50 protein-coding genes and 1 tRNA gene (2 of these 51 running past the window's edge) are annotated in these 55997 nt (G+C 64.2%); 26 read left to right on the top strand and 25 right to left on the bottom strand.

The window, feature by feature from the left end; all coding sequences use genetic code 11:
• A protein-coding gene (locus ACQ5ID_RS01000; protein ID WP_429910615.1) for a CHAT domain-containing tetratricopeptide repeat protein crosses the window boundary here: on the bottom strand, window positions 1-542 show its start. The gene continues 2374 nt to the left of window position 1, outside the view; only the first 542 of its 2916 coding nucleotides appear in the window; the start codon lies at window positions 540-542; its stop codon lies beyond the left edge, outside the window.
• A gap of 196 nt (window positions 543-738) precedes the next feature.
• Here ACQ5ID_RS01000 and ACQ5ID_RS00995 point away from each other — a divergent pair, with 196 nt between their 5' ends.
• Window positions 739-2460, top strand: a complete 1722-nt coding sequence (locus ACQ5ID_RS00995) for an alpha/beta hydrolase (protein WP_429910614.1) — start codon at window positions 739-741, stop codon at window positions 2458-2460.
• Window positions 2461-2470: 10 nt separating this feature from the next.
• Here ACQ5ID_RS00995 and ACQ5ID_RS00990 read toward each other — a convergent pair whose 3' ends face one another.
• The 5 genes from ACQ5ID_RS00990 to ACQ5ID_RS00970 form a co-directional block, all read right to left on the bottom strand.
• Entirely contained in the window at window positions 2471-4240 is a 1770-nt protein-coding gene (locus ACQ5ID_RS00990; RefSeq protein ID WP_429910613.1) for a CHAT domain-containing protein, read from the bottom strand.
• A gap of 4 nt (window positions 4241-4244) precedes the next feature.
• Window positions 4245-6254 carry a tetratricopeptide repeat protein gene (locus ACQ5ID_RS00985; RefSeq protein ID WP_429910612.1) on the bottom strand — a complete coding sequence of 670 codons (2010 nt, stop codon included), beginning with the start codon at window positions 6252-6254 and terminating at the stop codon, window positions 4245-4247.
• Window positions 6251-7420, bottom strand: coding sequence for a hypothetical protein (locus tag ACQ5ID_RS00980; protein WP_429910611.1), 1170 nt, complete (start codon window positions 7418-7420; stop codon window positions 6251-6253). The genes ACQ5ID_RS00985 and ACQ5ID_RS00980 overlap by 4 nt, the downstream gene beginning before the upstream one ends.
• A gap of 3 nt (window positions 7421-7423) precedes the next feature.
• Window positions 7424-9751, bottom strand: a complete 2328-nt coding sequence (locus tag ACQ5ID_RS00975; protein WP_429910610.1) for a caspase family protein — start codon at window positions 9749-9751, stop codon at window positions 7424-7426.
• Between the two features lie 205 nt (window positions 9752-9956).
• Entirely contained in the window at window positions 9957-10640 is a 684-nt protein-coding gene (locus ACQ5ID_RS00970; RefSeq protein ID WP_429910609.1) for a hypothetical protein, read from the bottom strand.
• A gap of 262 nt (window positions 10641-10902) precedes the next feature.
• On the opposite strand from ACQ5ID_RS00970, the gene ACQ5ID_RS00965 reads away from it, so the two are divergent.
• From ACQ5ID_RS00965 to rsmI, 5 genes are all read left to right on the top strand, one after another.
• Entirely contained in the window at window positions 10903-12363 is a 1461-nt protein-coding gene (locus ACQ5ID_RS00965) for a trypsin-like peptidase domain-containing protein (protein ID WP_429910608.1), read from the top strand.
• A gap of 44 nt (window positions 12364-12407) precedes the next feature.
• Window positions 12408-13115 carry a response regulator transcription factor gene (locus ACQ5ID_RS00960; protein ID WP_429910607.1) on the top strand — a complete coding sequence of 236 codons (708 nt, stop codon included), beginning with the start codon at window positions 12408-12410 and terminating at the stop codon, window positions 13113-13115.
• 114 nt (window positions 13116-13229) lie between these two features.
• Complete coding sequence (locus tag ACQ5ID_RS00955) at window positions 13230-18134, top strand: alpha-2-macroglobulin family protein (RefSeq protein ID WP_429910606.1); 4905 nt, start codon at window positions 13230-13232, stop codon at window positions 18132-18134.
• On the top strand, window positions 18134-20191 hold the full coding sequence (gene pbpC, locus ACQ5ID_RS00950) for a penicillin-binding protein 1C (RefSeq protein ID WP_429910605.1): 2058 nt from the start codon (window positions 18134-18136) through the stop codon (window positions 20189-20191). Before ACQ5ID_RS00955 ends, pbpC begins: the two co-directional genes overlap by 1 nt.
• 38 nt (window positions 20192-20229) lie before the next feature.
• Window positions 20230-20982, top strand: coding sequence for a 16S rRNA (cytidine(1402)-2'-O)-methyltransferase (gene rsmI / locus ACQ5ID_RS00945; protein WP_429910604.1), 753 nt, complete (start codon window positions 20230-20232; stop codon window positions 20980-20982).
• A 254-nt stretch (window positions 20983-21236) separates the two neighbouring features.
• Here rsmI and ACQ5ID_RS00940 read toward each other — a convergent pair whose 3' ends face one another.
• Window positions 21237-21911: a COQ9 family protein gene (locus ACQ5ID_RS00940; protein WP_429910603.1), complete on the bottom strand. Its 675-nt coding sequence runs from the start codon at window positions 21909-21911 to the stop codon at window positions 21237-21239.
• A 214-nt stretch (window positions 21912-22125) separates the two neighbouring features.
• Here ACQ5ID_RS00940 and rpsU point away from each other — a divergent pair, with 214 nt between their 5' ends.
• Window positions 22126-22359 carry a 30S ribosomal protein S21 gene (gene rpsU, locus ACQ5ID_RS00935; RefSeq protein WP_036514953.1) on the top strand — a complete coding sequence of 78 codons (234 nt, stop codon included), beginning with the start codon at window positions 22126-22128 and terminating at the stop codon, window positions 22357-22359.
• A gap of 86 nt (window positions 22360-22445) precedes the next feature.
• Here rpsU and ACQ5ID_RS00930 read toward each other — a convergent pair whose 3' ends face one another.
• The 6 genes from ACQ5ID_RS00930 to ACQ5ID_RS00905 all read right to left on the bottom strand — a co-directional run bounded on the left by ACQ5ID_RS00930 (window position 22446) and on the right by ACQ5ID_RS00905 (window position 31217).
• Complete coding sequence (locus tag ACQ5ID_RS00930) at window positions 22446-23168, bottom strand: M48 family metallopeptidase (protein ID WP_429910602.1); 723 nt, start codon at window positions 23166-23168, stop codon at window positions 22446-22448.
• 8 nt (window positions 23169-23176) lie between these two features.
• Entirely contained in the window at window positions 23177-25486 is a 2310-nt protein-coding gene (locus tag ACQ5ID_RS00925; protein ID WP_429910601.1) for a penicillin acylase family protein, read from the bottom strand.
• Between the two features lie 79 nt (window positions 25487-25565).
• Window positions 25566-26987 carry a coniferyl aldehyde dehydrogenase gene (locus tag ACQ5ID_RS00920; RefSeq protein WP_429910600.1) on the bottom strand — a complete coding sequence of 474 codons (1422 nt, stop codon included), beginning with the start codon at window positions 26985-26987 and terminating at the stop codon, window positions 25566-25568.
• Between the two features lie 35 nt (window positions 26988-27022).
• Window positions 27023-28627, bottom strand: a complete 1605-nt coding sequence (locus ACQ5ID_RS00915; RefSeq protein ID WP_429910599.1) for a GMC family oxidoreductase — start codon at window positions 28625-28627, stop codon at window positions 27023-27025.
• Window positions 28627-29946, bottom strand: coding sequence for a serine hydrolase domain-containing protein (locus ACQ5ID_RS00910; protein WP_429910598.1), 1320 nt, complete (start codon window positions 29944-29946; stop codon window positions 28627-28629). Before ACQ5ID_RS00910 ends, ACQ5ID_RS00915 begins: the two co-directional genes overlap by 1 nt.
• A gap of 116 nt (window positions 29947-30062) precedes the next feature.
• On the bottom strand, window positions 30063-31217 hold the full coding sequence (locus tag ACQ5ID_RS00905; RefSeq protein WP_429910597.1) for a PQQ-dependent sugar dehydrogenase: 1155 nt from the start codon (window positions 31215-31217) through the stop codon (window positions 30063-30065).
• Between the two features lie 164 nt (window positions 31218-31381).
• On the opposite strand from ACQ5ID_RS00905, the gene ACQ5ID_RS00900 reads away from it, so the two are divergent.
• Window positions 31382-31828 (top strand): hypothetical protein, encoded by a 447-nt coding sequence (locus ACQ5ID_RS00900; protein ID WP_429910596.1) that lies wholly within the window; start codon window positions 31382-31384, stop codon window positions 31826-31828.
• A 135-nt stretch (window positions 31829-31963) separates the two neighbouring features.
• Window positions 31964-34579, top strand: coding sequence for a TonB-dependent receptor (locus ACQ5ID_RS00895; RefSeq protein ID WP_429910595.1), 2616 nt, complete (start codon window positions 31964-31966; stop codon window positions 34577-34579).
• Window positions 34580-34807: 228 nt separating this feature from the next.
• Here the strand turns inward: ACQ5ID_RS00895 and ACQ5ID_RS00890 are convergent, their stop codons facing one another.
• Window positions 34808-35695: a glycerophosphodiester phosphodiesterase gene (locus ACQ5ID_RS00890; protein ID WP_429910594.1), complete on the bottom strand. Its 888-nt coding sequence runs from the start codon at window positions 35693-35695 to the stop codon at window positions 34808-34810.
• Window positions 35696-35785: 90 nt separating this feature from the next.
• On the opposite strand from ACQ5ID_RS00890, the gene ACQ5ID_RS00885 reads away from it, so the two are divergent.
• The 4 genes from ACQ5ID_RS00885 (at window position 35786) to ACQ5ID_RS00870 (ending at window position 39325) form a co-directional block, all read left to right on the top strand.
• Window positions 35786-36601 (top strand): PIG-L deacetylase family protein, encoded by an 816-nt coding sequence (locus tag ACQ5ID_RS00885; protein ID WP_429910593.1) that lies wholly within the window; start codon window positions 35786-35788, stop codon window positions 36599-36601.
• Window positions 36602-36653: 52 nt separating this feature from the next.
• Window positions 36654-37124: a hypothetical protein gene (locus ACQ5ID_RS00880; RefSeq protein ID WP_429910592.1), complete on the top strand. Its 471-nt coding sequence runs from the start codon at window positions 36654-36656 to the stop codon at window positions 37122-37124.
• Entirely contained in the window at window positions 37108-38070 is a 963-nt protein-coding gene (locus ACQ5ID_RS00875; protein ID WP_429910591.1) for a sterol desaturase family protein, read from the top strand. Before ACQ5ID_RS00880 ends, ACQ5ID_RS00875 begins: the two co-directional genes overlap by 17 nt.
• 169 nt (window positions 38071-38239) lie before the next feature.
• A complete protein-coding gene (locus tag ACQ5ID_RS00870; protein WP_429910590.1) occupies window positions 38240-39325 on the top strand; it encodes a ferritin-like domain-containing protein in 1086 nt (361 codons plus the stop codon).
• Between the two features lie 3 nt (window positions 39326-39328).
• On the opposite strand, the gene ACQ5ID_RS00865 is transcribed toward ACQ5ID_RS00870, so the two are convergent.
• From ACQ5ID_RS00865 to ACQ5ID_RS00835, 7 genes are all read right to left on the bottom strand, one after another.
• Window positions 39329-39655 carry a type II toxin-antitoxin system RelE/ParE family toxin gene (locus tag ACQ5ID_RS00865; RefSeq protein WP_429910589.1) on the bottom strand — a complete coding sequence of 109 codons (327 nt, stop codon included), beginning with the start codon at window positions 39653-39655 and terminating at the stop codon, window positions 39329-39331.
• A gap of 4 nt (window positions 39656-39659) precedes the next feature.
• Window positions 39660-39914 (bottom strand): ribbon-helix-helix domain-containing protein, encoded by a 255-nt coding sequence (locus ACQ5ID_RS00860; protein ID WP_429910588.1) that lies wholly within the window; start codon window positions 39912-39914, stop codon window positions 39660-39662.
• 75 nt (window positions 39915-39989) lie between these two features.
• Window positions 39990-40895, bottom strand: a complete 906-nt coding sequence (locus ACQ5ID_RS00855) for a VOC family protein (protein WP_429910587.1) — start codon at window positions 40893-40895, stop codon at window positions 39990-39992.
• Window positions 40896-40906: 11 nt separating this feature from the next.
• Window positions 40907-41263: a DUF1428 domain-containing protein gene (locus tag ACQ5ID_RS00850; RefSeq protein ID WP_429910586.1), complete on the bottom strand. Its 357-nt coding sequence runs from the start codon at window positions 41261-41263 to the stop codon at window positions 40907-40909.
• A 39-nt stretch (window positions 41264-41302) separates the two neighbouring features.
• Complete coding sequence (locus tag ACQ5ID_RS00845) at window positions 41303-41710, bottom strand: VOC family protein (RefSeq protein WP_429910585.1); 408 nt, start codon at window positions 41708-41710, stop codon at window positions 41303-41305.
• 31 nt (window positions 41711-41741) lie between these two features.
• A complete protein-coding gene (locus ACQ5ID_RS00840) occupies window positions 41742-42356 on the bottom strand; it encodes a dihydrofolate reductase family protein (protein WP_429910584.1) in 615 nt (204 codons plus the stop codon).
• Window positions 42353-43021, bottom strand: a complete 669-nt coding sequence (locus ACQ5ID_RS00835; protein ID WP_429910583.1) for a TetR/AcrR family transcriptional regulator — start codon at window positions 43019-43021, stop codon at window positions 42353-42355. Before ACQ5ID_RS00835 ends, ACQ5ID_RS00840 begins: the two co-directional genes overlap by 4 nt.
• Before the next feature lie 162 nt (window positions 43022-43183).
• On the opposite strand from ACQ5ID_RS00835, the gene ACQ5ID_RS00830 reads away from it, so the two are divergent.
• On the top strand, window positions 43184-43654 hold the full coding sequence (locus ACQ5ID_RS00830; RefSeq protein WP_429910582.1) for a GNAT family N-acetyltransferase: 471 nt from the start codon (window positions 43184-43186) through the stop codon (window positions 43652-43654).
• Here ACQ5ID_RS00830 and ACQ5ID_RS00825 read toward each other — a convergent pair.
• Genes ACQ5ID_RS00825 through ACQ5ID_RS00815 form a run of 3 tightly spaced genes read right to left on the bottom strand, consistent with a single transcriptional unit; the run spans window position 43651 to window position 46949 of the window.
• On the bottom strand, window positions 43651-44655 hold the full coding sequence (locus ACQ5ID_RS00825; RefSeq protein WP_429910581.1) for an alpha/beta fold hydrolase: 1005 nt from the start codon (window positions 44653-44655) through the stop codon (window positions 43651-43653). The genes ACQ5ID_RS00830 and ACQ5ID_RS00825 overlap by 4 nt on opposite strands.
• A gap of 17 nt (window positions 44656-44672) precedes the next feature.
• Window positions 44673-45440, bottom strand: a complete 768-nt coding sequence (locus ACQ5ID_RS00820; protein WP_429910823.1) for a slipin family protein — start codon at window positions 45438-45440, stop codon at window positions 44673-44675.
• A 45-nt stretch (window positions 45441-45485) separates the two neighbouring features.
• Window positions 45486-46949 (bottom strand): NfeD family protein, encoded by a 1464-nt coding sequence (locus ACQ5ID_RS00815; protein ID WP_429910580.1) that lies wholly within the window; start codon window positions 46947-46949, stop codon window positions 45486-45488.
• A gap of 137 nt (window positions 46950-47086) precedes the next feature.
• Here ACQ5ID_RS00815 and ACQ5ID_RS00810 point away from each other — a divergent pair, with 137 nt between their 5' ends.
• Window positions 47087-48358 (top strand): ImmA/IrrE family metallo-endopeptidase, encoded by a 1272-nt coding sequence (locus tag ACQ5ID_RS00810; protein WP_429910579.1) that lies wholly within the window; start codon window positions 47087-47089, stop codon window positions 48356-48358.
• Between the two features lie 17 nt (window positions 48359-48375).
• Window positions 48376-49470: a beta family protein gene (locus ACQ5ID_RS00805; protein ID WP_429910578.1), complete on the top strand. Its 1095-nt coding sequence runs from the start codon at window positions 48376-48378 to the stop codon at window positions 49468-49470.
• A 34-nt stretch (window positions 49471-49504) separates the two neighbouring features.
• Here the strand turns inward: ACQ5ID_RS00805 and ACQ5ID_RS00800 are convergent.
• A tRNA-Thr gene (locus ACQ5ID_RS00800) sits at window positions 49505-49579 on the bottom strand.
• A 237-nt stretch (window positions 49580-49816) separates the two neighbouring features.
• Between ACQ5ID_RS00800 and ACQ5ID_RS00795 the strand changes: the two genes are divergently transcribed.
• The 10 genes from ACQ5ID_RS00795 to lpdA all read left to right on the top strand — a co-directional run.
• Entirely contained in the window at window positions 49817-49987 is a 171-nt protein-coding gene (locus tag ACQ5ID_RS00795; RefSeq protein ID WP_429910577.1) for a hypothetical protein, read from the top strand.
• 72 nt (window positions 49988-50059) lie between these two features.
• Window positions 50060-51328, top strand: a complete 1269-nt coding sequence (gene murA / locus ACQ5ID_RS00790) for a UDP-N-acetylglucosamine 1-carboxyvinyltransferase (RefSeq protein ID WP_429910576.1) — start codon at window positions 50060-50062, stop codon at window positions 51326-51328.
• Window positions 51325-51774: a DUF2948 family protein gene (locus ACQ5ID_RS00785; protein ID WP_429910575.1), complete on the top strand. Its 450-nt coding sequence runs from the start codon at window positions 51325-51327 to the stop codon at window positions 51772-51774. Before murA ends, ACQ5ID_RS00785 begins: the two co-directional genes overlap by 4 nt.
• On the top strand, window positions 51771-52256 hold the full coding sequence (locus ACQ5ID_RS00780) for a UPF0262 family protein (RefSeq protein ID WP_429910574.1): 486 nt from the start codon (window positions 51771-51773) through the stop codon (window positions 52254-52256). The genes ACQ5ID_RS00785 and ACQ5ID_RS00780 overlap by 4 nt, the downstream gene beginning before the upstream one ends.
• Entirely contained in the window at window positions 52253-52672 is a 420-nt protein-coding gene (locus tag ACQ5ID_RS00775) for a low molecular weight phosphatase family protein (protein WP_429910573.1), read from the top strand. The genes ACQ5ID_RS00780 and ACQ5ID_RS00775 overlap by 4 nt, the downstream gene beginning before the upstream one ends.
• 133 nt (window positions 52673-52805) lie before the next feature.
• Window positions 52806-53024: a translation initiation factor IF-1 gene (infA, locus tag ACQ5ID_RS00770; protein WP_019961978.1), complete on the top strand. Its 219-nt coding sequence runs from the start codon at window positions 52806-52808 to the stop codon at window positions 53022-53024.
• Window positions 53025-53034: 10 nt separating this feature from the next.
• Window positions 53035-53625: a Maf family protein gene (locus ACQ5ID_RS00765; protein WP_429910572.1), complete on the top strand. Its 591-nt coding sequence runs from the start codon at window positions 53035-53037 to the stop codon at window positions 53623-53625.
• Window positions 53625-54683 carry a ribonuclease E/G gene (locus ACQ5ID_RS00760; RefSeq protein ID WP_429910571.1) on the top strand — a complete coding sequence of 353 codons (1059 nt, stop codon included), beginning with the start codon at window positions 53625-53627 and terminating at the stop codon, window positions 54681-54683. The genes ACQ5ID_RS00765 and ACQ5ID_RS00760 overlap by 1 nt, the downstream gene beginning before the upstream one ends.
• Entirely contained in the window at window positions 54680-54856 is a 177-nt protein-coding gene (locus tag ACQ5ID_RS00755) for a DNA gyrase inhibitor YacG (protein ID WP_429910570.1), read from the top strand. Before ACQ5ID_RS00760 ends, ACQ5ID_RS00755 begins: the two co-directional genes overlap by 4 nt.
• 192 nt (window positions 54857-55048) lie before the next feature.
• On the top strand, window positions 55049-55997 hold the 5' portion of the coding sequence (gene lpdA, locus ACQ5ID_RS00750) for a dihydrolipoyl dehydrogenase (RefSeq protein ID WP_429910569.1). 473 nt of this gene lie beyond the right edge of the window; the window shows 949 of its 1422 coding nt (coding positions 1-949); it begins with the start codon at window positions 55049-55051; the stop codon falls past the right edge of the window.

Genomic DNA, 55997 nt, shown 5'->3' with positions numbered 1-55997 from the left:
TCCAGCTCGCCGCGCGCATTCAGCACCGAGCCCAGCTCGAAATAGGAACGGGCGATCTGGACATGCATTTCGGGGTAGAGCGTGCGGCGTATCTCCATCACCTCGCGCTGCACCTGTTCGGCCTCGGCGAGCCTGCCAAGGCTTGCCAGTATCGAGGCGACATTGCCCAGCGACTGTTCGAGCGCTTCTGCATGGTCGGGGCCGGCTTCAGCAAAAATGTCCGCCGCCTCCCGGAACAGGCCCAGCGCTTCCTCGCGACCGCCCGCATAGAAGATGGCCGATCCCAGCTGGTTGATGATCGCGGCGCGGTCGGTCGCGTCCACATCGCCCAGCGTCAGGGCGGTATCGTAGGCTGCTTCCCAGGCCGCGCGGGCACCGGCAGGGTCCTGCTCCATGTCGATCGCTTCAGCGGCCTCGATAAGGGCGCGGGCGTCCGGTTCGGTGATCGATGGTGCCAGCGGCGGTGTATCCTGCGCCAGGCTGGACGGCGCGGCCAGCAGCGCAAGGCTCAGCGCCCAGATCCTCAAATGATTGCAAGCCATAACCCGCCACCTCCCCGTACCGGCCACGCTTCCCGCCCATGATTGCGCGGCGCGCACGCGCTGGCAAACAATTGCCCGGTATGTTGTCTGACAAAGACGGACAGTCCAGCGCTATCGCGCTCGACAGGGCGTGCCGCGTGCCGCAGAATTTCGGGCGAGCCGGGCATGCTCTGACAAAGGGGGATGAGCAGTGCACATGAGAATGCTGGCATGCATGTTTGCCGGGCTGGTGTTTCTGGCCGCTCCCGGCATCGTCCGGGCGCAGAGCTGTGACCTTGATCCGGGCCGGGTGGAAGCGCTTGATCTTGCCGGTCTGGAGCTGGACCGCTCCGGGCAGATCGCCCTCCATTTCGATCTGGCAGACTGGCATGCAGAATGCGGTGATATCGCGCGCGCACGCAGTGCCTACGAAACAGCCCGTACTCTGATTGCCGCGTCCGACACGGTCGAGGGCGCGTGGGCGCACGGCCTGATTGGCGAAGCGCGTCTGGAGATGTCGCAGGGCCGGTTCGACCGGGCACGCGAAATCCTTGATGAAGCCTATGCGGTGCTGGAGGAGGCGGGTGCGGCGCGCGCGCGTGATTTTCTCTATCTGATGGAGACGGCGCTGGCTGTGGAGGCGGCGGCTTCGGCCGCTGGCGAGACCCATGATCTTCCCGGCGCACAGGCAGAGCTGGCGGTTTTGCGCGCCAGAGTGGCGCGCGAGGATGAGGAAGCGCTGACGCGTGATCCGGCAGCGGGCGCGGATGCCGACCATGTCATCGTGCCGGTATTCTACGGCACCAACCGGGTGCGCACCGGCTCTGAAGACCCCAATGCCTTTTACGGCGTTACGCCGGCGATGCTGGACCTTGGCGTGGTGACGGTGTCGGTGCCACGCAATCGCGATATTGGCACCATCCCGCGCCGTAGCGATTATCCCGGCGATCTCGACCAGTATCGCGGTGAGTATTTCATCCTTGAGCGGGTGGAACCGTTTGCCGACGACTATGCCTTCACCGATGCGCTGGGCGAGGCGATGGACGCGTCAGAGCGGCGCGAGCTCCTGGTCTTCATTCACGGCTTCAATTCCGATTTCCGGGGCGCGGCCGAACGCGCGGCGCAGCTGGCGGTCGATCTGGAAATTGACGGCGTGCCGGCCCTCTATTCCTGGCCCTCGCGCGCCTCCCTGCTGGGCTATTTTGCCGACGGGCGGGAGGTGAATGAGGACAATATCCGCGATCTTGTGGACTATCTCTACCTGCTGATGAATGGCGCGAATGCGCACCGCATCCATATTGTGGCCCATTCGATGGGCAACCGCTTCCTCGCCCGCGCGCTGGAGCGTTTTGCACAAGCCTATCCCAGCCCGCCTGAGCCTCTGTTTGATCAGGTTGTGTGGGCTTCGCCCGATGTCGACGCCGAAGAATTCATGGCCCTGATCCCGCAAATCGGCCATCTGGCCAGCGGGATGACGCTGTATGCCTCCAGCCGGGACCGGGCCTTGCGCCTGTCACGCCGGATCAATGGCGGCAATCCGCGCGCGGGTGATTCCAGCCCGCCCTATCCGGTCGTTGTGGCCGGTCTCAGCACGATCGACACCAGCGCGGCTGGCGGCGCCGGGCTTGGCCATTCGGACTATGCCGGGCCTGCCATGGATGATTTTCGCGCCCTGATCTGGCTGTCCTTGAGCCCGGAGGAGCGCTGCATACTGCACACCAATACCGGCCAGTTCGGGCAGTTCTACGCGGTTGACCCGCTCACGGGCGGCCATTGCGAGCCGGACGTGTTCAAATACTCGATCACGGCCCTGCGCCGCAGTGGCGAGGACGGTGAGCCGCTGGAGATGCTGCAGAGCGTGGCTGCGCTGCCCGGCGCGGCCATTGCCGGACGGGTTGAGGATGTGCGCCAGCTTATTGTCCGGCTGACGGGAGGCTAGCGCCCCCCAATCACTCCGCCGGGCGGTTCTGTCCTACCAGCACGAAGGGTGCCCACATCGCTGGATGGGCAAATTCGGGATCATCCATCATTGACAGCATGGACTGGCGCAGAGCCGCTGCCCGGCCCGCTGCCGGGTCCTCGTTCATCGCGGACAGCGTGCCTGTGGTGATGCGCCGCGCGGCAGCATCGTCCACAACCCAGTGGGAGACCAGCAGCGCGCGCGCACCGGCATAGAAGAAGGCGCTGGCCAGCCCGGACAGGCTCTCGGCACCTGCACCGCCGGGCGCGGCCGTGTTGCAGGCAGACAGGATCACCCAGTCGGCATCAAGCGTCAGGTCGCGCGCGATCTCGGAGGCTGTCAGAAGCCCGTCATCGTCATCGCTGGCCTCGGCAGGCGGTGTCAGGACAAGTGCCGGTTCGGTGAGACCCGGCAGCTCGTCGGCGATGAGGCCATGCGTGGCAAAGGCGATGACCTGGCGATTGGAGAGATCGGCGGTGTTGCGCAGATTGGTCTCCGTCGCACTGTCCCCGACCAGAAGGTCGCTCCGGGGCTCTGCGCCGAACGCCTCGGCCAGTGCGACGAGTTCAGGACGGGTATTGGGCAGGGCGCTCAAGGCCCGCACCGCCTCCACATCAGCCTGGAACACACCATCAGATGACGCGCTGGCATTGAAGACGCCGCGCGTCACACCGCCGCCGCGCTGCTGGGGCTCGCCAGAGCTGGCGGGCGCACGCTCGCAGCCCGCGCCGGTGCGCGCGCCAATGCACGGATCGCCAACGCCCAGGAAAGGCTGGGTGGCACGGCTGGCACCAAAGCGCGTCAGCGAGCGCAGCGAGGCGGGCGAGGGCAGCACCGTCATCGCATGACGCCGGCCCAGCCACGCGGTCTGGCGCAGCGCATCGCTATCATTATCCGCTCCTGTGGGCGCTTCAGTGACCAGCAGGGCCAGCGGCAGGCTGGAAAGCGCGCCGGACGGCACCGCATAGATATGGGACTTGCCATCGAGGCGGGCCTCTACCGGTGCGAGAAGCTGCTGGTAGAGCCGGAATGCCGCCTGACGGTCAAACACCGGCAGGCTCGCAGCCGTGGAACTGGCCTGCACCGCGACCGCATTCCACGGGCCGCGCCCGTGATCGAGATCGACGCCCCGGCGCAGCAGATCTACCGCCTCGCCGAGCTCTGCTGCCGTCACCTCCACCCGCGCCCAGTCAATGCCGTCGCGATCAATGGCGAAAACGAAGGTGGAGCGCTCTCCGGCAAGGATCAGTATCAGCGCCTCATCGCCGCGCAGCAGGCTTTGCGTAGCCTCGACCGTGAGGGGCTGCGGGCTGGTAAGCTCAGTGTATTCGGGAAAGTCGCGCGACAGGGCGGTGTCGATCTCGCCAAGCCGGGCTGCGGCGGTATCGAGCGCGGTGCGGGCTGCCATTGTCGCTTCCTCGCGCGCGGCACTGCCGGTGATGGCCAGCGCCTCGTAGAGGCGGCGTTCTGCGGCGCTGCGCTGGTCGGCCACCCGGCGGCGTTCGGCAACCAGCAGGCCCAGTGCATCATCGCTGGAGGCAAAGCGCGCGCCCACTTGTGATAGGGCGCGGGCAGCGGAGGTCTGGATCGCCCATTGCGCCGCCCAATACCCTTCCGCGCGCAGGCACTCATACGCCATAGAGCCTTCCGGGCAGGCCTCGGACCCTTGCGCGAAAGCAGTCCCGCCTAGCGCCGAACCAGCAAGGCAGGTGGAGACCAGCAGGGTGCGTGCAAGGCGCGTGATATTGCGGGTGTGCATGGTGTTACCCTTCATTATGGGCAGCGGCCCAGGCCGCTTCGGTGTGGAGCTGGAACATGTCGTTGCGGCGCACGATGAGCGCGGTGGCTGCGGTGTCGGTGCTGGCCGATTGGGCAGCATCCAGCGCGGCGCTGACGATGGATCTGGAGGCCGTGCGGTAGAGCTGCAGCGCCTCGGCGGGCCGGTTCATATGGCGCAGGAACAGCCAGGCAAGATTGGCGCGCGCGACGAGGAGAGCGGTATGCGTCTCGGGGATGCGTCCTGTCAGCCCGTCCAGCCCGCCGCGCATCAGGCTTTCCGCGCCCTCATAGTCACCGGCAAGGCCCAGCGTCGTTCCCGCATTGGCAAAAGCACGTACAGCCTCGGGATGGTCGGCACCCAGCGTCTCGCGATAAATATCAAGCGCGCGCACCTGCAGGGCGTAGGCGTCTTCAAGCCGGCCCTGCGCCCGGATGGAGCCAGCGAGATTTTCAAGACTCATGGCGATGGAGAGCGGTTGCCCTCCGGCTTCGGCCTGCTCCAGCGAGGCGCGGTAGAGCGCTTCGGCATCGCCAAGTCTGCCCAGCATGCGCAAACTGCCCGCAAGATTGTTTTCCAGTTCGGCGACAAGGCTGGTGCGCTCGGCATTATCGAGCTGTTGCGCCTCTGCAATGGCGCGCCTTTGCAGGCTTTCCGCTTCCGCATATCGGCCCTGATCGAACAGGGCTGAGGCCAGGAAACTCATCGCGCTAACCGGCTGGCGTGTGCCGGGGCCGAAGGCAGCCTCACTCTCGGAAAGGGCCTGTCGCAGAACAGGTTCCGCATCGCCTGCCCGACCGGCCATCTGCAGGGCGCGCCCCAAACGCTGGCGCATCACGGCAATATGGCGCGGATTGGCGTTGGTGGCCTGCCCCAGCACGTCGAGCGCGTCCTGCTGGAAGCGGATGGCATCCTCATAGCGGCCAAGGTCCAGATAGGCCTGACCCAGCCCGCTGACGGTGTCGGCACTTTCTGGCGCGCCTTCGCCATAGGCGGCTATTTCAATCGCCAGCGCATCTTCTAGCAGCGGCCGTGCCTCTGCCGGGCGGTCCAGCGAGAGATAGGCGCTGGCGAGATTGCCCATGGCTGCGGCGGTGTTGGGATGGTCGGCGCCGAAAGTGGAGCGCATGCGCTCCAGCGCGGACTGGTAGCCGGCAAGTGCTGCCTCCGGTCCGCCCTGATGGCGCTGAACGGAGGTGAGATTGTTCTCCACCACCGCCAGATAGCGGTGAGAGGGGGAGATGGCCTCGAAAATGACGCGGGCACGGGCCAGCGCATTCTCCGCTTCGGGGTGGCGGCGTGTCTGGTTATAGACCTCGGCCAGATTGACCCACGCGACGCCCGCGCCTTCGCTGCGCCCGGAACCTGCCTCTTCATGGGCGGCAAGCACCTGCAGGAAGCCGGTCTCCGCGCGAGCATAGTCGCCTGCCTGATACGCGCGGGCGGCCTCGTTGTTCAGCGCATCAACCGAACTGCCGGATATGGGCTGGGGGGATGCAGTTTGCGGCGATTGCTGCGGTGCCGGTTGCGCGCCAGCCGGTGCGCCGGGATTCTGGCGGGACCGGGCCATGTCTATCGCACGCCTGATACCGGGCCGGCGGGTATTGCCCGGATCAATCTCTGCGAGGATCTCGTCAGCGACCTCCAGCACTTCCAGCGCTTCGGCAAACCGGCCCTGACCCAGCATGGCCATGCCCATGTTGGCCCCTGCCACCGCAGACAGGGGATGATCGAGTCCCAGATGGCGGTGATAGATCAGGAAGGCGGCTTCGAACTCGCGCGTAGCGGTGCGAAAGTCGCTGCTGCGGAAGGCCGTTTCGGCGGCGGCGTTGTGGCGTTCGATGGCGGCGATGTCCTGGGGTGGAATACTCGCCTGCTGGGTGGCTGACAGGGTGCCAAGCCCTGACGCGGCGGCGTATTGGGCTGGAAGCATGAAGGCGGCAAGGCAGGCCGCCGCCGCCAGAAAAGCTGCATGTCGCTTGGTGCATGCGGTCATGGCCGCGCTCCGGAATGTGCCACGGTCCACGCGGCTTCAACGTGGAGGGTGAACAGGGCCTGCGGCTCACCGGCATTCTGGATGGCGCGCTGCCGGTCTGCGCCCTCTCCGCCAGAGGCGAGATAGTGGTCGAGATTGGCGCTGAGTATGCGTGCGCCGTTCAGTGCGGTCTGCGCATCGTGCGTGTTGGCAAGTGTGTGGCCCACCAGCCAGGTGTGGGCGGCGATAATGTCGGTATGGCCAGCCGGGCGGCGCTGCACGGTCAGCGCGGCAGACTCGGCAAACAGTCTGGCCGCATTCTCATGCCGGCCCTGAGCGGCGAGACTACGGGCGAGGTTGAACAGTACGCGCGCCAGCCTGTGCGGGTTGGAGCCCATGCGTCCATCGTCGGCGCGGGCATCGGATACCGCCCTGCGCAGCAGGGCTTCGGCTTCTGTATGCATGCCTGCGCCATCCAGCGCCCGGGCGAGATTATTGCCATAGGTGGAGCGCGCGCCCCCGCTGGACCTGTCATAGAGCGCGCGCAGGATTTCGGCGCTATCGGTAAAGCGCTCCGCGTCGAAATAGGCTTCCGCCAGCATGTTCAGATAGACGTCCGGCTCGCCACCTTCCCCGCTGCGCCTGGCTTCGTCTACGGCGCGTTCAAGCAGGGGTATCGCCTCTTGCGCGCGCCCCTGGGGCAGGAGGGTGCGGGCCAGCGAGTAAAGCCGCTCATGGAGCGCCCCTGCCAGATGCTCGCCAGCCTCCGCTTCGGCCAGAAGGACAAGAAAGATGGCTTCAGCCTCGGCGTAGCGGCCTTCATCGAACAGGTCGCGCGCCTGCGACTGTCGGGTCAGATCGGTCAGCTGGCCCATCAGCTGTTCGTACCGGTCTGCCATATAGCTTGCGTTGGCTGCACCGGTGGCATCGCCATCGGCCTGACGGGCCGCAGCAAGGCGGCGGCTGATATGCGCCTGCAAGGCCCACAGATCGCCGCGCTCCAGATCGAGCCCGCTCCGTGCGGCCTGCTCACACAGCTGGAACCCGGCGGCCGCCTCCTTTTGACGGCCCGCCTCCATGGCGCGCTCGGCATTCGCGCAAATGGCCGCAGCGTCCCCGTCCAGAGCCGCATACGGGTCAGGCGTCTGCGAGCCGAGCGCCGCTGCCAGCAGGAAAACGCTCCACATTGACTAGCCCTCCGCGCCCGGCGGTATCAGCCGCCACTGGAACAGGATCGTGCCAGCCTGCGCATCCAGCGCGGGCCGTGTGCGCGCGCTGCGCGTCACTGATCCGCCAAAGGCAGCCATGCTCATCAGCTGACCCAGCGGCGAGCGCTCTGCATCGCTGACCACGCCATCGGCGGAACGCACCAGGCCGGCTTGCGTGAGGAAGCTGAAATCCATCGGGATCGCTGCGCCCGGCGCGCGCTCCACCGCCAGCAGAAGCAGGCGCTCCAGCCCGGCGCTGGCCGGATAGCCGCTCGTCCAGTCAAACGTGCGAAGCCCGGCCCAGACAATGCGCGGCTGCTCGCCGGGCTCGATGCGCGTCGATGTGCCAGTGCCGAGGAAGGGCAGGCGGTGAATACCGGCCTGGCTGTCGATATAGAGCGGGGTGACATCAATCGCCCGGTCGCCGGTATTGGTCAGGCGGATATAGACGATATCGCAATGGCTGAGCTCCAGCGCGTTGAGATCACTGGTGCCAAGCTCCTCAAAGGATACCGCATCAGCAGGAATGGCAGACGGGTCGGGCAGGGAGCAGGCCCAGTCATCAGGCGCGCGGGCATCGGCCGTCAGGCGCGGCGGCGTGGCCTGCCAGACAAAGGCTTCATATTGCAGGTTTTCCAGCCCTCGTGATCCTTGCAGTGCGCTCGCGGCGTTGAGGATATTGCGCACCCGCGTGAGCTTGTGCAGTTCGCCCTCGATCTGGCTCATCAGCGCGTCAGCGCTCGACGCGTCATCAAGCAGAATGCGCGCGGAGCGGTTCCGTCCGGTCGCAATGATGTCCGGCTCGCCGCGAAGCAGCCAGATGGCGTTATCCTGCACGCGGATGCGCACATCGGCCGGTTCACCGGGCTGACGAAAATCAATCGGTGCGATCAGCGTTTCTGGATTGGCCTGCGCCAGCCGGGAGAGCGCCTCCACGGCCAGCTGCTCGCGGGCATTCATCTCGCCGCTCGCCTCCTCGATAACCACTGACAGCGCCAGGCGCACACCCGGATCGGCCAGCCGGGCCGTCATATAGGCGGTGCGTCCGGGCAGGGCGCGGGCCGCCTCATTGCCGTCAAAGGCGGTCAGGACGGCGCGGGTGGCGGTCTGGCCGACCTCAACCGCCTCGACAAAATACGGGCCGGGGAAGGACGGGTGCGGGCCTTGCGTGTCGGGATCGCGCACGATGATCTCGAACACCGCGCCCTCGCCGACGCCTTCAAGGAAGCCGGCTTCAATCTCGGTGGTATCGCGGGCGAGAAAGCGGGCGTGCCATTGCGGGGAGCGGATCGCTCCGCCCTGCCCCAGAAGCGCGCGGTCCAGATCGCCCTCAAACAGCGGCGCAGGCGCGCGGCTACCCCAGTCATTATAGCCGGAGAGCACCCGGTAGGCGAGATCGCGATAGCTGGCCACGCCGCCCGCCAGAAGGCCGTTGGCGATGTGGAAGGTCATCACCCCGAAATTGTCGCGCGCGTCCGCAGCGCCAACCTTTGGCATCAGCCCTTCCAGCGCCAGCTGGCCGGAATGGGCTGCATAGAAGGCGACAAACCCGCCCTCACCCAAAGCTATGGCTGAGTCCGGACGCGGCGAAGATGCGCCTGAGCGCGTGACCTGCGCGCGTTGCTCGGCGGCGATGCGCGCCTCCAGCGGAATACCCAGCATGTCCTCTGTGACCGCGCGGGTGCGAAACTCCCCGCCCGGCCCGGCGCCCCGGTTCGCGCCGCCCGAATGGCAGGTATCAACCACCAGCCAGACAAAGACATTGCGGTCTCTCAGACCATCAAGGAATTCCCCGATCTCGTCATCGATCACGGCGTTTTGCACGCCCGCCTGACGGTCGCCGTGCGCGCCCTCCCACGAACCGATATCCAGCGGCAGGAATATCTCGTCAAACCCGTTGGCCTCCGGCACGGGCGCGCCTTCGGGCTGGGGCTGGCGCGAACCATGGCCGGAGAAATAGACCAGTATCTCGTCACCGGGCCGCACGCGCTCCAGCATGGCGGAGAAGGCAGCCATGATCTCGGCGCGCGTCGGGTCGCCATGGGCGGTAAAATCAATGCCGGTCTGGCCTAGCCCATCGGCCAGCACCAGCATGTTGGCGTCTGGCACATCATAGGCGCGCAGCGCGCGGATCATCAGGGCGACGTCATTGCGCGGCCCCAGCAGCTCCACGCCCGGCCCGATACGCTCCTCATCATAGCCCGACGCACCGATCAGCAGGGCATGGCGCTGAGGCATGTCGGCGCTTGCCCCTGCGGTCATGCAGGCCGCAGCGAGCACCATGAAGGCAGACCAGACCAGATCACGCATCGCACCCTCCCCGGCTGCAACCATATGCTGCAAGCTTATCGCGTGCGGGCGCTGGGCTGCGAGCCTGTGTTTTCTGACAAAGCCTGACAGCCATTATTGACCGGACCTTCGCGAGAACGGCGCACGGGCGGTGCATGGCTTCGCGCCATTACACCGCCCGCTTGTCCGGTTTCCGGCGGGAGCGTCCGGAAAGCCGGGTGGCCGCCTAGTTCGTGACCATGTTGAAGCTGACGCCCACACCGCCCAGATTGCGGATCTCGACGCGGAAATTGCCCGTCCAGCGCGGCGTCCAGAAGCAGGACATCCGGTCGGAATAGTCGATATGGCGGCAGATCAGATTCCCGTTGCTGTCATAGACATACATGTCGAGGTCGGTGCGCCCCGGACCGTTGGCCCAGACCGCCGCGCGCTCGCCGCCACGGAAGGTGATATTGTAGCTCGTCGTGCCACGCGCGCCGACCCAGCCGGTTGCCCGGCCCGGACCACCCACACGGCCACGCGCCGCGTCCGCTTCGACTTCCGCGATCAGGCCGCCCAGGGTTTCGTCGCCGCGTGCCAGCACGCGGGCCTCGTCCAGCATGTCGGCAGCGGAGGCAAACTCGATCTCCGCCTCTTCCGGCTCGCCATCCTGTTCGGCGATCTCGAACTCGCGGTCCTCCACGTCAATGCCCTGGCGGATACGCGCCGCCACGATGACCGCCAGCGGGTCGCGTGCGTCCACGCCATAGGCGTAAAGCTCCTGCGACAGGGCCAGCAGCTCGACACCGGTGGTTTCCTCGCTGCGCTGGTCTTCGGCAAAATTGGTGCCGGTCTCGTCCGCATCCTGAGCGATGACGGAGCCGGTCAGGGCGATGGCTGCAGTTGCAGCAAGCAAAGAAGACAGTTTCATTTCATCTACTCCTGTAAAAACAATATGCTGCTTTCGCCAACAGGTGTCAGTGTTATCAAAGGCTCCGTGTGCGGGTGCCTTTCCTGCTGTCTGATCTAGCGGTAACCCAATGCTGGCAGCCGGAAAAGCGCCAAAAAGAGACTGTCCGTCTTTGTCAGGAAAGCCTGCCCGTCTGGCCGCTCTCATTCTGACAGGGCTTGTCAGTAGTGCGCCGGGCTCCGCCTGATCTAGCGTCAGCACGGGAAATGCTGGAGCCGTTTTCATGCCCTATACCGATACGCGCGCCCTGATCGCGGCGGCGGTCATCACCGCGCTTCTTGCGGGCGCGCAGCTCGCGGCAGGCCGCCAGCCGGAGCGCGCTGCGCCGCTTCCCGCTGCCGCTGGTTCCGGTATGTCAGGCCCGGCCGCCCGCGCTGATGCCGAGATCATTACCCGCTCTGTTGTCACCGTGTATGCCGAGCGGGCGGTGAGCCAGCCTGTGATGGTGATGGCGGGAAGCGAGGGCGAGGGCGCGCGCAACAGTACGGACGATCAGGAGGGCTGGTCGTGGCGCTCCGGCTCCGGCTTCGCGATAGCGCAGGGCGGGTATGTCCTGACCAATTTTCACGTCATTTCAGGCGCGCGCCGGGTAGAGGCACGTCTGGCCAATGGGCGGCGCGTAGGCGCAGAGCTGATTGGTACCGACCCGCTGACCGATCTCGCCCTGCTGCGGGTGCAGGCAGACCTGCCGGTACTGGAGTGGGGTGATGATGGCGCGCTCAGGATTGGCGCGCCGGTGCTGGCGGTCGGGTCTCCGCTGGACTTTCACCTGTCGGTAAGCTCGGGCGTGATTGGCGGCTTTGCCCGTGCCTATGACGGGGCAGACCCGGTTGGCTATATCCAGCACGATGCCGCGCTCAATCCGGGCAATTCCGGTGGCCCGCTGATCGATGCGTCGGGCCGGGTGGTCGGCGTCAACACCGCCATCCCGCAGGAGGCGTTCTTCAATGTCGGCATATCGCTGGCCATACCCGCTGACATTGCCCGGCAGGTCGGTGATGCACTGCTGGAAAACGGGCGTGTCGAGCGCGGCTATCTGGGGCTGACGGTGCGGGCCCTGCACGGGCCTCTGGCAAGCGCCATGGGCCGCCCCAGCGGGGGCGGCCTGCTGATAGAGGCGGTGGACCCGCACTCCCCCGCCGCCGATGCCGGTATCCGGGCGGGCCAGATGCTGCTGGCGGTGAACGGTATCGAGCTGTCGGCCCCGCGTGATCTTGCCCGCGCGCTGCTGCTTGCCCGTCCGGGCAATACGGTTTCCCTCAGCCTGCATGACGGTCAGGCCCGGTTCCGCGTCGAGACCGGGCTGGATACCCGGCCCGGCGATGAGGGCCAGGCGGTGAGCCGGGAGCTCAGCTTCGAGCCTGTCAGCCGCCGCGGCTACGGGCTCAGCTTTGCCGCCAGCGAAACGGCGGGCGTTGCGGTGGCATCGGTCGTGCCGGGCAGCCCGGCGGCGCTGGCCGGTTTGCGTCAGGGTGACAGCGTGCTGGCCATCGGCGCGATTGACCTGTCCGACCCGGACGAGGCGGAGGCGCGCCTGCATCTGGCACGGCGCGAGATTGCCTTGCGGGTATTGCGTGGCGGCGACACCGTGCCCCGCTATATTGCCCTTACCCTTGATGAGGGCATGGCAGCGCGTGCACCCGATCATGCCGCCTTCGCCGACGCGGCGGGCGGACCGTTCTGAGAAGGGGGGCTGGCTCAGCTTCGCCAGCAAGGGGGAGATAAAGCATGCACATATTCATGGTCGAGGATGAGGATGTCTGGGCCGGCAAGGCAGGCGAGGCTGTCGCCAGCGAACCGGGCTGGACACTCGAGCGGGTGGCAACGGGCCGTGAGGCGCTGGCCCGCGCCGCCGCCAGCGCTATCGACGTGCTGATTGTGGACAGGGTGATCGAGACCGATGGCACGGACGGGCTTCAGCTGCTGGCACGTCTGCGCGATATGGGCGTTGTTGCGCCCGCCCTTGTCTTGTCGAGCCTTGGCCAGGCCCATCAGCGTGTTGAAGGGCTGGAGGCCGGGGCCGATGACTATCTGGGCAAGCCCTTTGATGCCGCTGAGCTGCGCGCGCGCCTCAAATCGCTGGCGCGGCGGGCGGGTTTTGTGGCCAACCCGGAGGTGATCGTGCTGGGCGGGCTGGAAGTCAGGGTGAAGGCGCGCACCGCCCACTGGAATGGCGCGCATATTCCGCTGTCTCCGCAGGAGTTCAACATACTGAAACTGCTGGCCGAGCGTGCAGGCACGCCCGTCAGCCGCGACACGCTGTGGGCGGAGGTCTGGACCGATTTTCCCAACTTGCCGCCGCAGATCAATGTCATCGATGTGGCCGTGGCCCGGCTGCGCCGTTCGATCCGCGCGGTGGTGGGCGAGGATCTGATCGAGACACAGCGCCTCAAGGGCTATGTGCTGCCGCTTACTGATGAATTCGCGCAGGGCTGAGCGGCGCCCCGCCGGCTCTGATCGCCTTGGAAAAATTATCCCGAAGGGGTGAATTCGTCTCGTCGGCATGCAAAAGTGTGCAGACTGCATACGGGCAGGCAGGGAGGACAGGTCATGGGGATGTTTGCCAAAGGCTGTTTCCGGATGGGTTCAGCGTCCGTCAAGCGCGTTGCACTGCTGGCCGGCATGGCGGGCGCGATGGTTCTGGCCGGGTGCGGCGATGATCCGGCCCCGGCGCCGCGTGACGAAGGCCCGCGTCTTGAAGCGCGCTCTGCCGACGCGCCGCGCGCCACGCCGGAAGTCTCTGACCGCTTTGAATATCTGCGCTATGCGGCCGATATCGATGGCGATGCGCCGCGCCTGTGCCTGACCTTCTCCGGCCCGCTCGACCCCGATACCGATTACAGCGCCTATGTCGAAGTGGACGAGCCGGTCGCCCTGAATGTCGATGGCCAGCGCCTGTGCATTGGCGGCTTAAGCTTCGGCCAGACGCGTAATCTCACTTTACGCGAAGGCCTGCCGTCTGCTGATGGGCGCCGCCTTGAGAGCGAAGAGAGAGATACGCTGAGCTTTGCCTCGCGCCCGGCCTATGTTGGCTTTGCCGGCACCGGCGTGATCCTGCCGCGTGTGGACGCCGATGGCGTGGCCATCGAGACCGTCAATGTCGATGCCGTGCGCGTGACGGTGACGCGCGTGACCGACCGGGCGCTCGCCTTCCGCCAGATCATTTCCGGCTTCAACGCCGCGTCTGGCGACTGGTACTGGCTGGGTTCTGAAGAGCAGCCCGGCGACGCCGGATCGCCGGTCTGGCAGGGCGAGATGGATACGCCCGGCAATGCGAACGCCATGACCACGACCGTATTCCCGCTGGCCGAGACCATCGGCAGTTTGCGCCCCGGCGCGTACTTCCTGCGCGCGGAGAATCTCGCCGAGATCGATACGGTCCGCTATGGCGATTACGCCCGCGCCGCGCGCTGGCTGATCGTGACCGACCTTGCCTTTACCGCCTATCGCGGGCGGGACGGGATTGATGCCATTGTCCGCTCCCTGCAAAGCGCCCAGCCGCAGGCCGGTGTCGAGGTGCAGCTGATTGCCCGCTCCAACGAAGTGCTGGCGACCGCGCGCAGCGATGAACGCGGGCGGGTGCGCTTTGGCGAGGCGCTGGTGTCGGGCCGCGAAGGCGATGCTCCGCGTCTCCTGATGGCCTATGGGCCGGAGGGTGATTTTGCGGTGCTGGATCTTGCCCGCGCGCCGGTTGATCTCTCTGCCCAGCCGGTGGGCGGGCGTAACCGCGCCGAGGGCGCGGATGGCTTCATCTGGCTGGACCGGGGCATTTACCGTCCGGGTGAGACAATTCACACCTCGGCCATGATCCGCGACAGCGAAGGCCGGGCTCTCTCCGACCGGCCCGGCACGATTACGCTGTATGCGCCCAATGGCCTCGCCCATGAGGAGGTGCGCTTTGAGCGCGCCGCGCAGGCCGGTGCGATATTCCACGACTTTGAGCTGCCGCGCGAAGCGGCCCGTGGCCGCTGGCGGCTCTCTATTCGCGTGGACGGTGTAGGCGAGGTGGCCAGTCAGAGCCTCTCGGTTGAGGATTTCGTGCCGCAACGCGTCGCGCTGACGCTGACCGCTGACACCGATACGCCGATCCGCGCTGGCCAGACGCGTATGGTGGAGACCTTCACGCGCTTCCTCTATGGCGCGCCGGGGGCGGGGCTGCAGCTGCGGGGTACGGCCCGCATCCAGCCCGATCCCAACCCCTTCCCGGAGTTTTCCGGCTTCCGCTTTGGCAGGCATGATGAGCGCTTCGCCGAGGAGGTAATTGATCTTCCCGACACACTCACTGACGGGCAGGGCAATGCGGCCATGCCGGTTGCGCCGGGCCGTGCGGGGCGCGATTCCTCGCTGCCCTTGCGAGCGCGCGCGATCATCACCGTGGAAGAACCCGGCGGACGCGCCGTCAGCGATGATGTGCGCATCCCCTACCGCCCGCGTGACCGCTATGTCGGTATCCGCATGGCAGGCGATGACGATACCGTGCGCCGTGGCCAGGCCACGCGCCTGTCGGTAATCGGTGTCGGGGCGGACGGCGCGGCGCTGGCTATGGAAGCGGACTGGCGCCTGATCCGCACGGACTGGCAGTATGACTGGTACCGCACCGATAATGGCGACTGGCGCTGGCGGCGTTCGCAGCGCGTCGTGCCGATCGAGTCCGGCCTTGTGCGCCTTGATGGCGAGAACCCTGCCATTGTTGAAACGCCTTCGCTCGACTGGGGCGATTACACCCTCATCGTCTCGGCTGATGGCCGGGATCTGGCAAGCTATGGCTTCTGGTCGGGCTATGGCGGACGCCCTGAAGATGGCGAGGCGGCCCCTGACCGCGTGCGCCTGTCCGGCCCGTCTGCGGCGCCGCAAACCGGCGAGACCGCACAAGTGTCCATCTTTGCCCCCTATGCCGGGCAGGCAGAGCTGGTGGTCGCGACCGACCGGGTCATTCTCTCGCGCACGCTGGAAGTGGGTGAGGGTGCTACCGAAGTGGAATTGCCCGTCACCGCTGATTGGGGTGCGGGCGCCTATGTGATGGTGTCTGTCTTCACCCCGCGTGATGCGGTGACGCGCCCCACCCCGCGCCGCGCGGTGGGCGTGCTGCACGTTCCGGTAAATGTCGAGGACCGCACATTCGAGCTGACACTGGATGCGCCTGAACGGATCAATCCGCGCGAGCGCTTTGATTTCACGATTACCGCCAGCGATGGCCCCGCTCGCGAACAGGCTTATGTGACGGTGGCTGCCGTCGATGAGGGCATTTTGTTGCTGACGGGCTTTGCCTCGCCGGACCCGGAAAGCTGGTTCTTCGGCAAGGCCCGCCTCGGCGTTGACCTGCTCGACGATTATGGCCGCCTGCTCGACCCCAATCAGGGACCGGCAGCGCCGGTACGCTCTGGCGGCGACGAGATCGGGGCTGCGGGTCTGTCTGTAGTGCCGACCCGTACCGTCGCGCTGTTCTCCGGCCCGGTGAGTTTTGACAATCGGGGCCGCGCGCAAGTGAGCTTCGACATTCCGGACTTCAATGGCGAGCTGCGCCTGATGGCGGTTGCCTGGTCGGATCGCGGGATTGGCTCGGCGAGCCAGCCGCTGACGGTGCGCGATGATGTGCCCTCAGAGCTGATCCTGCCGCGCTTCCTGGCACCGGGCGATACGGCCTCGGCCACGCTGACCATGGACAATATCGATGGCGCGCCGGGTGATTATGCGGTGGCTCTGGAAGCGGACGGGCCTGTCAGCTTTGCTGACGCCGCCTTCACGCAAAGCCTGCCCGCCGGGCAGCGTACAGATCGCGCCGTGGCGCTGTCTGCCGCGGCCTCGCCGGGGATCGCAGAGCTGTCGCTCTCGGTCACCGGGCCGGATGGCGAAGCGGTGGTGCATGAGTATCCGATAGAGGTGCGTTCAGCCTTCCTGCCGATGACATCGATCACGCGGCGCACCCTGCGGCCGGGCGAAACCTGGCTGCCGCCAGCCAATGCGCTTGGCGCGTTCGCGCCGGGCAGCGGGGCCTTGCGTCTCTCTGTCGCCGCAACCCCCATCGATGTGGCCGCGATCTACGAGGCCCTGTCGGGTTATCCCTATGGCTGCACCGAACAGGCCGTGAGCCGGGCCCTGCCCCTGCTCTATGCCGGGCAGATGGCCGGGCTGTCGGGCGCGGATGCACCCGCAGACGCAGACGATATCGTGCGCCGGGCGATTGAATCGGTGCTGGCCCGCCAGAGCGAGGATGGCGCTATCGGCCTGTGGCGCATTGGTGATGGTGCGGCATCGCCCTGGATGGGTGCGTATTCCACCGACTTCCTGATGCGGGCCGCAGAAGCGGGATACAGCGTGCCGCGTGCGGCGCTGACCCGCGCGCTTGATGCGCTGGTGCCGGTGGCGCGCGGTGATCTGTGGCAGGCCTATGGCTATGACACCAGCGCACCCGATCCGCGCTGGAGCCGTGATACGCAAGACCGGATCAATCATCGCAGCAGCGCCTATGCCTCCTACCTGCTGGCCCGTGCGGGCCGGGGAGACCGGGCGCGGCTTCGCTATCTGCATGATGAAGTGCTTGGCCGGATCGAAAGCCCGCTGGCGCGCGCCCATATCGGGGCCGGGCTGGCCGCCATTGGCGACCGCGCCCGTGCGGTGAGCGCGTTTGACAGCGCCATCTCCGTGCTCGGCTACAATAATGCCGGTGACTGGTACCAGACGCCGGTGCGTGATCTGGCCGGTGTGACCGCTCTGGTGGCCGAGGCAGGCATTGAAGACCGCGTGGAGGATCTGCTGGCCCGGCTGGCGCGTGACCTGCCCGAAGCCTCGCGCATGACGACGCAGGAACAGGCCCATGTGCTGATGGCCGCGCGTGCCTTTGCCGGAGACGCGCAAGAGCTGGCACTGGAATGGGGCGGTGAAGCGCTGGAGGGTCAGTCTGTCACTCTCAATGCAGATGCTCTCGCCGAGGGCCGGGAGCTGACTAATCGTGGCCAGCAGCCAGTCTGGGTGACGGCTTTTGCGCGCGGCGTACCGGTGGAAGCGCCGGACACGGCCTCCGAAGGCGTGAGCGTCGAGCGCTCCCTGACTGACCGGCGCGGCAATGCGGTGGATACGTCCGCCATCCGGCGTGGTGACCAGATCATAATCAGCCTGACCATCACGCCTGAGCAGACCCGCGCCATGCCGCTGATCGTCGCCGATCTTCTGCCTGCGGGCTTCGAGATTGAAGGCATTCTGCGCGCAGGCGATGCGGGCGAGACCGGGCCTTACGCCTTCCTCGGTGATCTCGCCTCTACGCAGATTACCGAAGCGCGTGATGACCGCTTCATCGCGGCCATCAATACGCGCGGGCGCGATGCGGTGCGGGTGGCCTATATGGTCCGCGCCGTGACGCCGGGGCAGTTTGTCCAGCCCGGCACGGTGGTGGAAGACATGTACCGGCCGGACGTGTTTGCCCGCTCCGAGGCCGGGCAGGTTACGATCCGCCCGTAATGGCTGGCTGGCTGGCGATAGGGCTGAGGCGGGCGAGCGTGCCGCTCGCCTCGCTCCTCGCTGCTGGCGTATTGCTGGCAGGGCTCGATCACGCCCTGCCGCCCCCGCCCATGCCGGAGGTCTCCGCGCTGGTGACAGACCGGGAGGGGCGGGCCTTGCGTGCCTTCCCGGTGGAGGATGGACGCTGGCGTCTGCCGGTTGACCCTGAAAGCGTTGATCCGGCGTTTCGCGCCGCCCTGATCGAGATCGAGGACCAACGCTTCTATTCGCACAACGGCGTTGATCCGCTGGCGATGGCGCGCGCTGTTGGGTCTCTGGTCAGCTCCGGGCGGATCGTGTCGGGTGGCTCAACGATCACCATGCAGACCGCCCGCCTGCTGGAGCCGCGCCCGCGCCGGACAATTGGTGCAAAGCTGATCGAGATGGTGCGTGCCATCCAGCTGGAGCGGCGCTATTCCAAGCATGAAATCCTGCAAGCCTATCTGACGCTCGCGCCCTATGGCGGCAATCTGGAAGGCGTGCGGGCGGCCAGCTGGGCGTGGTTCGGCCATGAGCCGGACGTGCTCACCCCCGATGAAATCGCCCTCCTGATCGCCCTGCCGCAGGCACCCGAAGCGCGCCGTCCCGATCTGCGCCCCGATGCGGCGATGGCCTCTCGCGCGCGGCTGCTCGCCCGCATGGAGCGCGCTGGGCTGATCAGTGCGGACCGGGCCGCTGATGCTGCCGAGGAACCGGCACCCTCCCGCCGCGCCTTCCCGGCGCGCGCCTGGCATGCCTCGCAGCATCTGGCCCGTGCAGGCGTCGGTGAAATACGCTCTACACTCGATATCCGGCTTCAGAGCGCGCTGGAGGCCCGGCTGGAAACGCTGGCAAATGAGGCCGGACCCGATGTGCAGGCTTCCGCCCTGATAGTGTCTCTGGACGGGCGGGAAGTGCGCGCGGCGGTGGGGTCTGCCGGGCGCGGCAGGCCGGGCGGCTGGATTGATCTGACGCGGCGTGCGCGTTCACCGGGATCCGTGCTCAAACCCTTCATCTACGGCCTGGCGTTCGAGGACGGGCTGGCAGGGCCCGGCACGCGCATTGCCGATCTGCCGCGCCGCTTTGCCGACTACAACCCGGAGAATTTCGACCGCACCTTCCGCGGAGATGTGACGATTGCCGAGGCGCTGCAGCATTCGCTCAACGTGCCGGCCGTGCAGGTGCTCGATGCGGTCGGAGCAAACCGCTTTCTCGCCGCCATGAGCTTTGCCGGCGGGCGGGCCATTGTGCCACGCTCGAACGAAGGCAATGCGGGCCTGGCCATCGCTCTCGGCGGGCTTGGCATCACGGCTGAGGAAATCGCGGTCATGTTTGCCGCGCTCGGCGCAGGGGGAGAGGCGCTGCCGCTTGCCTGGACGCCGGAGGCGGCTGAAGCCAACCGGGAGAGCCGGGGCTTCCGCCTGCTGGACCGCTCGGCCGCTGCCACGCTTGTCGATGTGCTGCAGCGCTCGCCCGCCCCGCCGGGGCGCATGCCTGCTCGCCTGACCAGTGGCGCGCCCGCCATCGCCTACAAGACCGGCACCTCCTATGGCTTTCGCGATGCCTGGGCGGCGGGCGTTTCGGGCAATTATGCAGTGGTCGTCTGGGTGGGCCGGGCCGATGGCGCGCCGCGCCCCGGCGAGACCGGGCGGCAGGCAGCCCTGCCAGCCCTGTTCGACATTTTCGACGTGATCGCGCGGCGTGACCCGTCTGGCATTGCGTCACGCACAGACAGTCTTGTAGCCAGCAACGCCACAGGTCCGCTCGCGCGCTTTGACCGTGGTATGTCCGGCCCGGACATCGTGTTTCCGCCCGATGGCGCGGAAGTATGGGCCGATGAACCCGGACGCGGATTTGCCCTGTCGGCGCGCGGGCAGGGCGTGTTGCGCTGGTATCAGCGCGGCGTGCCGGTAGCACTCGATGCAGGCGGGCAGTCCTTGTGGCAGCCGCAAGGGCCGGGCTTTTATGAGCTGACAGTTGTCGATGCGTCGGGGCGCAGCGCCCGCACACGGGTGCGCGTGCGGATGCCGGAGAGCTGAGGGCTGGCGCGCAGCGCTGCACGCGCTAGAACATCGCCATGAGCGCCAACCTTGAAACGCCCTATGACGGCCCCCGGCTCTGGCTGGTGGGTACGCCTATCGGCAATCTGGAAGATCTGCCGCCCCGCGCGGCGCGCATCCTGTCCGAGGTCAGTGTCATTGCGTGCGAGGATACGCGCACCACGCGCCGCCTGCTCGATCTGGCGGGCATCACCCCGCCGCGCCTGATCGCCTGCCATGACCATAATGAGCAGAGCAGCGCGGGCGGGATCGTGAAACTGCTGGAGCAGGGCGAGAGCGTGGCGCTGGTCAGCGATGCCGGCATGCCCGCCATCTCCGATCCCGGCTACCGGGTGGTGCGCGCGGTCATCGAGGCCGGGTTTGAGGTCAGCGCGGTTCCGGGGCCGTCCTCGGTGCTGACCGCGCTGGCAGTCTCGGGCCTGCCGACCGACCGCTTTACTTTTCTGGGCTTCGCCCCGCGCAAGAGCGGCAAGCGCCAGCGATGGCTGGAGCCGTTCAAGGCCGACCCTGCCACCCTCATCATCATGGAAAGCGCGCAGCGCCTCTCCGAGACACTTCTTGATGCCGCCGCTGTCCTGGGCGAGCGGCAGGGCGCGGTGGCGTTCGAGCTGACCAAGGCGTTCGAGCGGGTCCACCGTGGCACGCTCTCTGAACTTGCCGCGCGCTATGGCGAGCCGCCGCTCGGCGAGGCCGTCATCGTCATCGCAGGCGCGGTAGTGGTGCGCGAGAAGGTCAATAAATACACGCCTGATGGGGGCAAGAAGAAGTAAGCGTCACCCATGGTTTCTCCCCCCGTTTACGGGGGGAGTGGCCCGAAGGGCCGAGGGGGGGATTTTGAAAAGAAAAGTTTCCCCCCTCCGTCAGCTGCGCTGACACCTCCCCCGTAAACGGGGGAGGAAACCCGCCGCGCAGTGATCATACTTTTAGTTCGCGCAACGCATCCGCGTTGCGATGTTCCGCGAAAAGTCGCGGGCGCGCGTCGCGCTTGCGGCGCTGCGCGCCGGGAGTTCAGAATATGTGACGGTTACCGCGTCCCGTAGCGCATTTTCGCCGCCATGGCGGCAAAGTCCGGCAGGCCGGCAAGCTGCTTGTTCACCTTCGCCTTCACCTTCTCGAACTCCATCACATTGGCGATGCGCCGGTCGAGGAAGGCGAGCGTTTCGGGCTTTGCCGGGTCGCTCTCTGACAGCCAGATGGCGAGGCTGGACGTCCATACCCCGGTCAGGATCGCCCGCTTGGAATACCAGTTGGCATCGGTCGATGTGTCGCCAATCGCGCGCCAGATCATGTCGGACGTGTTCCAGGCGAGCTCTGCGCCGGTAGCAATCCCGTCGGGCAGCAGCAGGCGGGCGCGGGCGCGCGACAGCGCGTCCTCATGGCCCTTTGCCGCTTCGAGGCGCAGCACGACCGCGCGGCGGATACGCTCGCGGATTTTCGCCGGTGATTCTCCTGCCGCTATGGCGTCCCGCGCCTGTTCATCCATTTCGCGCCACCAGAACACGATCAGGCTGATTACGCCTTCCGGGCAGTAGAGCGCCGCCTCATCATCGCTCATCCCGGCATCGCGCGCAGCGATGCGCAGGAGTGATCCTGACCAGCCCTCAAAGGGGACATGGGGCAGCGCAGCGTCCAGCAGACGGGCGCGGGCTGCATCCGCGTGGGAACGATTGGGGCGGTCAGAGGCGTTTGATGTGCTCATGGCGGGTAATCTAGTGTGAATTTGTGTGCGCGTCATCGCGTCAGCATGCCGCGATGCGTATGGACACAAGGCCCCGGCTCTGGTAACACCCGCGCCTCATCGCAAAGTTTCCGGCGGAACAGGCGATCCAGAACCGCTCTGTTACGCCTTTTCGTGTTAGAATTCTGGGTGACCGGCCAGACCGGACCCGTTGCAGGACCTGGGAGAGTAAGTCATCGTTCAGATCGTCGTGCGCGATAACAATGTCGAGCAAGCGCTCAAGGCATTGAAAAAGAAAATGCAGCGGGAAGGCACTTTCCGCGAGATGAAGCGCCGCAACCATTACGAAAAGCCGTCTGAAAAGCGCGCTCGCCAGAAGGCGGAGGCGATCCGCCGCGCCCGCAAGCTGGCCCGCAAGCGCGCCCAGCGCGAAGGCCTGCTGCCGCGTACGGCAACGGCTCGCCGCTAGGCTCAGCCCCTTTACGGGACTGCACATGCATTACGCCGCGCCGGAGCTTCCGGCGCGGCGTTTTGCGTTGTGGCTGTCAGAACGCGTTAGAACGCATGCCCCGGCGGGGTGCGCTCGCGCATCGACCGCCGCCGCGCCTTGTGGTCGGGCATGATGGTGTCCAGCAGGGCATAGAAGCGCTGCGAATGGTTCATCTCGATGAGGTGGCACGCCTCATGGGCGCACACATAGTCGATCTCGTCTTCGGGAAAGGCGATCAGGCGCGTATTCATGCGGATCACGCCGTCCGATGAACAGCTGCCCCAGCGCGATTCCTGCGCCCGTACTTTCACCTGCGGGGCAGGCAGGCCGAGCGCCCCGGCATAGTGCGCGATGCGCGGCGTGTAATGGGCAAGGGCAGTATCGCCCCGCCAGCGCTTCACCGCCCGGAAAATGGTGGCATCGCGCAAGGATGGCTCCAGGCGTTCGTCAACATTTACCCGTAACGCATCGTCCTCCACGCTGACCAGTGTGCGCGCGCGGGCGTGCGGCTCGATCAAAAGGGCAAGCTCGCGGCCCAGATAGCCGATTGTCTGGCCATCCGCGCCGGTAAATTCGGGCCGGGCGCGCGCGCTCCACTTCTCCAGCCGGGGCAATATCCATCCCGCCCGGTCGCGCGCCACCCGGTCGGCTTCGATGGCCGGTGTGCGCTGGGGCAGGGTGATGGTCAGCCCGTCCGCATCGATGCGCAGGGCGATTGTCCGCCGCCGCGAATGGCGCACGCGGTAGGTGACGTCCCTGCCTGCCAGCTCGATCGTGCGGGTCTGCATGACACTCCTTATCGCGGTCTCAGCGTCAGCACGCGCGATCCTTCCGGCGCGGTCTGCGGCGTCCAGTCATCGCGGATCTGGAAATATTCCCCGCGCGACCAGAGTTCGGCAAGATCACGATAATGCGGTGACAGAGGGTGGCCGGACTGTCCCGGTCCATGGATGAAGCGCGAATTATTCAGATCGGCAAGATCATAGACCGCCCGCAGCGAGGCGGCGTGCACGATATCAAACCCCTCACCGGCATAGCTGAAATTGGCGACATTGACGGTGGTGCCGTCACCGCCCACTGGCACGCGCACGCCAAACATGCCGCCCAGCACGGCCAGCCCGTCCATCGGGTGGGCGAAATAGCCCTGCGCGTGATCGCCCCAGCGCCAGCTGGATAGATTGCCGCCATTGGTGCGCGCCAGCTCTGCCATGGCGGTATCCAGCGCCAGTCCGGCAATGACCGGGCAGGTCTCCACCTGCGAGGTCGTTATGTCATTGCACCATGAGGACGCATCGCCCGTCAGCACGTCCTGCACGAAGACAGGGCGCGGCCCGCGGAAATAACGCGCCATGGGACCCAGCTCATCGGCCCAGATCGCCTCGGTCAGTACACGCAGCCAGGCCGACAGGATCAGCCCTTCCGGGCCGTCAGCATCCAGCGAGGCGTTCCAGCCCTCCAGGCGGGCAAGCGCCTCAAGGCCGAGCTCGCTTTCGGGCTGCGCGGCCAGCAGGGCCGGCAGGATGGCTTCGGCCAGTGCAGAGGTGACATCCATCTGCATAGTCATGAAGCCCTCCAGCGAGTGACGGCGGCGCTCAGCCAGCATGGTCTCGATGCGCACGGCGCGGTGCACGGCATAACGGCCGGGCAGCGGATAGGGATAGGCCGCGCCTGCAGGCAGGTTATTGCCCGAGGCAATCGATCCGCCAGCCGGGTTCACGATGCGGGGCAGCTCCTCGAACGGGACAAAGCCCGTCCACTCGCCATCCGCATCGCGTATGGGCAGAAGGCCCGCCGTGGTGTAGCCGATTGTGCCGTCCACGCCCGCATAGTGCATGTTCTGCATCGGTGCGGTCCAGCCGCGCCCGGCCTCCACGAAATCGTCCCAGCCGGTGGAGCGCATGATGGCCAGCGTGGCATCGGCCACCCGGTTGCGCGGATCAGACACGGTGGAGCGGCGCACCACCAGCGCCTCGGAATCAAAGCCGGTCAGATCAAACCATTGCGGGTCCAGCACCGGACCTTCTTCGGTTTCGGTGACCGTAAGCTCAAACGGATCGCGCTGGCCGAGCACATTGATTGTCTCCACGCGGCTATTGGTCTGCGTGGTTTCGCTGTCGCGTTCCACCAGATCGATCACTTTAAAACCTGTATTGGTAAAGCCCCACGCCCCATGGGCGTTGCGCCCCAGCGTGATGAAGGGCGTACCCGGCAGGGACGCGCCCAGTACCGGGCCGAAGGAGAGGTTCAGCCGGGTGAAATACCAGATGGATGGCGCGGACAGGCCCAGATGCGGATCATTGGCCAGCAGCGGCGCGCCGGTCTCGGTGCGCTCCCCGGAGACGATCCAGGCATTGGAGCCGGGCTCGTTATCGGGCTGCGTGCCGGCAGGCGGGGGAAGCGTCTGGCGGCGGATATCGCCAAAGGCCGCATTGATATCCTCGTCTTTGAGCGTGGTTGGCGCCCAGTCCGGGAAGGCGGAGAGGAACTGCTCTAGCAGTCCCTCATCAAGCACCTGCGAAGCGCGGGCGCGCTCGCGGTCCTCGCCCTCGCCAGCGGCCAGATCATCCGCCAGCACAACCACCACGGAGGCAGAATCGGCCAGCGTCCAAGGTTCGGGCTGCCTGCGAAGCAGCAGGTATTCAGGGGCGTGATTGCCCTGCTCCAGGCGCGCATTCACGCCGCTGACATAAGCCTCGACGATGAGGCGGGCCTCGTCAGACAGGTTCGCCAGCGCATGGCGGGAGGCTTCGGGAAATCCATAGGTGCGCGCGCGGATATCGGCGCGCAGGGCGCGCTCGCCAAACAGCTCCGAGAGGCGCCCCTGCGCGGTGCGCCGGTAAAGGTCCATCTGGAAGAAGCGCTCGGCGGCATGGGTGTAGCCCAGCGCAAAATAGACGTCGGCATCGGTCTCGCCGAAAATGTGCGCCACGCCATAGCGATCGCGCACCACATTGACCGGCGCTGTCACGCCCTCAAGGCGAACCTCGCCCTCGGTGCGGGGCTGTGACCCCACAAACCGCCAGCCCGCCCAGCCGGTTACGGCCAGAACAAGCACAAGCACCAGCGCCACAACGCCGATAACGCCGCGCACAATCCATTTTACCATGATAGCCCCCGACTCAGGCCCCGCGCCCCGGAGCGGCGCGAGCTTATCAAGCTGAAGGCGCGTGGGAAGCGGTGAGCGCTTACCCGGCCTGCAGTTTCTTGAAAAATTCAAACAGTTTTCCGTAAGGCGGTGCCATCAGGCGGATCGGATGCCAGACCGGCGCATGAAACACGCTGCGCTCATGGCAGAAGGTGCGGAAACCCTCCTCGCCGTGATAGGCACCATAGCCCGAGGCACCCGTGCCGCCGAAGGGCAAATCCTCGACCGACAGGTGCAGCATGGGCACATTCACGCCCACCCCGCCCGACATGGTCTTGTCGAGAAAGCCCTGCGCGGTGGCCTTCGATTTTGTATAGACATAAAGCGCCAGCGGCCGGTCCCGGTCATTGATGAAGCGCGCGGCGTCATCGAGACCATCATGGCCGAGCACCGGCAATACGGGACCGAAAATCTCTTCCGTCATCAGCTTTGAGTCTGCCGGCGCATTCAGCACGACCGTCGGCGGGAAGGCATGGTGATTGCCGCCCGTGCCGCTTTCGGTGGGAACCTGCAGCACGGTCGCGCCGCCCTTGCGCGCTTCCTCCACCATATCGGTGATACGCTTGTAGTGCCGTTCCGAAACGATGCCGGTATAGTCTTCATTGCTGTCCGGGCCGGGCCAGAACTTGCCTGCATTGCCGATAATCGCCTCGGCGAGGGATTGTTCAGAGCCTTTGGGGGTCAGCACATAGTCCGGCGCGACGCAGGTCTGGCCGGCATTGAAATACTTGCCCCAGGCGATGGTCTTGGCCGCTTCCTCGATGTCGAAATCGGGCGCGATGACGGTGGGTGACTTGCCGCCCAGCTCCAGCGTGACGGGGGTGAGGTTCTTCGCCGCTGCCTGCGCCACCAGCCGCCCGACATGGGTAGAGCCGGTGTAGAAGAGATGGTCGAAGGCCAGGTCGCAGAAAGCCTGGCCCACTTCCGGCCCGCCGGTGATGACGGCGACATGGTCTTCCGAATAGAGGCTGCCAAGCGTCTCTTTGAGAAGATCGGCCACGCGCGGCGTGTATTCGGACGGCTTGATCATCACCCGGCATCCGGCGGCGAGCGCAGGCACCAGCGGGGCCAGCGCCAGCTGGATCGGGTAGTTCCAGGGCGCGACAATGCCGACCACGCCCTTTGGCTCGCGCCGGATATAGGCTTTGCCGGGTGCCAGCGTCATCGGCACCGGCACCGAGCGGTCCGCCATCCAGCTTTTCAGCTTCTGGCGGGTGTGCTTGGCGGTCGCCAGCGTAAAGCCGATCTCGGCGATCTGGGTCTCGGCGGCGGAGCGGCGGCCATAGTCTGCCGACACGGCGGCGGCGAAGGCATCGGCCTTCTCCTTCACCATGGCTTCGAGCTTCTCAAGGTCTGCCTTGCGCTCCGCATAGGGGCGTATCTTGCTGGCCTTGAAGGCGGATTTCTGCGCGTCGAAGACCGATTTCATGCGCTCGATCTGGCGGGCTGCGGCGTCACTCATCGGGTCTCTCCTCGGGCTTTGGTCTCGAACGGGTTTCAGGCGCCAGCGATAATCATGTCGGCGGCGCGGGTAGCGATCATCATGGTCGGCGCGTTGGTGTTGCCGCCGACGACACGCGGCATCACCGAGGCATCGACGACGCGAAGGGACTTCACCCCCCGCACACGGCATTGCGGGTCAGTAACGGCAAGCTCGCCGGACCCCATCGCGCAAGTGGATGTCGGGTGGTAGAGCGTCTCGGCATTGGCGCGGACATGATCGAGAAGCTCCGCGCGCGTGCCATTGGTCTTGGCGGGCAGTTCCAGCTCCTTGAACTCACCATCGAAGGCGTCGCTCAAGAGAATGTCGCGGGCGATTTCCAGGCAATCGGTCATCACCTCCACGTCCTCCTCATGGTCCATGTAATTGGGATCAATAAGGATGGGATCGCGCGGGTCGGCGCTTTTCAGACGCAGACTGCCCCGGCTTTGCGGATAGAGATGGCAGGCATGGATCATCATGCCGTGGCCGGTCATGGTCTCGCGCCCATGGGGGCTGCCGCGCGCCGGAATGAAGACGAGCTGGATATCAGGCAGGTCTTTGGCGCGGCTGGATTTCACAAACCCGCAGCCCTGCACCGGATTGACGGTGAAATTGCCCGTGCCGGTCGTCGCCCATTGCAGCACGTCGCGGGCGGTCGCCGGAAATTTCTTCAGCGAATAGCCGATGGATTTGGCCGAGCGGGTAGAGGCGCGGGCCATGATGTCGAGATGGTCCTGCATGTTCGCGCCGACGCCCGGCAGATCGGCTTCGACCGATATGCCATGCTCGCGCAGATGATCCGCAGGCCCGATGCCCGACAGCATCAGCAGGTGCGGCGTGTTGATCGCCCCGCCGGACAGGATGACCTCCTTGCGGGCGGTGATTGTGCAGGTCTCGCTTTCGGTCTCGATCTCTATGCCGGTCGCCCGGCCTTGCTCGATGACCACCTTGCGGGCCAGCGCGCCGGTGATCACGGTCAGGTTTGGCCGCGTCATGGCGGGTTTGAGGAAGGCGTCGGCCGCCGAGCAGCGCTTGCCGTCTTTCTGTGTCACCTGATAAACGCCGAACCCTTCCTGGCCAGCGCCGTTGAAATCATCATTCCACGGCAATTGCCGGCGGCGGCAGGCTTCGTAATAAAGCTCCGTCAGGGGATTGAGCGGCGAGATGGATTTGACGTTCAGCGGTCCGCCCTTGCCGTGCCAGGGCTCGCCATGGTTCTCATTATTCTCTACCCGCTTGAAGGCTTCCAGCGCGGCTTCCCGGCCCCAGCCGGTCGCGCCGTAAGTCTTTTCCCACTCGTCGTAATTCTCCCACGCCCCGCGCATATAGTGCATGGCGTTGATGGAGGAGGAACCGCCGAGCGTCTTGCCACGCGGCCAGTAGAGCTTGCGGTCCTGAAGGTTTTTCTGCGGCTCGGTCCAGTAATCCCAGTTGATGGACGGCTCGGTAATGGCGAACTGCAGCAGCATGGGCGTCTGGATGATCGCCTTCTTGTCTGAGCCGCCTGCCTCGATCACGCAGACCGTGACAGACGGGTCTTCAGACAGACGGGCTGCCAGAACCGATCCGGCGCTGCCCGCGCCCGCGATCACATAATCGAACTCGGACGCGGCGGACATTATTCGCTGTCCTCTTCTGATGCCTCGTCCACCGGCTCGTCTTCCACGCCAAGCGGCGCATCAAGAGCGGGCTCGTCCACATCTGCAACAGGCTCTGGCTCCACCTCAAGCGGCGATACCGTTTCGGCAATCGCGCGCATGACGGTGAACACCTCAGAACCCAGACGTCCCCAGGCCGGGTCACCGGCATTCTGGGCGATCACCACGCCGCGCCGCTCATCCACCCAGATATACTGGCCATAGACACCGGCGAAGAAATACTCGCCATCATGGCCTTCGGGGATCCAGAAATGCAGGCCATAGCCGCGCGGCCCATAGGCCGGTGTCGCGCCCGCCTCATGGGCTGGCGAGACCGGGCGGGTGGCTTCGGTGACCCAGCCCTCCGGCAGCAGGCGCTCCCCGTTCCATACGCCGTCCTGCAGGTAGAACTGGCCGAAGCGGGCATAGTCCTCGCTAGTCGCCTGCAGGCAGCAATAGCCGACGGCCACGCCGCGGCTCCCCGGCACCTGCTGCAGCCATGTGGCGTCAGATGTCATGCCAAGCGGGGTCCAGATGCGCTGCTCGACCACTTGCGCCAGCGATCCGCCAAACACATGGCGTGCGACAGCAGAGAGAACCTGCGTGTTCGTGGAGGCGTAGTGGAGGTGTTCGCCGGGTACCTGGTCATTGGCGCCAAAGGCGCTGGCCAGCGCGTCCGGGCTGCGGCCCATGATGAAGGCGTTGAAGAAGAAGGGGCGCACATCAGAAGGGCGATCGGGCGAGTATTCCTCGTTGAAATCGATCCCCGCCGACATCATCAGCAGATGACGCAAAGACACCGTGCCGTAATACGTCCCGGCATATTCGGGCGCATAGCGCTCCGCCGGATCATCAAGGCTGTCGATCAGCCCTTCATCCAGCGCCATCGCGATCAGGCTGGCGACAAAGCTCTTGCCCACCGACCACGAGGTGAAGCGCGTGGTCTCGTCGGCCCCGTGGAAGAAGCGCTGGTGGATCACTTCGCCGTTGCGCAGCACGGTCAGGCCGGTCGCGCGCGCGGCTTCCAGATATTCATCCAGCGTGCGGGTTTCGCCCTCCCACTCATAGCTCACATCAAGCGGCTGGAGATTGCGCGGCAGGGGATCGGGGCTGGTGGCAGCAATGCGGGCGCTGGGCAGGATTTCATCCATGCGCTGGAAGGTGGTCACGTAGTCGTCAGGATTGTCGAGCGCGGTAATGCTCGCGGGGGAGTAAGGCGACCAGGGCCGGTAATACCAGCCTGCAAATGCCAGCCCAGCCACGACTATAACGGCCACCAGGCCGATCAGAATACGCTTCATGCGCGCCTCCCCAGAGTATGTGGCCGGTCACGCACGAATCCGCCCCGGCCCTTGTGTTTGGGCAGAAGTGAACACCTTTCACGCCCCGAAGGCCAGCCCTTTCACTGAGCGTTGTGTCAGTCCGTTGGCGAGAGGCGCAGGAGTGCGCCATTGGCATGGTCGGTCAGCACATAAACCAGCCCGTCCGGCCCAATGCGCACATCGCGGATGCGTCGCCCCTCGTCTGCCAGCAGCATTTCCTCTGCCACTGCTTCCCCGTCCGCGATCACGACGCGGTGCAGGGCCTGTCCGGCGAGGGCACCGATAAGCAGATCGCCGCCCCAGTTGGGGAAGGCCTCGCCGCGATAGATGGCCAGACCCGACGGCGCGATGGAGTTGGGCAGCCATTCGCGCACCGGCGCGGTGTAATCATCGCCATGCTCGGTGAAGGGCGATATGCGCGCGCCGGAATAGTCGAGGCCGGAGGTGACGATGGGCCAGCCATAATTCTGGCCGCCTTCGATAATGTTCAGCTCGTCCCCGCCGCGCGGCCCGTGCTCATGCGCCCAGACGATGCCGGTCTCAGGGTCAATGGCGATGCCTTGCACATTGCGGTGGCCATAAGTCCAGATATCGGCCAGCGCGCCGTCCTCGCCGGCCAGCGGATTACCGCTTGCAGGCGAGCCATCACGGTTAAGGCGCACGATGGCGCCGAAATGGTTGGCGAGGTTTTGCGCTTCCTCGCGGAATTCAAATCCGTCCCCCAGCGTGAGCAGCAGCGTGCCATCGCCCATGAAGGCGATGCGTGCGCCAAAATGCGCGCCGCCGGTCTTGTCCATCTGGGAGGTCCAGATCACCTCGCCATCGAGCAGAGCGCCATCTTCATAGCGCGCGCGATAAAGAGCGGTGTTGTTGGACTGGGCGGTCCCGCTCGCGAAGGAGAGATAGACCTCGCGGGTTTCCTCAAAATCCGGTGCCAGCGCCACGTCCAGCAGACCGCCTTGTGAGAGCGCCAGAACCTCCGGCACACCGCTGACCGGCGCATCGACAAGCGCGCCATCGCGGATCAGGCGCAGCTGGCCGGTCCGCTCCGTAACCAGCACGTCGCCGCCGGGCAGGAAGGCGAGGCCCCAGGGATGCTCCAGACCGTCAACCACCGTTTCTACCGAGACAGAATGGCCGCTGGCCGGTTCAGGCAGCTCAACCGCTTCGCGATTGTCTGCGCAGGCCGCAGCCATGAGGCCAAGCCCAGCGGCGGCGAGTGCAGATCGATAGATGGCGGTGATGGCCATGGCGGGCGCTCCTTCGACAAAAAATGCGCGCAGGCTTGCAAACGGACATTGGCCAAGCGGCGCTTTGCAAGGCATCATGGCCGCAAATCACCCATCGACCAAGATGGTTCGTGGGGCGGGCAAAGGGCGGATGTGTCCGCCAGGTCCAAAAGGGGAGTGCCGATATGGGCTGGTTCAGATATCCGCTGGGGCTGGTGCTGGCGAGCATCTTCATGGCGCTGGCCGGCGTGATCGTGCAGACGCAGTACGTCCTTGCGGCCCTGTCGGCTGCCGGTGCCAATATCTCTGCCGGGGACCGCCTGTCGATGACGGTGTCTGACGTCGCCGGACTTGGCCCGCTCTATCTGGTCTTCATCCTGATCGGTTTCGCAATCGCGTTTGGTGCCGGCGCGCTGGTGCTGCGCTTCGCGCCGCTGCCGCGTACGCTTATCTACGCGGTAGCAGGCGCGGTGTGCATGTTCGTCATGCTCATGCTGATGCGCGAGGTTTTCTTTGGCGTTCCGGTGATCGCGGGCGCGCGCAGCCTGGCAGGGGAAATCTCGCAAGCGGTTTGTGGCGCCGCAGCGGGCGCGTTCTTCGCGTGGACGACCAGCCGTAAGAGCCAAGTGTGACGTGAATGCCGCACTTGACTGACAGACCACTAAATACCCGATGACAAACCCGTGAAATCGCGCCTACAGTGAGAATTGAAGCCATGTGGGCGGATGAACCTGCAGGCTGAACACATCCACAGGGGGAGGAACCCAATGAAGCGTTTTTCAAGAGCCGCCGTGCTCGGTGCGACCGCGTTGGCCGCTGGCCTTGTCGGCACCGCCGCACAGGCGCAAGTCGAAATCATCACCGTTACCGCCCAGAAGCGCGAGCAGACCCTGCTTGAAGCGCCGGTTGCCGTGACCGCGGTCACGGGCGAAACGATTGCCGAGGCGCAGATCCGTGACGCGGCTGACCTGCAGACCCTCGTTCCCTCGCTGAGCGTGGGCGAGTTTGCAGCCTCGACCAACCAGACTTTCAACATCCGCTCGCTGGGTTCGAGCTCGTTCAACCCCGGCGTCGAGCCGTCGGTCGGCGTGTTCATTGACGGCGTTTACGTGCCGCGCCAGGGCGCTTCGATCAACGACTTCCTCTCGCTGGAGCGCGTCGAAGTCATCCGGGGTCCGCAATCGACCCTGTTCGGCCGTAACACGCCTGCCGGTGTTGTCAGCTTCCACACCCGCCAGCCCGAATTCGAGTTCGGTGCCGAGGGCGAAGTGACCGTCGGCAACTACAATGCCCGCGTTGCAGCCGCCACGATCACCGGTCCGATTGTTGCCGACCAGCTGGCCTTCCGTATTGACGGCAATATCAACCAGCGTGACGGCTTCATCACCAACCATGACGGGCGCGAGTTCAACAATCGCGACCGCTGGAGCGCGCGCGGTCAGCTGCTCTGGGATAGCGGCGGTGCCACCACGGCCCGCTTCATCGCCAGCGTGGGCAATATCGACGAGAATTGCTGCGCTGCACCGTTCTCAAACGTCGCTCCGTCCGAACTCTTTGCGTTTAACCAGCTTGGCGTCGTGCTGCCATCCGGTGATCCGTTCGACGGCACCACCGCGATTGACGGCCCGCTGCGCACCCAGGTCGATACCTGGGGGATTTCGGCCGAATTCAACCATGATTTTGGTGCCTTCACCCTGACCTCGATCACGGCTTATCAGAGCTATGAAGAAGATCAGGTCATCGACGCTGACTTCACCACGCTCGATGCGGCCGGCGCACGTCAGCAATTCCAAGACTACAACGCCTTCACCCAGGAATTCCGCATTGCCTCAAATGCCGGTGAGCGGTTCGACTGGATGGCTGGCCTGTTCTACTACAATAACGAGCTGACCTTCCAGAACGAGACGCCTTACGGCACCGAGCTGGCGGCCTTTGCCAACTTCGCCTCGTCGCTGGATCCGTCGGTTGAGGCTCTGGCTACGGGTCTCGGCCTTGGGGCGGGATCTGGTATTCCTGCCATCATGAACACCATCGTCGGGCTGAACAACATGCTGGGCACGCCTGGTGTGCCGCTCGTTCCGGCAGGCGGTTATCTCGGCCAGGGCCAGGGTCTGGTTCAGGAGCGCTATAACTACGACACCGAAGCCTGGTCCGCGTTTGGTCAGGTGGACTGGCGTGTAACCGACCGGTTCACGATCACGGCCGGTCTTCGCTATTCGCGTGAGACCAAGGACTACACGCCAAACGTCATCATCAATGATCCGTTCTCGGAGCTGGACGCCGTGGCGCTCGGCCAGAATCTGCAACTGCCCGGCGGCTTGTTCTTCGTGCCGGCGATCCTCTTCGGTGGCGGTGGGGCGTTCAACCCGTTCGTTCCGCTGACGCAGACTCAGGCTGAGAACCCGGCCATCAACTTCCTGTTGCCTCTGATCGAGGGTTCGGGTCTGCAGTTCAACCGGGTCAATGCGCCGTTCGCACCGGGCTCGCGTACCGATGAGAACCTTTCTGGCTCGATCATTTTCGGCTTCGACTGGAGCGATACGCTCAACACCTATCTGAGCATCGGCACCGGCTACAAGCCGGGCGGCTTCTCGCTCAACTCCAACTCGGCGGCGACCGGCCTCTTCCAGTTCGAGGAAGAAACCACGCTCAATATCGAGATTGGTGTGAAGGGTACGGCGTTCGACAACCGCATGGTCTACGCCATCGCGCTGTTTGACCAGACCAACAAGGACTTCCAGACGGAAGTCTTCGTCGGCGGCGGCTTCTATCTCGACAATGCCGGTGAGATCTCGGTACGCGGCCTGGAAGTCGAGACGACCATCGCGCCGACGCAAAACCTTGTGTTTGGTGCCGGCTTCACCTGGCTGTTCCAGAACCGCTATGAGAGCTACGAGTTCGGGCCCTGCCCGCGCAACTCGTTGTTCCTTATTCCTCAGTATGCTGCCGACCCGCTGTTCGCCGACTGCCTTACGACCCGGGTCAACCAGAATGGCTTCACGGGGCGGTTTAATGACCTTTCTGGCGTAGACCGGGGTAGCCCGGAATTCTCCGGCTTCCTCACGGCCATGTATACCCAGCCTCTGGGTAACGGGCTTGAGGTGCGTCTGCGCGGCGAGACGTCCTACGTGTCCAGCCAGAACCTCAACGGGGCGCTGGCTCCGCTGCCGAGCTTCCAGCAGGACGCGATCACGCTGGTCAACGGCTCCATCGCCGTCGGCGCTGAGGATGGTGCCTGGTCGCTGCAGCTCTGGGGCCGCAACCTCACTGACGAGACCTACTATCGCGGTACGTTCTTCTCGGTCGGGACCATCGGTCCGAGCACGAACTCCTACCCGAGCAATCCGCGTACCTACGGCCTTACGCTGCGGGCACGCTTCTAGAACGCCTCTTCCCTTCGGGGATTGGGCAGGGGCCGGGAGGGAAACCTCCCGGCCTCTTCTTTTGGTCCTCCCCCACATCCGTGGGGTCGGTCCTCGCTTGCCGCTCGCTAACGCTCGCTATCGCTGCGGGCGCGCGGCCTGTCCTCGGCTTGATCGGGGATCGCGCTTGCGGGCCTGCGGCCCGGATACCACTTCGCGGTTCCGGGGTTTCAGGTGTCAGGAGAAAATTTACTCCCCCTGCAGATTAGCCATCACATCGATCCGGTCGGTGATGATGCCGTCAACGCCGCGCGCGATCAGGGCTTCCATTTCGTCCGGCTCATTGATCGTCCAGACCTGCACGGCGATCCCGCGCGCATGGGCGGCATCGACAAGGCGCGGATGGATTACATCCAGCCCGGAGGCGCGCGGCGGAAGCTGGGCCGCGACGGCGCGGGTGGGGTGAAATTTCGCAAGGCCGAGGCGCGCCATCACATAGAAGCTGAACGCTTCGCGGCGTCCCATGCCGGTTGCAATGCCGGGGCAGATATCGCGGAAACGGCGCAGGACATCATCATGGAACGAACCGACCAGTACCCGGTTCGCAAATCCCGGATGGCCCATATCCGTCTCGGTTATGGCCATGCAGGTGGCCATGGCGGCATCTTCGGTCTGCGGTTTGATCTCCACGATCCAGCGCATGTCGGGGAAGGCGGCGAAAGCATCATATACGGCCGGGATGGTGATGCCCTGACCGGCAAACCTGTCTGCCGGTTCGCCCTCATAGCCAAAGGCGGCGTCCAGCGCGGTCACATCATTGAGCCGCAAGGCATCGATCCGGCCTGTGCCATTGGTAGTGCGGTCCACACTGTCGTCGTGCAGCAGAACCAGAAATCCGTCGGCGGTCATCTGCATGTCCACCTCCAGCACGTCCGCGCCGTCGGCGACCGCCTGTTCCAGCGCGGCAATCGTGTTCGCCGGTGCGCGGCCAAGACCGCCGCCATGGGCGATACGCTCGGCGCGGGTCTCGTGCTGCGCGTCCAGCCAGGGGTGGGAGACGGGCTCCGGACCGGGCCAGAGCAGGGCTGTCCCGTACGCTGCCGCCAATACCGCCAGTACAATCAGCACACCGCGCATCTTCTATCCTCCCCGCAAGATTGTTCGGGTATGATATGGCATCAGGGCGTGTCAGTCAGGTGACAGGCGAGGCGGGACGAGGGCTAGCGTATGACGCGCATCATTCTCATGGGGGCGGGTATTGCCTTCGGCGTTCTGCTGATTGCCGCGTTCGCAGCGCTGATGATCGCCCGCTCCCTCTTTGCCGAACCCGGTGTGGCGCGCCTTGCCGATCTGCGCGCAGAGCTGGGCGAGGCGGGGATGCTCTTCGTGTTCGCGCACCCCGATGACGAGATCACGGCCAATGCGCTGATGGCGCGCGGCGTGGCTGAAGGCGTTCCCGTGCATCTCTTCACCGCCACGCGCGGTGAGGCCGGTACGCAGTTTCCGCCCGTGGTGGACCAGCCGCATCTGGGTGTTGTGCGTGAGGCCGAAGCGCGCCGCCACGGCTTTGCGCTGGGCGTCGCCTCCCACACCGTGCTCGATCTGGGTGATGGCCAGTTGCGCGCCCGTCCCTTCGACCAGCTGGTGGAGCGTGTCAGCGCCGAGATCGAACGCACCCGCCCCTCTGCCGTCATCAGCTTCCATCCCGAAAGCGCCATCTCGCTGCATCCCGATCACATGGCCATAGGGGAGGCCGCCCGGCAGGCGGTTCTGGCCATGGGCGAGGATGCGCCGCGCCTGGTCTATGTGCTGGCTCCGCGTCCGGGCCTACGCCGGTTTGGCGGCGAACGTGGCCAGCTGATTGCCGATATCCAGCCCGATCCGGACTTTGCCGTGCCATCGCCGGCCCGCGACAAGCGCCGCGCCTGGCGCATCCATGAAAGCCAGTCGCGCTATTTGCAGGCAACGTATGGCATCGGACCGCGCGTCATGTACGCGCTATGGACGCGGGAATACTACGCCTTTGCGGACGCATCCGGCTGAGCAGACAGTCAGCCACTTGCGTGCACAGGCCAAAGGCAGCAAGTATTAGTCCATGGATGACAGCCCTCTTGCCGTTCTTGCCGTACTGGCCGTGTCCGCCCTGGCGGTGGGCGCGCTGATCGTGCTCAACCGCTTTATCGGCGGCTGGCAGGATATCCGCTTTGAGGATACCGGCCTGCCCTCGCAGAGGCTGGAAGAAGATGTCGTTGGGTTCCGTCCGGGCGAAGGCGTGATAGCGGCCAACGGGCTTGCCGCGCTGGTGATGGAAGAGGGCGAGGCGCGCCTCGGACTGGTGCTCGCGCGGGCAAACCGCTGCGTGACACGGGTGATGCGCCCCGGCGAGATCGCACGGCTGGAGGCAGACGGCGCGCGCTTTCACATCCATTTCAACGATTTCACCCTGCCGCGCGTGACCGTCGATCTTGATGATGCGTCAGCGCAAGGCTGGGGCGAGCGGATGCGCCGGTTTGTGCGCCAGAGCGATACGCAGATGCAAGGAGAGGGTCATGCCCCAACTTCCTGATCCGATCCTGATTGCCATTCCCTTCTTCGTCGCGCTGATCGTTGCCGAGATGATCTATGCGCGCATGACTGGCAAGGCCGAGTTTGAGCCAAAGGACACCGCTGCCAGCCTCGCCATGGGGCTGGGCAATACTGTGTCGGGCATCGTTCTGGGTTTCATCGCGCTGACCTGGTTTGTGTATATCGAGCGCTTCGCCTTCTTTGATATCGGCTGGGCGTGGTGGGCCTTCGTGATCTGCTTCGTGCTGGACGATTTTCTCTATTACTGGGCGCACCGTTTCGCGCACACCGTGCGCTGGTGGTGGGCCGACCATGTGATCCACCACTCCTCCCAGCACTACAATCTCTCCACAGCGCTGCGTCAGCCCTGGCTCAGCCCGCTGACCTTCAAGTTCATCTTCTTCGGTTCGTGGCTGGTGCTGCTGGGCTTCCCCATCGCGATGGTGGCCTTCTGCGGCGCGCTGAACCTCGTCTACCAGTTCTGGATCCATACCGAGACGGTCAAGCGCCTGCCCGCACCCATTGAGTGGCTGTTCAACACGCCCTCCCACCACCGGGTCCATCACGCCACCAACCCGCTCTATCTGGACCGCAATTACGCCGGCGTGTTCATCATCTGGGACCGCATGTTCGGCACGTTCCAGGCGGAGCTGGACGAGGAGAAATGCCGCTACGGGATCGTAAAAAATCTCGGCACTTACAACCCGATCCGCATCTGCCTGCATGAATGGGTTGGCATCGTGAAGGACGTGTCGTCGGCAAAATCCTTGCGTGATGCGCTGGGCTACTGGCTTGGCCCGCCGGGCTGGTCGCCTGATGGCAGCCGGGAAAGCTCGAAGATTATCAAGGCACGCTGGGCCGAAGAGCAGGCCCGCCTTAAAGGTGGAGCACAAGCCCCGTCCGGTGAGGACCAGCCCCGCCAGCCTGTGGCTACCCCCGCCGAGTAGGGACGGATTTTTCACTGACTGATTAGTCAGGGGTGGACAAGAGGGTGCACTCGGAGTCATGCTCTGTCCATCGGGTGAACGGCGTTCACCCCTATAGACGAGGACCGGGCAGCACCCGGCTTGAGGCCAGCGCGCTGCACCGGCTCCCGCTTCGGAGGAGAGCCTGCTGATGACCGCACTGCGCGACCTTTACCCCATGCCCGGCATTGACGATCACTGGCATGTACCCCAGCAGTTTGATGCCGTCTTCGACTGGAAGTTCGACGAGGGCCGCACCACGCTCATGCACCTTTACCAGAAGGGCAAGGACATGCAGTGGGATGCGCTGGCCCGCATCGACTGGACGCAGGAGCTTGATCCGGAAAACCCGATGGAGATGCCCGACGAGGCCGTCGCCATCTATGGCTCGGATGTCTGGAACAAGATGACCAAAGGCGAGCGTATCGAGCTTCGCCGCCATGCGCAGGCCTGGAATATCTCGCAGTTCCTGCAAGGCGAGCAGGCCGCGCTGCTGTCCGCTTCCAAGATTGTTTCGTCTGTTCCTGATCTCGATGCGAAATTCTATGCCGCCACGCAAGTGATGGACGAGGCACGCCATGTGGAGGCGTATCGCCTGCTGCAGGGCAAGTTCGGCGTCGCCTATCCGATGACCGATCCCTTGCAGGAGCTGGTCAATGATGCGCTCAAAGACTCCCGCTGGGATGTGACCTATCTCGCCATGCAGGTGGTGATCGAGGGGCTGGCGCTCGCCGCCTTCGGCACGATCCGCGATCTCGCCCAGAACCCGCTCGCGCGCATGGTCAATGCCTATGTGATGGAGGACGAGGCCCGCCATGTCGCCTTCGGCCGGCTCTCCTTGCGCGATTACTACCCCCAGCTCACCCAGAAAGAGCGCGATGAGCGCGAAGAGTTTCTGGTCGAAGCCTGCTACCTCATGCGTGACCGCATGACCCAGAGCCACGAGCTTTATGACGTACTCGGCCTGCCGGCCAAGGAGTGCAAGGAGTTTGTCGAGAACTCCGACATCGTGAAGCTCTACCGCACCATGCTTTTCCAGCGCATCGTGCCGATCGTGAAGGATATCGGCCTGTGGGGGCCGCGCATCCGCAAGGCTTACGAGGATATGGGCGTGCTGCACTATGCCGAGCTCGATCCCCAGACCCTGCAGGACGAGGATGAGCGCATCGCCGCACAGATCGATGCGGGCAAGGCACGCAGCGACTATGTGCAGGCGGTGGCCGGGCTGGCGGAGTAGGGGTTAGTCGTCCGGTTCGCCGTCCAGCGCTTCACGCAGCCGTCCGATGCGGTGCATGCGTTCGTGTAGCACTGTGACGATGCCGATATCTCCGTTGGCAAGGTAGCGCCAGTAAACGAAATGGCGTTCGTACCGGAGTACGAAACCGTCAACGCCGAACTCGGCGGGGATGGGCCGTGACAGCACGCCGTGCGTGGCGATTCTACCGAACGCCTCGAACAGGCCGGTTATATAGCGTGTCGCCTGTTCTTCGCCCCAGTGCTTGCGGGTGTAGAGATATATCTCGTCCAGCCGCCTTGAGGCCGCCTCCTGAATGCGGATGCGGGCCACCCGATCAGCCCTGATTGCGGCGTATTATATCGGCAGCGGTCAGGGGCTTGTAGCTGGAGTCCGGGGCCGCGAAGGCATGGGTCAGCTCCGCCTTGAGGCGGTCAAAGGCGGCCTGTTCGGAGCGTTCCTTGTCCCGGCGGATGAGGTCGCGGACATACTCGCTGACATTCTCATAGGCACCATCCTCGCCCACATTGGCGGCGACGAATTCGCTCAGCATACCGCTCAGCCTTACCGTCATGGTCATCGTGCGCGACATGGCGTCATTCTCCTCGCGAACCCCATGTATTCATTATACTCAAAAATGAATACATAGGGCAAGCTGCAGCCGAAGTCAGCCATTGCCCTCATACGCCGACTTCAGCGCCGCGATGTCGATCTTCTTCATCTCGAACATGGCCGCTCTGGCGCGCCCCGCGGCCTGTTTGTCCGGTCCGTTCAGCAGGCCGGGCATGTCCTCGGGGATGATCTGCCAGCTCAAGCCATAGCGGTCGGCCAGCCAGCCGCAGCGCTCGGCTTCGGGCACATGGGTCAGCGCATTCCAGATCCGGTCGGTCTCGGCCTGGTCGCCGGTGAGAACCTGCAGCGACAGGCCCGGCGTGAAGCCGAACCCATGATCCATGGGCGAATCGAAGGCGATGAAGGTCTGACCGGCGATTTTGTACTGCCCGTGCATCAGCAGGCCCTCATTGGCGCCTGTACCCGGCGGATAGTGGTTCACCGCGACCGGCGCGAACCCGCCCAGCGCCTCGCCATAGCGGGCCATGGCCTCCTCGGCCTTCCCGGCCGCGCCCTGGGTAAACATCAGGGCGGGGACGATAGTCTGGTTCAGCTCGCCCGGATCAGCCATCATCAGCTGCCAGCTCACCCCGAAACGATCCTCAACCCAGCCATAATGCTCGCACCAGGGATAGCTTCCCAGCTCCATGCGTGCCTTGCCGCCATCGATAAGCGCGGTCCAGATCCGGTCGATCTGCGCCCGGTCATTGATGAACACGAAAAAGGACATGGCAGGATTGGGCGTAAACATCGGCCCGCCATTGAGAATGACGAGTTCCTGGCCTGCGAGGGTCAGCGAAACAGTCAGCACCGTGCCTTCGCTCTGGCCGTGATGTTCAACGCCTTCTTGTGTGAAGCGGGTTATCTCGCCAATGGCGGAGTCCGGGAAAAGGCGGGTGTAAAGTTCTGCTGCCTCCTCGGCCCATCCATCGGACCAGAAGCAGGGAATGATCTTTTGCATGACCGCACCGGCTATTTGTCCACGACGGGTACAAACCCGGCATAGATCAGGCGCTTGCCGTCAAATGGCATCGGATTGTTGGCTGGGTCGAGACGCTCGTCTTCCATGATCTTCGGCATGGCCGCTTCCATCACCGCTTTCGACGGCCAGATCATCCAGGAGAACACGACCGTCTCGTCCGGCTTGGCCTTTACCGCCATCGGGAAGGAGGTCACCTCTCCGTCCGGCACGTCATCGCCCCAGCACTCGACGTATTTGGTAACGCCGTGTTCCTTGAACACCTTCGCTCCCTCGCGGGCATGCTTGATGAAGGCGTCCTTGTTGGCGGTGGGCACCGCCAGCACAAATCCCTGTACGTAGTAGCTCATTGGTCCTGTCCTCCCTGTTTGTTGACTGATTATGCGCCGCTAACTCGCGGCCTCGTTGAAGGCCCACTGGACGCCGAACGGATCGCGCACCATCCCCCACCGGTCGCCCCAGAATTGCATCTCAAACGGCATGACAACCTCGCAACCTGCCTTGACGGCCTGGTCCCAGCGCGCCTGCGCATCGGCAGCAACGATCTGCAGGTGAAAGCCCTCGCGCTCCACAGCCGGGTCGCGATGATCGGTCATCATCAGCGTGCCGCCATTAATCTCGATCTGGCAGTGCGCGACCCGTCCGGCGCTCGGGCCGGGTACATGGCCGATCATCTTTGCGCCGAAGGCTTTCTCGTAGAACTTCGCTGCTTCCAGCGCCTTTCCGCCCATATCCAGATAGGGGATGACGCCTTTCGTGGTTTCCGGATTGGCTATCGATGTGGTCAGTTCCGTCATGGATTCTCTCCTCCTTGCAGACCTGCCCGCTTCATTCGGCAGACCCGGCAAACGTGCCGGTTCGCGCTGGCCCGGCGGGTTTGTAGATGTTGATGACGACGCCGGAGCCAGCCGCCTTGCTGCTGATCAGCGACAGCTCGGTCGGTGCCGCGGGGTGGGAGAAGATACGCTTGCCGCACCCCAGCATGACCGGGAAGACCAGCATCACCACCTCATCGGCCAGTTGCTGCTCGATCAGCGCAGGCGTGATTGTCGAACTTCCCCACACGACCAGATCAGGGCCGTCGCCCGCCTTGATCTTCGTCAGGCTCGCCACGATGTCCGCGCCCAGACCTTCTGCCGGCCCCCAGCCGAGGCTCTCCGGCCTGCTGGTGGCGACATATTTGCGTGCGGCGTTTAGCTGATCGGCCATCGGCCCGGTCTGGTGCGGCCAGTAATCCGCCCAGATATCATAGGTGCGCCGTCCCAGCAGCAGATCGAAGCGTGTGCCGTGGGCAGCGTCTATTGCCTCGCCGACTGCCTCGTCGAAATGGGGAAAGGCCCAGCCGCCATGGGCAAACCCGCTATCCACGTCCTCGTCCGGGCCGCCGGGTGCCTGTATCACCCCGTCCAGCGAGATGTGCTCGATGATCCGGATCGTTCTCATGCGGCGACCCTTGTCGTGGCTGGTGTCGCGCTGCCCTCGAAAATGAAGGTGAAATAGCGCTTCAGATGCGCAATCGCGTCGAGCACCGGCTCTGGCCCGCCTTGCGCCTTGGAGGTGATGAAGCCGCCTTGCAGAACAGTCTGGGTAAGAAGCGCGAGGCTGGAGGCGTTGTAGGGCGCGCCTAACCCGCGCGCGTCCAGGGCAGCCTGAATGTCGGCTTCCAGTGTCGCGGCATGGCCGGCAATGCTGGCATGGCAAGCCTCGCGAATAGGCGTGGAGAGGTCGTAAGTCTCCTGCACCATCGTGCCGACAAGGCAGGTGAATTCCGGGATGTCGCCCTCTACCAGCGCAGCGCGGAAATCGAGATAGGCATAGACCCGCTCCAGCGGGTCTTCCGGCAGGTGGTAGGGTGCCTCGGCAAAGAGGGCGGAGGTGGTCTCCGACCAGTAATTGGCCGCAGCGACGCCAAGCGCCTCCTTGCTGTCAAAATGGTGGAAGAACGCGCCCTTGGTCACGCCCGCCTCCTTGCACAGCGCGTCCACACTGGTCCCGGCAAAGCCGTGCTGGCGGATCAGCTTCAGGGCGGTGTCCAGCAGGCGTGTGCGCGCCTCCCCGCGCGGAATGCGGGCTGAAACAGTCTTGTTTGCCGGGTCTTGCGTGCTCATGCTCGCTACATACCAACCGGTTGGTTTTTAAGCAAGCCCGAACATCCGGCAGTTGTGAGCGAAAGGCGGGCAAGTGGTGGAGAGGGTGCGCCGGACACGCCGTCTGCAGCTTTCGCCGCCAGCAGAGGGGCGCTAGCGATTAGCCGGCAGGAGAGGCGGGCCATGTACGAAATTCGCGAAGATGATCTGTCGGGCGAGGCGGTGCGCGCCCTTCTTGCGCTGCATCTGGCGGGCATGCATGCCAGCTCCCCGCCCGGCACGGTCTTTGCGCTGGACCTGTCGGGCCTGCAAAAACCGCAGATCACCGTCTGGACGGCATGGCGGGAGAGCAGAATAGCGTGCGTCGGCGCGCTAAATGCGCTCAGCGCCGCGCATGGCGAGATCAAGTCCATGCGCGTCCATCCCGATTTTGCCGGGCAGGGCGCTGGCGCGGCCATACTCGACCACATCATTGGGACCGCGACTGCGCGCGGCATGACGCGGCTGAGCCTTGAAACCGGCACCGGACCGGCGTTCGAGGCGGCGGTGAGGCTTTACCTCAAACGGGGCTTCCTGCCCGGTGGTCCGTTTGCTGACTATCCGTCTACGGATTTTAATCGCTTTTACCATCTGGAGCTGGCGGGCCAGCGTTAAAGACTGGCGATCAGATTGCGCACCACCTTGAAGACCGGCTCGCTCATGGCATGTCCATGGGCCGGGACAATGGTCAGGGTCGCGTCCGGCGCGGCGTCCTTCAGATCGAAGGCCGATTGCAGCGGACACACCATGTCATAGCGGCTGTGGACGATATGCACCGGCATGGAAAGGCGGCGCGCGTTGGTCAGCAACTGGCCCTCCTCAAGGAAGCAGTTATTGGAGAAATAATGCGCTTCGATGAGGGCAGTGGAGATCAGCTTGTCGCGGCCCTTGGCGCGTAAGTTCGCCAGCGCGCTCTGCGGCGTCGCTTCCAGATGTGAGAGCAATTCCTCATAGGCGATCCAGCGGAATATCACGCTGTCCTTCAGCACGGCCTCACCATCAGGATCGTCCAGCTTTGCCAGCAGCGGCGCACCGGCGGCCAGCTCTGTCTGCATGGCTTCCAGCGCCCAGCGGGCAAAGCCGGGCGGATCATCATGCAGCGCCTCCGGCACGCCACGCATCAGCCAGTCATGCGCATCGGGATAGACTGCGCCCGCCCCGGCCGTGCCATGCCACCAGTCCAGCTCGCGGCGGGTCGCCATGAAGACGCCCTCGACCAGCACGTTTCCCGCACGCTCCGGGTGCGCCTGCGCATAGGCCAGCGCCAGCGTGGTGCCCCAGCTGGCACCCATCACGCAGTCAAACCGCACAAGACCCAGATGCTCGCGCAGCGCCTCGATATCCTCGATCAGGTGCGCAGTAGTGTTGGCATATAGCTCAAACAGCGGGGCGGAGCGCCCGCACCCGCGCTGGTCAAACTGGATGGTCTCCCAGATGGCCGGATCGGCATAGCGCCGGTGGCGCGCATTCGCGCCTGATCCCGGCCCGCCATGCAGGAAAAGAAGCGTGCGCCCGCCCTCAAGCCCTGACCGCTCCCAATAGAGGGAATGCCCCTCAGACACGGGCAGCAGGCCCGCCTCCCGGGCCGCAATATCCGGAAACAGCGCGCTATGCATGCCGGCAGTTATGACGGTCAGCTCTGGCCTCCGCCGCGCGGCGCGGTGAGGTTGGCGATGAGATCGCCGGCCATCGGGAAGACGATGGTGTTGGAACCCTTGCCGCCAATTTCCTGCAGCGTGCCCAGATAGCGCAGCTGCATCGCGCCGTCCTGACGGGCCAGCACCTCGGCCGCTTCTGCCAGCTTGGCTGCGGCCTGTTGCTCGCCCTCGGCGATGATGACCTTGGCGCGCCGCTCGCGCTCGGCCTCGGCCTGACGGGCGATGGCGCGGATCATGGATGTATCCAGATCAACATGCTTGATCTCGACATTGGAGACCTTGATGCCCCACGCCTCGGTCTGGGAGTCCAGAATGGCCTGGATATCCTCGTTCAGCTTGTCGCGCTGGGAGAGCATTTCATCGAGATCGTGCTTGCCGAGCACCGAGCGCAGCGTGGTCTGGGCCAGCTGGCTGGTCGCTTCGCGAAAATCGCTGACCTGGTTGATCGCGCGCTGCGGATCGACAATGCGGTAATAGAGCACGGCGTTGACGCGCACCGACACATTGTCCTGGCTGATCACATCCTGGCTCGGTACGTCTTCGGCGACGATGCGCAGATCAACCTTCACCATCTGCTGGACGATGGGAATGAGGATGATGAGGCCCGGACCTGAGGTTCCCGAATAGCGCCCGAGTGTGAATATCACGCCGCGCTCATACTCGCGCAAAATCTTGATTGCTGAGGACAGGAAGGCAAACGCCACGGCCGCAAGGCCCAGCAGAAACCCGATATTCATGCCCAGTTCCGCCATAGCGTTCTCCTTCCAGATTGCCTTGCCGGCAGCGGTTTAGCTCCGGCCCGAAGATTTCACCTTTACGGTCAGCCCGTCCACCGAAACGACTTTTACGCTGTCACCCGGTTGCAGATCATCAGAGGACACCGCCTGCCAGCGCTCGCCCTCCACCTGCACATGGCCTGCGCCATTGAGCCAGTTTAACACGGTGCCGGTGGCCCCCGTCAGGCCTTCGCGGCCAGTGACCACCTTGCGCGCCTGCGCTGCGAGGCCATAGCTGCCTGCCAGCAGTACCGAGACACCCATGATCGCGCTCATCGCCAGCACCAGCGGCCAGTCAATGCGCAGGCCCTCCACATCGGTATCGACCAGCATCAGCGCGCCAATGGCAAAGGCCACCACCCCGCCCAGTGCCAGCAATCCGAAGGAGGCGATGAACACCTCCGCGATCAACAGCCCCAGCCCCAGCACGATCAGCGCCGCGCCCGCATAGTTGAGGGGCAGGGTGTTGAGGGCATAAAGGCCCACAATGATGCAGATCAGCCCGGCCACGAAGGTGATCGGCTCCAGCCCGTTATAGAAGCTCACCAGAAGCCCGATAAAGCCCAGATTGAGCAGCAGGAAGGCGATATTGGGGTCGGTAATGACGGTAAGGATCTGCGTGGGCAGGCTCATCTCGGCCCGCTCAACGGCCGCGCCTTCGAGCGCCAGTGTCACCTCGCTGCCATCGCCCAGCATCACAATGCGTCCGCTGGCGAGGGCAAGCAGCTCGTCAGTGGATCTAGCCACGAAATCGGCGACATTCTCGCTGACCGCCTCGCTATAGGTCAGGCTTACGCCCTCGCGCACCGCGCGCTCGGCCCAGTCAGCATTGCGCCCGCGCAGCTCTGCCAGCGCGCGGATATAGGCCACTGAATCGTTGACCATCTTGTTGCGCATGGCCTCGTCATTGCCCGGTGCCTGACGGGTGGCCGGCTCGCTGCGCTGGCGTGCTGCCTCCTCCAGCGCATTGCCCGGCTCGCTGTTCTCCTCTTCGCCCTCATCAGGCGTTTGCGGCGGACCGCCCGGCGCACCGCCCATGGTGACAGGCGTTGCTGCGCCGACCGTGCTGCCTGGCGCCATCGCGGCCACGTGGGCCGCATAGAGGATATAGGCCCCGGCGCTGGTCGCCCGCGCGCCCGTGGGCGCGACATGGACGATCACCGGCACAGGAGAGGCGAGAATGGCATTATTGATATCGCGCATCGCATCGACGAGGCCGCCCGGCGTATCCATCTCGATGATGACAGCGTCCGCCTCACCTGCCGCACGCTCGATCACGCGCACCACATGGCCTGCCCGCGCCGGACCGATAGCGCCTTGCAGGCTGACCAGATGCACCGTGCTGCCAGCGCTCTCGGCCTGCCGCGCCAGCGCGCCTGCAGCCAGCATCACTGCGCCCAGCGCGATAAGGCCGGCGCAAAAGAGCCGCACAGGCGTCAGCAGGAGTTTCGCAGAGGATAATCGCATCACGGACATGGAGGGGTTCCGTCAGCTGGTGACCTGACAGCAAACCTAACCCGGAAATGGCGAAAGCCCAATCGTGGGGATGTTGTCCACAACTTTTATGTTGCGCTCAGTTGACCCAACATAAAAGTTGTGTTCTGCATGGCTGTATGAGACATACGATCATCCTAAATGAACGCGAGCTCCGGGATGCGAAGGCCCGACTGGAGCGGCTTGCAGAAGCGCTCAGTTCAAAAAAAGCCCTTCAGCAAGCAGCGATTGGCCTGCCGCATTCGGTCATGATTTCAGTCGTGAACGCAGTCCGTGCGGAGCGTGAGGCGCTGAGCTCGGCGATCCGCGCATACGAAGCCGCGAAAGAAAACAAAGATGCTGCGTTGTTGGAAAGCTATATAGGGGGTGAGGCGGGCTTAACGTTGATAGTTGCTCGAATAGCCAAGGGGTATTCACAAAGGGACCTTGCTTGGCGGCTAGGTTTAAAAGAGCAACAAATTCAAAGATATGAGTCCGAAAAATATCGTTCGATAAGTTTAAAAAATTACGTTCGAATTGCCACCTTGCTTGGTGTTCGTCTTAGAGCTTCAATTGAAAAAAATCCAGAACTCCGAGGGTTGGATTGGGTTATATCGGATGTATCAAAGGCTGATATAAAAAAAATAATTAAGCACGGAAGGGAGAGCGGTTGGTTTGACGGCGATATTACTGAATCTAAATTACAACAATACATAGCAGAAAATCGTATCGAATACGGCAGCCCGTCCTTGTTGCGGACAGGGCTAAAGGCAAGCGATCACAGTGAAGACGTCCTTTTGCACGCATGGAGGGCGCGTGTTGGGACGGTCGCGCGCGAAAAGCTGCCGTCCTTAGAGGGCAAGTTCGATATCACCGACATTGAATGGCTCCCAAAGTTTGCTCATTTGAGCCAATACGCCGACGGCCCCCTCCGGGCGGTGCAAGCACTTAATGAGCGTGGAATATTGCTGATAACAGAAAGGCAAGTGCCAGGGCTTTCTATAGATGGGGCTGCATTTATCGAAGATGGGGTTCCGGTTATTGGATTAACACTTAGAAGGGATTCTATAGATAATTTCTGGTTTACATTGATGCATGAGCTGGGTCACGTAATTCTCCACTACAGCACCGGATTGGCGGTCGGCTTTTTCGATGAAATGGATGCAGAATCAACAGATGTTCAGGAGCGTGAGGCTGATCACTTTGCATCAAACCTCCTAATTGCTGACGAAGTTTGGCGCAGGTCAACCGCCCGCATAGCATCTGACAGCGGAGTGATTGAAGCGTTTGCTTCAAAGATGAACATACATCCCGCGATCGTTTTCGGACGCATCAGGATGGAGCGAAATAACTATAAGATATTCAACGATAAAATCGGCCGGGGAAGTGTCAGAAGCCTGTTTTCCACGTAAATTGTAGAGGAAGTCCCATGTTCTGGTATTCTCCCGCGCTGCGCTTCAAACAAGGCGAGTATTTGGCTGCCGCAAGAGTTGCCCCCGATATCCGGAAGCATTTGGAGCCAAGGTTTATTATTCCATCGCTCAAGGACGTTGATCCGGAGAAGGGTCGCCCGCTTTCGGCTGATGAACTTGCTTACCTCACCGCTGAACGTATTGGGAAGCACTGGGCATCAGGGGTTGCGTATCTGGATGCGAAGTACGTGGCGCTTACTCTTGGACAGGCGGGTTTGGTCCGTCTTTATGCGGTTGCTCAATCACGAAACCCACAAATTACCGCGCTACTTTCTCCCAGTGATATTGAAGGGCCGTTTGTTAGGCGTGCATTGAAGCCGATTTTTCCCCGTTTGGGAATTCTGGTCGCATATCAGAATCTTGATGAAATTGAGAAGTGCTTGGTCGCTCTTCGCCGGCTGAACTGTTCCCCCGAGGACTGCACTTTGTTCATTGATTTCGCAGGGGCCCCTCTCGAGATCGAGGGTGTTGCTGGGTCCGTCGCGCAGATATTCGAACAGGCTAGCGCTTTCGCCAGATGGGGTCGGATAGTGTTCCAAGGTTCATCGTTTCCAAGTTGGAACCCTGCGGACGCTGGTGGTGAGTTTCGCGTCCCACGGGATGAGTGGAGAGTGTTCAACGAGGCGGCACAGGAGTGTTCTTTGGCTCCCGGACAGCTCATGTTTGGAGACTATGGTGCCGACTCGTCCAAAATCGTCTTTCCTCGGAAGGGCGGAGCCAGGGCGATCCGACACATTCGGTTCACCGGCACAACTGATTGTGTTGTTGTCCGTGGCGCGTCTGAAGGCACAGACCAATCAGTTATGCGAGAGGTTTGCCAGAGACTGGTTGCAATGAAAGAGTTCGTCAGCCCGTCGTTTTCGTATGCTGACAATCAAATTAACAAAATTGCTCATGGTCTTTGCGGGCCTGGGAACGCATCGACATGGCGGGAGCTAAACACCGCGCATCACATAACTCAGGTAATTAGGCAACTCGGAGCTTCGCGGGGCATACAGTTCTCTGATTCAGCTGCTGCCAAAATCGAAGAACAGGAAATCTTGCCATTCTAGCGGCCGCTGCCATCGAGGCGTTCGATCAGAAAAATGGTGCCGCTAGAGTGAATTGAACACTCGACCTCTCCCTTACCAAGGGAACGCTCTACCCCTGAGCTATAGCGGCCTTCGGTGCCGGGCAGCGCGCGAGGCCTGCCCTACCGGAGCGGGGCGTATAGCCCAAGTTTTGCCGCCCGCCAAGGGCGCGCTTGCGGTTGTTGCAGGGGGAGTAATGCCCCATCATTGTCATGGCCCGGCTTGTCCGGGCCACCCATGCCTGACAAGTTCCGCTTTCTCATTCCGATGAGGAATGGATCCCCCGCATCAAGCGGGGGATGACAACAGGAAATGGCACAGACAGCCCATGACCAAAAAATCCGATAAGGGCTCTCGCCCGCCGGCCGGATCAGACAGCCGCGAAGCACGTCTGGCCGAGGCATTGCGCGCCAATCTGCGCCGGCGCAAGGCAGCCGCCAGACCGGCGAAAGGCGGCGCTGAAAAAACGACTGGCACAAAGCCCGCCGGTCAGGGCTAGGATAGGGCTGAGCCCCATCCTACATGGCAGGCGTATTGCCGCCTTGCCTCACCCGTTTTCAGGACCGTTTTCATGGATCGCATTGTCATTCGCGGGAAACAGCCGCTTTCCGGCACCATTCCGGTTTCCGGCGCGAAAAACTCGGCCCTGAAGCTGATGGCGGCATGCCTTCTGACCGAAGGCGAGCTCCTGCTCGAGAACATGCCGCGCCTGGCCGATACGCGTTTCATGGCTCATCTTCTGGCCCATCTGGGCGTGAGGGCTGAAGAACAGGCGGGCAACCGGCTGAGCCTCACGGCCGCAGATCTCACCGGCACCACCGCCCCTTATGATCTGGTGCGCAAGATGCGCGCGACCTTCAACGTGCTGGGGCCGCTGCTGGCGCGCGAGGGCAAGGCGAAGGTCTCCCTGCCCGGCGGCTGCGCCATCGGTGCGCGTCCCGTGGACTTGCATCTCAAAGCCATGGAAGCGCTGGGCGCGAACATCACGCTGGAAGAGGGCTATGTGCTGGCAGACGCGCCTGCAGGCGGGCTGAAGGGCGGGCATATCGTCTTTCCCTTTGTCTCCGTGGGTGCGACCGAGCACGCCATGCTGGCCGCCGTGCTGGCGAAGGGCGCTTCAAAGCTGGAAAACTGCGCGCGCGAGCCAGAGATCGAGGATCTGGCCAATTGCCTCAATGCCATGGGCGCGAAAGTCTCCGGCGCGGGCACCGGCACGATCACGATTGAGGGCGTGTCCTCTCTCAATGGCGCTGTGTGGCCTGTGGTGGCTGACCGCATCGAGACCGGCACCTATGCCATGGCAGCAGCTGCAGCGGGCGGCGATGTCACCCTGACCGGCATGGTGCCGGCGCATAATCAGGCGCTGTGGGCGGACCTTCGCGAGGCCGGCGTGACGGTGGAGGAGGGCGAAACCTCCGTGCGCATCGTACGCAATGGTCCGATCAGGGCTGTCGACATGCAGACCGCGCCCTATCCGGGCTTCCCGACCGATCTGCAGGCCCAGTTCATGGCGCTGATGTGCCTGGCCGACGGGGCGTCTGTCATCCGCGAGACGATATTTGAAAACCGTTTCATGCACGCGCCGGAGCTGACCCGGCTGGGCGCACGCATTGATGTGCGCGGCAATGAGGCGGTTGTGCGCGGGCCTGCGCCCCTGAAAGGCGCGCCGGTGATGGCAACCGATCTGCGCGCTTCGGTGTCGCTGGTGATAGCCGGTCTGGCGGCGGAGGGAGAAACCATCGTCTCGCGCGTTTATCACCTTGACCGCGGCTTTGAACGGCTTGAGGAGAAGTTGTCGGCCTGCGGGGCCGATATCCGCCGGGAGAAGGAAGAGGCATGAGTAGCAAGCCATTACGCCTCATCGGTCAGGACGAGGGTGATGTCGCGCCGGTTTCGGCTGCGCTGCAGGACGCGATTGCGCGCATTGCTGATCTCAAATTCGAGGCCCGCGCCCGGCGCTTTACGGCTGTCTTCACGCGCTATCGCTGGGAAAAGCCGGCTGGCAAGGGCGAGCGTATACGCTCCGGCCTGCAGATCGGTTCGGTCACATCTGTAAAGGCGCAGCGCTTGCGCAGGGGCGCGCCGGATGCCTTTGTCTCCCTGCTCTCGCTGACCTTTGAGCCTGCGGGCGGGGCGGAAGACCCGTCCGGCACGCTGGTCTTCACCTTTGCCGGTGGCGGCGCGCTCAAAGTCGAGGTGGAGTGCGTTGATCTGGTACTCGCCGATGTGTCCGCGCCCTGGAAAGCGTCGGCACGTCCCGACCATGAAAGCGAAGGCGCGCCATGAGCGAACACGCCCCTGAAGACCGGCTGATCGCGATCGAGCTGGATGCCGCCAGCATCGGCAAGGCGGAAGAAAACGTCGAGCACGAGCGCCGTGTGGCGATTGCCGATCTGCTCGAAGCCAATCGTTTCCGGCCCGAAGACGGGCCGGGCGGGCCCTACCGGCTGCGCCTTGCCATCGAGGAGCAGCGCCTCGTCTTCGATGTCAGCGCCGAGGACGGCACGCCGGTGCGCATGTTCGTCTTCTCGCTGGGGCCGCTGCGCCGCATCCTGAAGGACTATTTCCTCATCTGCGAAAGCTATTACGAGGCGGTGCGCGATGCCTCGCTCGCCCAGATCGAGGCGGTCGATATGGGCCGCAGGGGCGTCCACAATGAAGGCTCCTCGCTGCTGAAAGAGCGGCTGGAAGGCAAGATCGATGTCGATTTCGACACGGCAAGACGCCTCTTCACCCTGATTGTCGCCCTGCACCGGAGAGCCGCGTGAGCGCGCCCCGGGCCGTCTTTGTGTGCGGGCGCAATTCTGTGCGTTCGCCCATGGCCGAGGCGCTGTGGCGTGCGCGGTTTGGCGAGGGTGCGCGTGTACAGTCCTGCGGTATCGAACCGGCCAGTTGCGCCGACGGGTTCATGATCGCCGTGATGCGCGAAGAGGGCGCGGACCTTTCCAGCTTTGAGCCGCAAGGGCTGGAGGATGTCAGCGCCGGACCCGACACGCTGGTGGTATGCCTCGCGCCGGAAGCCGACGAGGCGGCCAGAGAGCTGGCGCAGACGGCAAAGGCGCGCATCGAGCACTGGCATTTTGCCGACCCGGCGGAGATTGAAGGCAGCCGGGAGGCCCGTCTTGATGCCTACCGCGCCATCCGCGAGGCGTTGAAATCGCGCATCAATGCTGTGGTTTTGTGAGCCAATACTGCGCCAAGGCTCGACGTAAGCCCACTATAGGGACTATATAGCCCGCCACGCGCCGCGAGGGGGCGAAGGCTGATTCCGGCAAGGCGAGGAAAAAGCCTGCCCATTGCCAGACAAGAGGAGCTGCATGGCGAAGGAAGAATTGCTGGAGTTTCCCGGTGAGGTCACCGAACTCCTGCCGAATGCCACTTTCCGGGTGAAGCTGGAAAACGACCACGAGATCATTGCCCACACCGCCGGCAAGATGCGCAAGAACCGCATCCGCGTGCTGGCCGGTGACAAGGTGCTGGTTGAAATGACGCCCTACGACCTGACCAAGGGCCGTATCACCTATCGCTTCAAATAGGGCGGCAGCCATGCCCGCAGATGCGCGTCTTGTACTGGCGAGTGCCTCGCCGCGCAGGCGTGACCTGCTGACGGGAATCGGCTTCCCGCCCGACGCGATTGCCCCCACCGATATTGACGAGACCGAGCGCGCAGGAGAGCTGCCGCGCGATCTGGCCCTGCGCCTGACGCTTGGAAAGCTCAGCGCCGCTACCGGCCATGACGATGCCTATGTACTGGCCAGCGATACGGTGGTCGGCGTGGGCCGGCGCATATTGCCCAAGACCGAAACTGAAGACGAAGCGCGCGCCTGCCTGGCGCTCATTTCCGGGCGCAATCACCGTGTCTTTACCGGCGTGGCGGTGCGCGCGCCCGATGGCCGGGTGTCCAGCCGCCTCTCCATGACGCGCGTAGCGGTCAAACGCCTGAGCGCGCAGGAGATCGATGAATACATCGCCAGCGGTGAATGGCAGGGCAAGGCGGGCGGCTATGGCATTCAGGGCCGGTTCGGCGCGCACATCATCCAGATCACCGGCAGCTATACCGGCGTGATGGGCCTGCCCGTCTACGAGACCCGCCAATTGCTCATTGGCCTTGGCTACCGTCCAGGGAGCGCGTCCTGATGCGCATTATCGTCGCTGAACATGTGGGCGAGACGCGCGCCGCCATCTTTGAGGGCGACCGCGCGGTGGAGCTGCATCTGGAGCGCTGGAGCGAGCGCAAGAGCCGCGCCATTCGCGGCGAGATTTACCGCGCCCGCGTGCGCCGCATCGAGCCGCAGCTTAATGGCGCCTTCCTCGATATCGGGCGTGGCCCCGATGGCTTCCTTCCCTTCGGAGCGCAGGGCCGCCCTGCCGGCTTCCACGAAGGCGCTGGCATTGGTGTGCAGATCGCGCGCGAGGCGTTTCAGGAAAAAGGCCCGACGCTCACCCTGCATGAGGTGGAGCCGGGCGATGCGCCAGAAGCCCTTCTTACTGCGCCGCCGCTGGCAGAGCGCCTGTCCGGGCTAAATGATGCGCCGATCATACAAGCCGCCAAGGCGGCTATTGATCTCGACGCCGAGTTCGATGCCGCGCTGGAAGCCGATGTGCCGCTCAATGGCGGAGGACGCCTCATCATCGAGCCTGTAACCGCGCTGACCGCCATTGATGTTGATGCGGGCGGGCGCACGGGCGGGAAGGGCAATTTTGCCTTTGATCTGAACCGCACCGCCGCGCGCGAGGCCGCCCGCCAGATACGCCTGCGCGGCATTGGCGGGGTTGTGGCCATCGATTTTCTGCCGCTGAAGAAGAAGGGCGATCAGACCGCTCTCGAAGCGACGCTGAAATCGGCCTTCAAGAATGATCCGGCCAAGGTGGATATCGCGCCCTCATCGCGCTTTGCCATTGTTGAGCTCGCCCGTCAGCGTCTCGGCCGCGCCCTGCACGAGCAGATGTGGGAGCGCTTCGGCGTGGACAGCCTAGAGACGACGGCCCTAGCCGCCTTGCGTGCGCTGGAGACCGAAGGCAAAGCCAACCGCGCCAGCCAGCTCGTGCTGGAAGCTGGCGCGGACGTGCATGACTGGCTCTCCCGCGATCCCATTGGCTGGAACAAGGCGATGGCCTCGCGGCTCGGCGCGCGCTTCACGCTTAAAGCATCTGACCGTCTGCCGCCGCGTGGCTTTGCCGCCGGGAGGGTATGATGAACGCCAAGGCCAAATGCCCGATCTGCTCCAAGCCGGTAGTGCATGAGTTCCGGCCCTTTTGCTCGAAGCGCTGCGCCGATCTCGATCTGCAGAAATGGCTGTCCAATTCCTATGCAGTGCCCGGCGAGCCGGTATCGCCTGATGCCCTGCCCCCGGAGGAGGGGGAGTAGGTTAGCTTCCCCTCGTCCTTCGAGCGCCACCGCGTTCCGAAAGGATGAGGGAAAGATGTAGTGGCCCTCATCCTGAGGGTGAGCGTAGCGAACGTCTCGAAGGACGAGGGCCACTCTCACCGCACCCCCGCCCTTCCCGCATGCGCCTTGCCACGCTAAACACCCGCCAAACATCCAGACGGAGGAAGCCCCATGGCCGATATTCGCAAATGTCAGGTTCTCGTTGTAGGCGGCGGACCGGGCGGTTATCCGGCAGCCATCCGCGCAGGCCAGCTCGGCCTTGATACGGTGATCGTGGACAAGCATGGCCTTGGCGGCACCTGCCTCAACCGGGGCTGCATCCCCTCCAAGGCGTTCATCCACGCCGCCTCCAAGTATGAGGAAATGGCCGGGCATGTGGGCGAGGGATCGCTTGGCATATCGCTCAAAACCGCGCCCGTGCTCGACATGGCAGGCCTCACCGCCTGGAAGGATACCATCGTTGGCAAGCTGACCAAGGGCGTCGGCCAGCTCCTCAAAAGCGCCAAGGTGGAGGCTGTTTCAGGCTGGGCGGTATTCTCCGACGCCAAGACCTGCACGGTGGAGCTGGAAGACGGCAAGACGCTGACCATTCAGGCTGAAAACGTGATCCTCGCCACCGGCTCAAAAGAAACCGAGCTGCCCTTCCTGCCCTTTGGTGACAAGGTGATCGGCTCCACGGCCGCGCTGGAGCTGACCGAACTGCCCAAGAAGCTGGTGGTCGTGGGTGCAGGCTATATCGGGCTGGAGCTCGGCATCGCTTTTGCCAAGATGGGCAGCGAGGTCAGCTTTGTTGAGGCCGCTGACGCCATCCTGCCGCTTTACGACAGCGAGATGACGCGTCCGATCACCCAATGGCTCAAACGCCACAAGATCAATGTCCATCTCAAGGCCCGCGCCAAGGGTGTTGAGGAGAAAGATGGCAAGAGTTTCCTCGTCTTCGAGGATGCCTCCGGCAAGGCGGAGAAGCTGGAAGCCGACCGCATTCTGGTGGCGGTGGGGCGCAAGCCCGTCACCGAAGGCTGGGGCCTTGAGACTATGGGCCTCAATATGGCCGGGCCCTTCCTGAAGATCGACGATCAGTGCCGCACGCCCATGCGCGGCGTTTACGCCATCGGCGATC

Origin of the sequence: Glycocaulis sp. (assembly GCF_050485565.1) — a bacterium.
GTDB lineage: Bacteria > Pseudomonadota > Alphaproteobacteria > Caulobacterales > Maricaulaceae > Glycocaulis.
The sequence above is the reverse complement of the archived record's forward strand: the minus strand, read 5'-3'. Positions and strand labels throughout refer to the sequence as shown.

What these genes read in the sequence shown, in the direction of transcription:
- ACQ5ID_RS00970 (WP_429910609.1), bottom strand. Translation starts at nt 10,640, where the DNA reads ATGAAACTGTCTTCTTTGCTTGCTGCAACTGCAGCCATCGCCCTGACC.
- ACQ5ID_RS00900 (WP_429910596.1), top strand. Translation starts at nt 31,382, where the DNA reads ATGGGCTGGTTCAGATATCCGCTGGGGCTGGTGCTGGCGAGCATCTTC.
- ACQ5ID_RS00805 (WP_429910578.1), top strand. Translation starts at nt 48,376, where the DNA reads ATGTTCTGGTATTCTCCCGCGCTGCGCTTCAAACAAGGCGAGTATTTG.
- ACQ5ID_RS00880 (WP_429910592.1), top strand. Translation starts at nt 36,654, where the DNA reads ATGGATGACAGCCCTCTTGCCGTTCTTGCCGTACTGGCCGTGTCCGCC.
- ACQ5ID_RS00995 (WP_429910614.1), top strand. Translation starts at nt 739, where the DNA reads ATGAGAATGCTGGCATGCATGTTTGCCGGGCTGGTGTTTCTGGCCGCT.
- ACQ5ID_RS00915 (WP_429910599.1), bottom strand. Translation starts at nt 28,627, where the DNA reads ATGTCCGCCGCGTCCGAGTTCGATTATGTGATCGCGGGCGCGGGCAGC.
- ACQ5ID_RS00875 (WP_429910591.1), top strand. Translation starts at nt 37,108, where the DNA reads ATGCCCCAACTTCCTGATCCGATCCTGATTGCCATTCCCTTCTTCGTC.
- ACQ5ID_RS00795 (WP_429910577.1), top strand. Translation starts at nt 49,817, where the DNA reads ATGACCAAAAAATCCGATAAGGGCTCTCGCCCGCCGGCCGGATCAGAC.
- ACQ5ID_RS00985 (WP_429910612.1), bottom strand. Translation starts at nt 6,254, where the DNA reads ATGACCGCATGCACCAAGCGACATGCAGCTTTTCTGGCGGCGGCGGCC.
- ACQ5ID_RS00845 (WP_429910585.1), bottom strand. Translation starts at nt 41,710, where the DNA reads ATGACGGAACTGACCACATCGATAGCCAATCCGGAAACCACGAAAGGC.
- ACQ5ID_RS00930 (WP_429910602.1), bottom strand. Translation starts at nt 23,168, where the DNA reads ATGCAGACCCGCACGATCGAGCTGGCAGGCAGGGACGTCACCTACCGC.
- ACQ5ID_RS00850 (WP_429910586.1), bottom strand. Translation starts at nt 41,263, where the DNA reads ATGAGCTACTACGTACAGGGATTTGTGCTGGCGGTGCCCACCGCCAAC.
- ACQ5ID_RS00755 (WP_429910570.1), top strand. Translation starts at nt 54,680, where the DNA reads ATGATGAACGCCAAGGCCAAATGCCCGATCTGCTCCAAGCCGGTAGTG.
- ACQ5ID_RS00975 (WP_429910610.1), bottom strand. Translation starts at nt 9,751, where the DNA reads ATGCGTGATCTGGTCTGGTCTGCCTTCATGGTGCTCGCTGCGGCCTGC.
- ACQ5ID_RS00840 (WP_429910584.1), bottom strand. Translation starts at nt 42,356, where the DNA reads ATGAGAACGATCCGGATCATCGAGCACATCTCGCTGGACGGGGTGATA.
- ACQ5ID_RS00940 (WP_429910603.1), bottom strand. Translation starts at nt 21,911, where the DNA reads ATGAGCACATCAAACGCCTCTGACCGCCCCAATCGTTCCCACGCGGAT.
- ACQ5ID_RS00815 (WP_429910580.1), bottom strand. Translation starts at nt 46,949, where the DNA reads ATGTCCGTGATGCGATTATCCTCTGCGAAACTCCTGCTGACGCCTGTG.
- ACQ5ID_RS00905 (WP_429910597.1), bottom strand. Translation starts at nt 31,217, where the DNA reads ATGGCCATCACCGCCATCTATCGATCTGCACTCGCCGCCGCTGGGCTT.
- murA (WP_429910576.1), top strand. Translation starts at nt 50,060, where the DNA reads ATGGATCGCATTGTCATTCGCGGGAAACAGCCGCTTTCCGGCACCATT.
- ACQ5ID_RS00920 (WP_429910600.1), bottom strand. Translation starts at nt 26,987, where the DNA reads ATGAGTGACGCCGCAGCCCGCCAGATCGAGCGCATGAAATCGGTCTTC.
- ACQ5ID_RS00910 (WP_429910598.1), bottom strand. Translation starts at nt 29,946, where the DNA reads ATGAAGCGTATTCTGATCGGCCTGGTGGCCGTTATAGTCGTGGCTGGG.
- ACQ5ID_RS00760 (WP_429910571.1), top strand. Translation starts at nt 53,625, where the DNA reads ATGCGCATTATCGTCGCTGAACATGTGGGCGAGACGCGCGCCGCCATC.
- ACQ5ID_RS00785 (WP_429910575.1), top strand. Translation starts at nt 51,325, where the DNA reads ATGAGTAGCAAGCCATTACGCCTCATCGGTCAGGACGAGGGTGATGTC.
- ACQ5ID_RS00980 (WP_429910611.1), bottom strand. Translation starts at nt 7,420, where the DNA reads ATGTGGAGCGTTTTCCTGCTGGCAGCGGCGCTCGGCTCGCAGACGCCT.
- ACQ5ID_RS00810 (WP_429910579.1), top strand. Translation starts at nt 47,087, where the DNA reads ATGAGACATACGATCATCCTAAATGAACGCGAGCTCCGGGATGCGAAG.
- ACQ5ID_RS00925 (WP_429910601.1), bottom strand. Translation starts at nt 25,486, where the DNA reads ATGGTAAAATGGATTGTGCGCGGCGTTATCGGCGTTGTGGCGCTGGTG.
- rsmI (WP_429910604.1), top strand. Translation starts at nt 20,230, where the DNA reads ATGAGCGCCAACCTTGAAACGCCCTATGACGGCCCCCGGCTCTGGCTG.
- ACQ5ID_RS00765 (WP_429910572.1), top strand. Translation starts at nt 53,035, where the DNA reads ATGCCCGCAGATGCGCGTCTTGTACTGGCGAGTGCCTCGCCGCGCAGG.
- ACQ5ID_RS00830 (WP_429910582.1), top strand. Translation starts at nt 43,184, where the DNA reads ATGTACGAAATTCGCGAAGATGATCTGTCGGGCGAGGCGGTGCGCGCC.
- ACQ5ID_RS00835 (WP_429910583.1), bottom strand. Translation starts at nt 43,021, where the DNA reads ATGAGCACGCAAGACCCGGCAAACAAGACTGTTTCAGCCCGCATTCCG.
- ACQ5ID_RS00780 (WP_429910574.1), top strand. Translation starts at nt 51,771, where the DNA reads ATGAGCGAACACGCCCCTGAAGACCGGCTGATCGCGATCGAGCTGGAT.
- ACQ5ID_RS00960 (WP_429910607.1), top strand. Translation starts at nt 12,408, where the DNA reads ATGCACATATTCATGGTCGAGGATGAGGATGTCTGGGCCGGCAAGGCA.
- ACQ5ID_RS00825 (WP_429910581.1), bottom strand. Translation starts at nt 44,655, where the DNA reads ATGCATAGCGCGCTGTTTCCGGATATTGCGGCCCGGGAGGCGGGCCTG.
- ACQ5ID_RS00855 (WP_429910587.1), bottom strand. Translation starts at nt 40,895, where the DNA reads ATGCAAAAGATCATTCCCTGCTTCTGGTCCGATGGATGGGCCGAGGAG.
- ACQ5ID_RS00965 (WP_429910608.1), top strand. Translation starts at nt 10,903, where the DNA reads ATGCCCTATACCGATACGCGCGCCCTGATCGCGGCGGCGGTCATCACC.
- ACQ5ID_RS00890 (WP_429910594.1), bottom strand. Translation starts at nt 35,695, where the DNA reads ATGCGCGGTGTGCTGATTGTACTGGCGGTATTGGCGGCAGCGTACGGG.
- ACQ5ID_RS00870 (WP_429910590.1), top strand. Translation starts at nt 38,240, where the DNA reads ATGACCGCACTGCGCGACCTTTACCCCATGCCCGGCATTGACGATCAC.
- pbpC (WP_429910605.1), top strand. Translation starts at nt 18,134, where the DNA reads ATGGCTGGCTGGCTGGCGATAGGGCTGAGGCGGGCGAGCGTGCCGCTC.
- ACQ5ID_RS00895 (WP_429910595.1), top strand. Translation starts at nt 31,964, where the DNA reads ATGAAGCGTTTTTCAAGAGCCGCCGTGCTCGGTGCGACCGCGTTGGCC.
- infA (WP_019961978.1), top strand. Translation starts at nt 52,806, where the DNA reads ATGGCGAAGGAAGAATTGCTGGAGTTTCCCGGTGAGGTCACCGAACTC.
- ACQ5ID_RS00955 (WP_429910606.1), top strand. Translation starts at nt 13,230, where the DNA reads ATGGGGATGTTTGCCAAAGGCTGTTTCCGGATGGGTTCAGCGTCCGTC.
- ACQ5ID_RS00860 (WP_429910588.1), bottom strand. Translation starts at nt 39,914, where the DNA reads ATGTCGCGCACGATGACCATGACGGTAAGGCTGAGCGGTATGCTGAGC.
- ACQ5ID_RS00990 (WP_429910613.1), bottom strand. Translation starts at nt 4,240, where the DNA reads ATGCACACCCGCAATATCACGCGCCTTGCACGCACCCTGCTGGTCTCC.
- ACQ5ID_RS00885 (WP_429910593.1), top strand. Translation starts at nt 35,786, where the DNA reads ATGACGCGCATCATTCTCATGGGGGCGGGTATTGCCTTCGGCGTTCTG.